51 protein-coding genes (1 of these 51 running past the window's edge) are annotated in these 57,056 nt (G+C 64.1%); 21 read left to right on the top strand and 30 right to left on the bottom strand.

Annotation, left to right across the window (positions count from 1 at the left end):
- Window positions 1-597: the 3' portion of a L,D-transpeptidase family protein gene (locus tag IEI94_RS07265; RefSeq protein ID WP_191166650.1), read on the top strand. It extends 468 nt beyond the left edge of the window; 597 of the gene's 1,065 nt are visible here — the last part of the coding sequence; its start codon lies beyond the left edge, outside the window; the stop codon is at window positions 595-597.
- On the opposite strand, the gene IEI94_RS07260 is transcribed toward IEI94_RS07265, so the two are convergent.
- Together IEI94_RS07260 and IEI94_RS07255 are read right to left on the bottom strand one after the other, a co-directional pair.
- Window positions 594-1,214, bottom strand: a complete 621-nt coding sequence (locus IEI94_RS07260; protein ID WP_191166649.1) for a methyltransferase domain-containing protein — start codon at window positions 1,212-1,214, stop codon at window positions 594-596. The two genes, IEI94_RS07265 and IEI94_RS07260, sit on opposite strands and share 4 nt — an antisense overlap.
- Window positions 1,215-1,346: 132 nt before the next feature.
- Window positions 1,347-2,867: an aldehyde dehydrogenase family protein gene (locus IEI94_RS07255; RefSeq protein WP_191166648.1), complete on the bottom strand. Its 1,521-nt coding sequence runs from the start codon at window positions 2,865-2,867 to the stop codon at window positions 1,347-1,349.
- A gap of 161 nt (window positions 2,868-3,028) precedes the next feature.
- On the opposite strand from IEI94_RS07255, the gene IEI94_RS07250 reads away from it, so the two are divergent.
- On the top strand, window positions 3,029-3,673 hold the full coding sequence (locus IEI94_RS07250; RefSeq protein ID WP_191166647.1) for a response regulator: 645 nt from the start codon (window positions 3,029-3,031) through the stop codon (window positions 3,671-3,673).
- Window positions 3,674-3,771: 98 nt separating this feature from the next.
- Complete coding sequence (locus IEI94_RS07245; RefSeq protein ID WP_224749988.1) at window positions 3,772-5,061, top strand: PQQ-dependent sugar dehydrogenase; 1,290 nt, start codon at window positions 3,772-3,774, stop codon at window positions 5,059-5,061.
- Window positions 5,062-5,093: 32 nt separating this feature from the next.
- On the opposite strand, the gene IEI94_RS07240 is transcribed toward IEI94_RS07245, so the two are convergent.
- The 3 genes from IEI94_RS07240 to IEI94_RS07230 form a co-directional block, all read right to left on the bottom strand.
- Complete coding sequence (locus tag IEI94_RS07240; protein WP_191166646.1) at window positions 5,094-6,608, bottom strand: hybrid sensor histidine kinase/response regulator; 1,515 nt, start codon at window positions 6,606-6,608, stop codon at window positions 5,094-5,096.
- Window positions 6,535-7,725: a nitric oxide-sensing protein NosP gene (gene nosP / locus IEI94_RS07235; RefSeq protein WP_191166645.1), complete on the bottom strand. Its 1,191-nt coding sequence runs from the start codon at window positions 7,723-7,725 to the stop codon at window positions 6,535-6,537. Before nosP ends, IEI94_RS07240 begins: the two co-directional genes overlap by 74 nt.
- Before the next feature lie 65 nt (window positions 7,726-7,790).
- On the bottom strand, window positions 7,791-9,419 hold the full coding sequence (locus IEI94_RS07230) for an alpha/beta hydrolase (RefSeq protein WP_191166644.1): 1,629 nt from the start codon (window positions 9,417-9,419) through the stop codon (window positions 7,791-7,793).
- 521 nt (window positions 9,420-9,940) lie between these two features.
- Here IEI94_RS07230 and IEI94_RS07225 point away from each other — a divergent pair.
- The gene (locus tag IEI94_RS07225) at window positions 9,941-11,626 is read left to right on the top strand and encodes a methyl-accepting chemotaxis protein (RefSeq protein ID WP_191166643.1); all 1,686 of its coding nucleotides are present in this window, start codon (window positions 9,941-9,943) and stop codon (window positions 11,624-11,626) included.
- 69 nt (window positions 11,627-11,695) lie between these two features.
- Here the strand turns inward: IEI94_RS07225 and IEI94_RS07220 are convergent, their stop codons facing one another.
- From IEI94_RS07220 to ptsP, 4 genes are all read right to left on the bottom strand, one after another.
- Entirely contained in the window at window positions 11,696-12,274 is a 579-nt protein-coding gene (locus IEI94_RS07220; protein WP_191166642.1) for an antibiotic biosynthesis monooxygenase, read from the bottom strand.
- A gap of 271 nt (window positions 12,275-12,545) precedes the next feature.
- Complete coding sequence (locus tag IEI94_RS07215; RefSeq protein WP_191166641.1) at window positions 12,546-14,288, bottom strand: PTS fructose-like transporter subunit IIB; 1,743 nt, start codon at window positions 14,286-14,288, stop codon at window positions 12,546-12,548.
- Window positions 14,285-15,259, bottom strand: coding sequence for a 1-phosphofructokinase (pfkB, locus tag IEI94_RS07210; protein WP_191166640.1), 975 nt, complete (start codon window positions 15,257-15,259; stop codon window positions 14,285-14,287). Before pfkB ends, IEI94_RS07215 begins: the two co-directional genes overlap by 4 nt.
- Entirely contained in the window at window positions 15,259-18,126 is a 2,868-nt protein-coding gene (ptsP, locus tag IEI94_RS07205; protein WP_191166639.1) for a phosphoenolpyruvate--protein phosphotransferase, read from the bottom strand. Before ptsP ends, pfkB begins: the two co-directional genes overlap by 1 nt.
- A 258-nt stretch (window positions 18,127-18,384) precedes the next feature.
- Here ptsP and cra point away from each other — a divergent pair, with 258 nt between their 5' ends.
- Both cra and IEI94_RS07195 read left to right on the top strand, forming a co-directional pair.
- Window positions 18,385-19,395 carry a catabolite repressor/activator gene (gene cra, locus IEI94_RS07200; RefSeq protein ID WP_191166638.1) on the top strand — a complete coding sequence of 337 codons (1,011 nt, stop codon included), beginning with the start codon at window positions 18,385-18,387 and terminating at the stop codon, window positions 19,393-19,395.
- Window positions 19,396-19,529: 134 nt separating this feature from the next.
- Window positions 19,530-20,435, top strand: a complete 906-nt coding sequence (locus tag IEI94_RS07195) for a cation diffusion facilitator family transporter (protein WP_191166637.1) — start codon at window positions 19,530-19,532, stop codon at window positions 20,433-20,435.
- Here IEI94_RS07195 and IEI94_RS07190 read toward each other — a convergent pair.
- Entirely contained in the window at window positions 20,430-22,598 is a 2,169-nt protein-coding gene (locus IEI94_RS07190) for an ATP-binding protein (protein WP_191166636.1), read from the bottom strand. The two genes, IEI94_RS07195 and IEI94_RS07190, sit on opposite strands and share 6 nt — an antisense overlap.
- Window positions 22,599-22,624: 26 nt before the next feature.
- Window positions 22,625-23,146: a molybdopterin-dependent oxidoreductase gene (locus IEI94_RS07185; protein ID WP_191166635.1), complete on the bottom strand. Its 522-nt coding sequence runs from the start codon at window positions 23,144-23,146 to the stop codon at window positions 22,625-22,627.
- Window positions 23,147-23,289: 143 nt separating this feature from the next.
- Between IEI94_RS07185 and IEI94_RS22855 the strand changes: the two genes are divergently transcribed.
- Genes IEI94_RS22855 through IEI94_RS07170 form a run of 3 tightly spaced genes read left to right on the top strand, consistent with a single transcriptional unit; the run spans window position 23,290 to window position 25,567 of the window.
- Window positions 23,290-24,786, top strand: coding sequence for a DUF1538 domain-containing protein (locus IEI94_RS22855; protein WP_318153371.1), 1,497 nt, complete (start codon window positions 23,290-23,292; stop codon window positions 24,784-24,786).
- Window positions 24,783-25,133, top strand: a complete 351-nt coding sequence (locus IEI94_RS07175) for a P-II family nitrogen regulator (RefSeq protein WP_191166633.1) — start codon at window positions 24,783-24,785, stop codon at window positions 25,131-25,133. Before IEI94_RS22855 ends, IEI94_RS07175 begins: the two co-directional genes overlap by 4 nt.
- A gap of 47 nt (window positions 25,134-25,180) precedes the next feature.
- A complete protein-coding gene (locus tag IEI94_RS07170; RefSeq protein ID WP_191166632.1) occupies window positions 25,181-25,567 on the top strand; it encodes a CBS domain-containing protein in 387 nt (128 codons plus the stop codon).
- A gap of 28 nt (window positions 25,568-25,595) precedes the next feature.
- Here IEI94_RS07170 and IEI94_RS07165 read toward each other — a convergent pair whose 3' ends face one another.
- The 3 genes from IEI94_RS07165 to IEI94_RS07155 form a co-directional block, all read right to left on the bottom strand.
- The gene (locus tag IEI94_RS07165; RefSeq protein ID WP_191166631.1) at window positions 25,596-26,114 is read right to left on the bottom strand and encodes a lysozyme inhibitor LprI family protein; all 519 of its coding nucleotides are present in this window, start codon (window positions 26,112-26,114) and stop codon (window positions 25,596-25,598) included.
- A complete protein-coding gene (locus IEI94_RS07160; protein ID WP_191166630.1) occupies window positions 26,111-26,914 on the bottom strand; it encodes an MOSC domain-containing protein in 804 nt (267 codons plus the stop codon). The genes IEI94_RS07165 and IEI94_RS07160 overlap by 4 nt, the downstream gene beginning before the upstream one ends.
- Window positions 26,915-27,015: 101 nt before the next feature.
- Window positions 27,016-27,825, bottom strand: coding sequence for a DUF2189 domain-containing protein (locus IEI94_RS07155; RefSeq protein ID WP_191166629.1), 810 nt, complete (start codon window positions 27,823-27,825; stop codon window positions 27,016-27,018).
- Window positions 27,826-28,146: 321 nt separating this feature from the next.
- Here IEI94_RS07155 and IEI94_RS07150 point away from each other — a divergent pair, with 321 nt between their 5' ends.
- From IEI94_RS07150 to soxZ, 4 genes are all read left to right on the top strand, one after another.
- Window positions 28,147-28,476: a c-type cytochrome gene (locus tag IEI94_RS07150; protein WP_191166628.1), complete on the top strand. Its 330-nt coding sequence runs from the start codon at window positions 28,147-28,149 to the stop codon at window positions 28,474-28,476.
- A 7-nt stretch (window positions 28,477-28,483) separates the two neighbouring features.
- Window positions 28,484-29,809 carry an NAD(P)/FAD-dependent oxidoreductase gene (locus tag IEI94_RS07145; protein ID WP_191166627.1) on the top strand — a complete coding sequence of 442 codons (1,326 nt, stop codon included), beginning with the start codon at window positions 28,484-28,486 and terminating at the stop codon, window positions 29,807-29,809.
- Between the two features lie 88 nt (window positions 29,810-29,897).
- Window positions 29,898-30,956, top strand: a complete 1,059-nt coding sequence (locus IEI94_RS07140; protein ID WP_191166626.1) for a YeeE/YedE family protein — start codon at window positions 29,898-29,900, stop codon at window positions 30,954-30,956.
- Between the two features lie 34 nt (window positions 30,957-30,990).
- Window positions 30,991-31,830: a thiosulfate oxidation carrier complex protein SoxZ gene (soxZ, locus tag IEI94_RS07135; protein ID WP_224749987.1), complete on the top strand. Its 840-nt coding sequence runs from the start codon at window positions 30,991-30,993 to the stop codon at window positions 31,828-31,830.
- A gap of 303 nt (window positions 31,831-32,133) precedes the next feature.
- On the opposite strand, the gene IEI94_RS07130 is transcribed toward soxZ, so the two are convergent.
- From IEI94_RS07130 to IEI94_RS07060, 15 genes are all read right to left on the bottom strand, one after another.
- Window positions 32,134-32,562: a universal stress protein gene (locus tag IEI94_RS07130; RefSeq protein WP_191166625.1), complete on the bottom strand. Its 429-nt coding sequence runs from the start codon at window positions 32,560-32,562 to the stop codon at window positions 32,134-32,136.
- A gap of 11 nt (window positions 32,563-32,573) precedes the next feature.
- Entirely contained in the window at window positions 32,574-35,168 is a 2,595-nt protein-coding gene (locus tag IEI94_RS07125; protein ID WP_191166624.1) for a TRAP transporter permease, read from the bottom strand.
- A 174-nt stretch (window positions 35,169-35,342) separates the two neighbouring features.
- On the bottom strand, window positions 35,343-36,326 hold the full coding sequence (locus IEI94_RS07120) for a TAXI family TRAP transporter solute-binding subunit (protein WP_191166623.1): 984 nt from the start codon (window positions 36,324-36,326) through the stop codon (window positions 35,343-35,345).
- Window positions 36,327-36,629: 303 nt separating this feature from the next.
- Window positions 36,630-38,006: a KamA family radical SAM protein gene (locus IEI94_RS07115; RefSeq protein WP_191166622.1), complete on the bottom strand. Its 1,377-nt coding sequence runs from the start codon at window positions 38,004-38,006 to the stop codon at window positions 36,630-36,632.
- 177 nt (window positions 38,007-38,183) lie between these two features.
- The gene (locus tag IEI94_RS07110; RefSeq protein WP_191166621.1) at window positions 38,184-38,606 is read right to left on the bottom strand and encodes a hypothetical protein; all 423 of its coding nucleotides are present in this window, start codon (window positions 38,604-38,606) and stop codon (window positions 38,184-38,186) included.
- 52 nt (window positions 38,607-38,658) lie between these two features.
- A complete protein-coding gene (locus IEI94_RS07105; protein WP_191166620.1) occupies window positions 38,659-39,963 on the bottom strand; it encodes a TRAP transporter large permease in 1,305 nt (434 codons plus the stop codon).
- Window positions 39,953-40,432 carry a TRAP transporter small permease gene (locus IEI94_RS07100; protein ID WP_191166619.1) on the bottom strand — a complete coding sequence of 160 codons (480 nt, stop codon included), beginning with the start codon at window positions 40,430-40,432 and terminating at the stop codon, window positions 39,953-39,955. The genes IEI94_RS07105 and IEI94_RS07100 overlap by 11 nt, the downstream gene beginning before the upstream one ends.
- Window positions 40,433-40,498: 66 nt before the next feature.
- The gene (locus tag IEI94_RS07095) at window positions 40,499-41,509 is read right to left on the bottom strand and encodes a DctP family TRAP transporter solute-binding subunit (protein ID WP_191166618.1); all 1,011 of its coding nucleotides are present in this window, start codon (window positions 41,507-41,509) and stop codon (window positions 40,499-40,501) included.
- A 259-nt stretch (window positions 41,510-41,768) separates the two neighbouring features.
- Entirely contained in the window at window positions 41,769-42,350 is a 582-nt protein-coding gene (locus IEI94_RS07090) for a DUF192 domain-containing protein (RefSeq protein ID WP_191166617.1), read from the bottom strand.
- Window positions 42,351-42,377: 27 nt separating this feature from the next.
- On the bottom strand, window positions 42,378-43,487 hold the full coding sequence (locus IEI94_RS07085) for an ABC transporter ATP-binding protein (protein ID WP_318153370.1): 1,110 nt from the start codon (window positions 43,485-43,487) through the stop codon (window positions 42,378-42,380).
- A complete protein-coding gene (gene modB, locus IEI94_RS07080) occupies window positions 43,480-44,148 on the bottom strand; it encodes a molybdate ABC transporter permease subunit (protein ID WP_191166907.1) in 669 nt (222 codons plus the stop codon). Before modB ends, IEI94_RS07085 begins: the two co-directional genes overlap by 8 nt.
- Window positions 44,148-44,948, bottom strand: a complete 801-nt coding sequence (modA, locus tag IEI94_RS07075) for a molybdate ABC transporter substrate-binding protein (RefSeq protein ID WP_191166616.1) — start codon at window positions 44,946-44,948, stop codon at window positions 44,148-44,150. The genes modB and modA overlap by 1 nt, the downstream gene beginning before the upstream one ends.
- Before the next feature lie 90 nt (window positions 44,949-45,038).
- Window positions 45,039-46,439, bottom strand: coding sequence for a uracil-xanthine permease family protein (locus IEI94_RS07070; RefSeq protein ID WP_191166615.1), 1,401 nt, complete (start codon window positions 46,437-46,439; stop codon window positions 45,039-45,041).
- 233 nt (window positions 46,440-46,672) lie between these two features.
- Window positions 46,673-47,041 (bottom strand): phasin family protein, encoded by a 369-nt coding sequence (locus IEI94_RS07065; protein ID WP_191166614.1) that lies wholly within the window; start codon window positions 47,039-47,041, stop codon window positions 46,673-46,675.
- Window positions 47,042-47,144: 103 nt separating this feature from the next.
- Window positions 47,145-47,669 carry a gamma carbonic anhydrase family protein gene (locus IEI94_RS07060; RefSeq protein ID WP_191166613.1) on the bottom strand — a complete coding sequence of 175 codons (525 nt, stop codon included), beginning with the start codon at window positions 47,667-47,669 and terminating at the stop codon, window positions 47,145-47,147.
- Between the two features lie 167 nt (window positions 47,670-47,836).
- On the opposite strand from IEI94_RS07060, the gene IEI94_RS07055 reads away from it, so the two are divergent.
- From IEI94_RS07055 to IEI94_RS07045, 3 genes are read left to right on the top strand one after another with little or no spacing between them, the layout of a single operon-like run.
- Window positions 47,837-48,886 carry a substrate-binding domain-containing protein gene (locus IEI94_RS07055; RefSeq protein ID WP_191166612.1) on the top strand — a complete coding sequence of 350 codons (1,050 nt, stop codon included), beginning with the start codon at window positions 47,837-47,839 and terminating at the stop codon, window positions 48,884-48,886.
- A 3-nt stretch (window positions 48,887-48,889) separates the two neighbouring features.
- Window positions 48,890-49,873, top strand: coding sequence for a sugar kinase (locus IEI94_RS07050; protein ID WP_191166611.1), 984 nt, complete (start codon window positions 48,890-48,892; stop codon window positions 49,871-49,873).
- Window positions 49,870-50,541 carry an HAD-IA family hydrolase gene (locus IEI94_RS07045; protein ID WP_191166610.1) on the top strand — a complete coding sequence of 224 codons (672 nt, stop codon included), beginning with the start codon at window positions 49,870-49,872 and terminating at the stop codon, window positions 50,539-50,541. Before IEI94_RS07050 ends, IEI94_RS07045 begins: the two co-directional genes overlap by 4 nt.
- Before the next feature lie 11 nt (window positions 50,542-50,552).
- Here the strand turns inward: IEI94_RS07045 and IEI94_RS07040 are convergent, their stop codons facing one another.
- Window positions 50,553-51,770: an amino acid deaminase gene (locus tag IEI94_RS07040; RefSeq protein ID WP_191166609.1), complete on the bottom strand. Its 1,218-nt coding sequence runs from the start codon at window positions 51,768-51,770 to the stop codon at window positions 50,553-50,555.
- Between the two features lie 93 nt (window positions 51,771-51,863).
- On the opposite strand from IEI94_RS07040, the gene IEI94_RS07035 reads away from it, so the two are divergent.
- The 5 genes from IEI94_RS07035 to IEI94_RS07015 form a co-directional block, all read left to right on the top strand.
- Entirely contained in the window at window positions 51,864-52,328 is a 465-nt protein-coding gene (locus tag IEI94_RS07035) for a hypothetical protein (RefSeq protein ID WP_224749986.1), read from the top strand.
- Between the two features lie 372 nt (window positions 52,329-52,700).
- On the top strand, window positions 52,701-53,219 hold the full coding sequence (locus IEI94_RS07030) for an Hcp family type VI secretion system effector (protein WP_191166608.1): 519 nt from the start codon (window positions 52,701-52,703) through the stop codon (window positions 53,217-53,219).
- A 105-nt stretch (window positions 53,220-53,324) separates the two neighbouring features.
- Window positions 53,325-53,810 (top strand): DUF805 domain-containing protein, encoded by a 486-nt coding sequence (locus IEI94_RS07025; RefSeq protein ID WP_191166607.1) that lies wholly within the window; start codon window positions 53,325-53,327, stop codon window positions 53,808-53,810.
- Window positions 53,811-54,116: 306 nt separating this feature from the next.
- Complete coding sequence (locus IEI94_RS07020) at window positions 54,117-54,950, top strand: hypothetical protein (RefSeq protein ID WP_191166606.1); 834 nt, start codon at window positions 54,117-54,119, stop codon at window positions 54,948-54,950.
- A 384-nt stretch (window positions 54,951-55,334) separates the two neighbouring features.
- The coding region (locus IEI94_RS07015; RefSeq protein ID WP_191166605.1) for a type VI secretion system tip protein VgrG at window positions 55,335-57,056 on the top strand (1,722 nt) is incomplete at its 3' end.

The following is a 57,056-nucleotide window of genomic DNA, read 5'->3' as shown; positions in this document are numbered from 1 at the left end:
ACCATGCGTCTCGAGGATCCGGCCTGGTACCCGCCGCGCTCCATGCGCGAAGAGGCCGCCGAGCGCGGCGAACCGGCCCCGGCGGTGGTCCCGCCGGGGCCCGATAACCCGCTGGGCCGTCATGCCATCCTGCTGGATATTCCCGGCTACCTGATCCACGGCACCAACATGCCCGACGGTATCGGCATGCGCGCCAGCCGCGGCTGCATCCGCATGTACCCCGAGGATATTGAACACCTCTACGGCAACATTCCCAACGGCACTGCGGTCAATATCATCGACGACCATTTCAAGGTCGGTTGGGAAGGGGACACTCTCTACGTCCAGGCCTTCGCTCCCGCCGAGCAGCGCGACGATGCCCTGACCCACCTGCTCGACCCCTTCGACAGCCTGCACAAGGCCCTCGGCGACGACCTGCCGAATATCGACTACGGTCAGCTGCGCGAGATCATGGAGTCCGCCAATGGTGAACTGGTGGCGGTCTATCCACCGCCGGAGCCGGTAGAGGAAGAGCCCGAGACGCCCGAGCCGGGCGGTCTGTATCGCGACATCATTGATGCCCCGGCAGGCCTCTATTTCGAGATTGTGGAAGCCTAACCAGGGTCCGTGTGATGAAATTCGGCGAGCTGCGAGGGGTGGCCCAGGTCAGGATGGGCCTCCCCGACGCCGGAGAAGCGCACCGAGTAGCCGTTGCGCCTGGCGACCCCGACGCACCAGTCGCGAAACCGCGAGCGCCCCCATTCGAACTTGTGGTCAGGATCACGAAACTCACCCGGCGCCATGCCATACAGCGGGTTGTATTCTTGGTTTGGCGTAGTGATGACCAACAGGCGGGGACGCAGACCAGAGAAAACGGCGCGTTCCACCTTGGACAGTCCTTCAGGGGGCACATGCTCAATCGTCTCGAGCATCGCCGCAGCGTCGAAGTCCTTTAACCCAGGGTGGTTCTCCGCATAGGAGCCGCAGATCAACGCCAGACGGCCCGACCCCGGTTCGACGTAAGGGCTCAGGCGCAGCTTGGCTTGGGCCAGTAGCTCACCATTCTGCTCAACCCCCACCAGTGTTTCGAATTGCCGATCACGCAGCAGGTGCTGCAACAACCCCCCGGTGCCGCAGCCCAGGTCGAGCACCCGTTTGGCTCCATGGGTACGCATCATGCCCACCACGCGCATCAGGCGTTGCTGATGCAGGTCGAGGTGTTCGATATCTAGCATCGCGTCTACCTCGCTATCCGTCGGCGGCGATCATGGCGCATCTCGAGGCGACTTGACAGGGCACACCCATAAACAACCGGGGCGCGACAGCGTCGCGCCCCGGAGGATGGTGCAGCAACCCTCACATTTACATCAGAAAAATCCCAGCGGATTGATGTCGTAGCTGACCAGCAGGTTCTTGGTCTGCTGGTAGTGCTCCAGCGCCATCTTGTGGGTCTCACGCCCCACCCCCGACTTCTTGTAGCCACCGAAAGCGGCGTGAGCCGGGTACTGGTGGTAGCAGTTGGTCCACACTCGACCAGCCTGGATGGCGCGCCCCATGCGGAAGGCGACATTCATATCGCGGCTCCACACCCCGGCGCCAAGGCCGAACTCGGTGTCATTGGCGATGGCCAGCGCTTCGGCTTCATCCTTGAAGGTGGTGACCGCCACCACCGGGCCGAAGATCTCCTCCTGGAAGACCCGCATGCTGTTGTTGCCCTTGAGCAGGGTCGGCTGGATGTAGTAGCCCTTGTCGTAGGCCGAATCGAAGCGCTCCTTGTCGCCCCCGGTGAGAAACTCGGCGCCTTCGTCGCGGGCGATGTCCATGTACGACATGATCTTGTCGAACTGCTCCTGGGAGGCCTGAGCCCCCACCTGGACATCGGTATCCAGCGGGTTGCCGCGCTTGATCGCACGGGTGCGCTCCATCACCTTGGCCATGAACGGCTCATACATCTCCTCCTGGATCAGCGCCCGCGACGGACAGGTGCACACCTCGCCCTGGTTGAAGAAGGCCAGCACCAGCCCCTCCACCGCCTTGTCGATAAACTCGGGCTCGGCGTTCATGATGTCGGCGAAATAGATGTTCGGCGACTTGCCGCCCAGTTCCACGGTGGAGGGAATGATGTTCTCTGCCGCGCACTTGAGGATATGCGAACCGACCGGGGTGGAGCCAGTGAAGGCGATCTTGGCGATGCGCTTGCTGGTGGCCAGCGCCTGGCCAGCCTCGGCGCCATAGCCGTTGACGATATTCAGGACTCCAGGCGGCAGCAGGTCGCCGACCAGTTCCATCAGCACCAGAATCGAGGCCGGCGTCTGCTCGGCGGGCTTGAGCACCACGCAGTTGCCGGCGGCCAGGGCCGGGCCGAGCTTCCAGCAGGCCATCAGGATCGGGAAGTTCCAGGGAATGATCTGACCGACCACCCCGAGCGGCTCATGGAAGTGATAGGCCACGGTGTTGGCGTCGATATCCGCTGCCGTACCCTCCTGGGCACGAATGCAGCCGGCAAAATAGCGGAAGTGGTCCACCGCCAGCGGGATATCGGCATTCAGCGTCTCGCGTACCGCCTTGCCGTTGTCCCAGGTCTCGGCAACCGCCAGCATCTCGAGATTCTGCTCGATACGATCGGCGATCTTGAGCAGGATATTGCTGCGCTCGGCGGCAGAGGTCTTGCCCCAGGCCGGGGCCGCCTGGTGTGCGGCATCCAGTGCCTTGTCGATATCCTCGGCGGTGGAGCGCGGAATCTCGCAGAACACTTCACCGTTGACCGGGCTGACGTTGTCGAAGTACTGACCCTTGACCGGCGGCACGAACTCACCGCCGATATAGTTGCCGTAGCGCTTGGCGAAACTGACCTTGGCATCGGGCATGCCGGGATTGGCATAGATCATGGCGTTGCTCCTGTCGGTTGTGGCTATTGTCGTTATGGGTGATGCTCGTCTCAGTGTTGGACAGGCTGGCAGTTCGCGACATACTGCCATGGCAGGAGCCGGCCTCCTCCCTTGGTAGGAGGCGCCTATCTCACCCGCCATGAACGAGGAGCACGTCACGCATGTACCGGCTGCTGGTCGCCGACGACCACCCCCTGTTTCGCGAAGCGATGGTGGCAGTGATCGCCCGCGGACTCAGCGGCAGCGAGACCCTAGAGGCCGCCAGCCTCGCCGCTGCCCTCAGCGTCGCCGCGCAGCACGACGACCTCGATCTGGCACTGCTCGATCTTGGCCTGCCAGATGCCGAGGGGCTCAGCGGCCTGGCCCAACTGCGCCAGGCCGCGCCCTGGCTGCCGGTGGTGATCGTCTCCGCTGAACAGCATAAACAGACGATTCTCGAAGCGCTGAACCTCGGCGCGGTGGGCTATATCCCCAAGTCGACCCCGCGTGATGCGCTGCTCGCCGCCCTCCAGCAGATTCTCGCCGGCCAGGTCTACCTGCCGCCGGATATCATGCGCGCCACCAGCCAGCCAGCCCTGCCCACCCGCAGCCCCCCGCCCGGCGAGCTGGACTTGCTCACCGACAAGCAGCGCGAGGTGCTGGCGCACATGGTCAAGGGCGAGTCCAACAAGATGATCGCCTACCGCCTCGATATCGCCGAGACCACCGTCAAAACCCATGTCTCGGCGATCCTGCGTAAGCTCAGGGTCAGCAGCCGGGTACAGGCCATTCTGCTCGCTAGCGAGCATGATCACGCTGCCCGTTAGCCGGCGATACTTGCAGCCCCGGGGAGGCTTTTCTAGCCTGAAGGCAGGGCATGGACTGCCCGTGCCCAACCTCTAATCGCTGCAAGGAGCACCGCGATATGTCGTTACACGCCCCCTCAGAGCGTTTCCTTCTGCCCCTCTCGCGTCTGACCCTCGCGATCATGCTGGCCAGCGCCTACGGCATGGCCAACGCCGACGAGAACGACAACGGCACCAGTGACAACGACGACGAACGCGCCGGGATCAGCGTGGTCGACGACGAGATCATCACCGACTACGACAGCGACGAAGTCACACTGCGTGTGACACAGCTCGTCAGCGGCCTTGAGCACCCCTGGTCACTGGCCTGGCTGCCCGACGGGCGGATGCTGGTGACTGAACGTCCCGGCAACCTCTACCTGATCGACGGCGACGACGCGGTCGCACTCGACAACCTGCCGGACATCGATACCGACGAAGACCAGCTCACCGCGCCGGAAGGCGGTAATCAGGGCGGTCTGCTGGACGTCGCCGTGCATCCCGAGTATGACGACAACGGCTGGATCTACTTTACCTACTCGAGCCCCGGCGATGACGATGGCATCACCAGCGACGACGACTACGGCACCGCCACTGCCCTGGCTCGGGCACGCATCGACGAAGAGAGCGCAGAACTGACCGATGTCGAGACGCTTTACGCCCAGTCGCCGCTTACCGAACCGGGCCGCCACTACGGCTCACGGATCCTGTTCCCCGGTGACGGCAGCGTGCTGTTCTCGATCGGCGACCGCGGCCTGCGCTACCCGTCTCAGGATCTTACCGACCCGGCCGGTTCGCTGATCCGGCTACTCGAAGATGGCGGCGCCCATCCCGACAACCCCTTCGTCGAGGTGCCGCCGGACAACCTGCGCCCGGAGATCTACTCCTTCGGGCATCGCAACAAACAGGGGCTTGCCATTCAGCCCGGCAGCGGTGAACTGTGGGCCATTGACCACGGCCCCTCCGGCGGGGATCTGCTCTATCGGCTCGAGGCGGGTGCCAACTATGGCTGGCCTCAGGTCGCCTTCGGTAGCAACTACAGTACCGGCGAGTTCATCGGCATCGGTCAGGAGGCGCCAGGCGTGACGCCGCCAGCCCACTGGTGGGAAGACTCCATGGCCCCCTCCGGGATGGCGTTCTACGACGGCGGAGACATCGCCGAGTGGCAGGGCAATCTGTTCGTCGGCTCGCTCTACCGCGGGCAGCTGCACCGGTTGGTGCTCGACGGCGACAGCGTGGCCCATGAAGAAGTGCTGCTCGACGAAGAACTCGGCCGCATCCGCGATGTGCGCCAAGGGCCGGACGGCATGCTCTACGTGCTCACCGACGAGTCCGATGGCGGGCTCTATCGCCTGTCGCCGGCCGATTGAGGGCACTCGGCCGCCATCGGGTTGGCCGGCCTTCAGTTGGAGGAGTCGCCGGGTGCAGCCGCTACGCACTGCAGTAGCGCCATCTTCAAGCGCAGCGGCTTGAGCGGCTTGAGCAAGCAGCGATAGCCGCGCTCCCGAACCCGCGCCTTGAGTGCCGCATCGTGATTGGCCGTGATCATCACCACCGGCAGGCGTGGAAAGCGACGCTGCAGCATCGCCGCCACCTCCAGCCCATCGGGCTGATGCTCGTCGAGGTGATAGTCGATAATCAGCGCATCGGCAGCGCCGGCCAACCCGCCGCTGCGGGTCAGGGCCGCCAGCGAGCGCCCCGTGGCCACCTCGCACCCCCAGCCACCCAGCAGCGCCTGCATGCCTTCGCAGATCGCCGGATCGTTGTCGATCACCCAGATTCGCGCACCGGCCAGCGGCGCCGCTCCCGGCAGCGCCTCTGGAAATATGCTTGACGAAGGCGCCTGCCGCTGGCCGTAGGGCACCAGAATCGAGAAGCGCGAGCCGCGGCCCGGGATTGATGTCAGCGCCAGGCGGTGACCGAGCATACCGCTGATGCGGTCGACGATCGCCAGTCCCAGGCCCAGACCGCGGTCGCTCTGCTGGCGGCCCGCTTCGCCGCGGCGAAACTCGAGGAAGATCTCCTCGCGCTGGGTGTCCTCGATGCCGCTGCCGGTATCGGCGACCACGATTTCGAGCCCCTGGGGGCGTCGTCGGCAGCCAAGCAGGATACGGCCATGCAGAGTATAGCGGATGGCGTTGCTGAGCAGATTGCGCACCACCCGTGCCAGCAGCGCCAGGTCGGAATCGATCACCGCCGAGGGTGACACGTAACGCAGCGTCAGTCCGCGAGCCGCGGCCACCTGGCGATACTCCTCGGCCAGTGCGTCGAGCAGCTCGGCGGCAGGGAAAGGCGCGACATCGGGCTTGAGCACGCCAGCGTCGAGGCGCGAGATATCCACCAAAGTCCCCAGCAGGGTCTCGACGTCCTTGAGCGAACGACCGATGTGGCTCACCAGCCGCCGCGACTCCGCCGGCTGCGCGGGGTCGTCAAGCTGGTCGCCAAGTGCGGTGGTGAACAGTCGTGCCGCATTGAGTGGCTGCAGCAGATCGTGGCTGACGGCGGCCAGAAACTTGGTCTTGGAGAGGTTGGCCGCTTCGGCTTCGGCCTTGGCGTCGCGCAGCCGCCGCTCGGTTTCGCCGCGCACCGCGATCTCCTCACGCAGCTTGGTATTTACCGACCCCAGCTCGGCATTGACCTGACTCAGTTCATCGAGGGTACGGTGCAGGGTCTCGGTACGCTCACGTACCTGCTCGGCCAGCAGCACCGCATGTTCGAATGCGGCATACGGTGCACCGCCGACTACCCCGCTGGACTCGACGCGCTCGATCAGCGCCGCGCACACCTTGCGCAGCCGAGCATTCTCCTCGGCCAATGCCCGCTCGTTGGGCGACAGCGACGACTCAGCGGGGGGCTCGGTCGGCGCCGGGGCGCCCAAGCACAACCCCGGTGAAGGTCTGGTTGATGTGCATGCCATGGTGCTGCTCCCCGTAGGTGTTGAAGCCGATCACGCGCTGCCTGCATAGCAGTGCCGAGGCTGCACTGAGGTTGCCCAGCGCCTCGATCTCCAGGCGCCTCAGGAAACAGTCGAGGCCAATGATCAGCTCGGGCTCGCCAAGCCGCTCCGCCAGGTCGTCGAACACCGCCTCGAGATCCGGCAGAATCGGTGCCGGGGTCATCGCTGTCAGCACGATGCCGTTCTCCACCGCACAGTAGAAGCTCAGGCTGCCGTCATCGTTGACGCGCTGAATCGAGCGCACGAAGTAGCTCTCGCCAATCCGCACCGCCAGCGGGTAGCGGGCAAACACTGCATCATCAAGCGCCTGGCGTGGACACCCCACCAGCCGTGCATACTCCTCGGCGGCCGGCGCGGCATTGAGTTCGATCACGCGGCGGCGCTCACGATCGGCATGGGTCACCACCAGCTTTTCGCTGCGCGGCCGCAAATGGTGAGTGGTGAAGACCTCGAACGGCAGGCGGGTGGTGAACATCACCACCACCGCGGCCTGGTCATGAAAGCGACCGGCACTGTAGACGTGAGTGTGCGCCAGGCGGTTATCGTCACCGGCGGAACCACCGAAGCTGGGGATGCTGCCAAGTGCCGCACCGAGGGTCGCCAGCACCTGCTCCTCGCAGCTGGAGAGACCATCGAGCAGGGTCAGGGCGAAGTGTTCCCCGCCTGGGGGCGACTGGCGGCGGGCCTCGGCAAGCAAACCCTCGGTAACGCGCTGGGCACGCACCAGGTCGAAGCCCTCCAGCTCGTCGATCAACGCCACCCCAATGCCGAAATGGCGAGCATCGAAGCCAACGGCGACAATGCCGCCACGGTCATAGCCCTCGGGGGTAATCTCACCGGCAGTGGTACAGCCGCTGATCGGCACCCCCGCAAAGGCCGCATCGAGTGCCTTGCCCAACGGCGTCAGCGCATACTCGGCGCTGACGAAGAACAGCACGAAGCCCAGTTGCGAATGGCGCAGCACAGCGGCCAGTTCATTGGCCGCACGCTGAGGGTCGCGGGCGTGGCTGACGGCGGTACGCACCGCCGTCTGGTGATCGTTGGCGGCAAGCGGGTCAGCGAGTGGCGCTTCGAGCATGGCGGCGATCCTGCACGGGTTTCCTGCAGTGTATGTCGCCGCTGTCGTGCTTCACAATGCCACCGCTAACGGCGGGCGGCGAACAGCGCCTTGAGGCGCTCCACCTCTTCGGGGCTCCACTCCTCGGGCTCGATCAGCGCCATCCAGGCCTCGATATAGTGCTCGGCGGCGATCTCGTGGCCATAGCCAGGCGGCGCGGTACCGGCGGCGAGATCGGCCAGCAGCTGCAGACCGGTGACCACCGGGTACCAGGTCAGGTCCTGTGAGACATCCGGTCCGCGCGGGGCCTGCAGCCACTCCGGCTCGCGGTAGAGCGCCTCGGGCTCGAAGAAGGTCACCGGATCGCTGGCGTACTGCAGGTAGGCGATGCGGAAGTCGCCCCACTCCGCTGCGCCGTCGTCGAGACCGCCGTCCTGATTCATGAAGCGCACCACGGCACCGTCGCGGAAGCGCGGCAGCCAGGCCGGCGAGCCGTCATCACGATCACGGGTCATGGCCCGCCAGGTGGGGCTGCGAAACGGGGGTCCGCTCCACAGCGCCCCGTCGAAGGGGTCATCGATAATGTCGTAGATATCGAAGGAGTGGTCCGAATTGAGCGCCCCGAGACTCAGCCCATGCAGATATAGCGCGGGCCGCTGGTCATCGGGCAGCGAGGCCCAGTGACGATAGACCGCGTCGAACAGGGCGCGCGCCATCTCTGCGCCATACTCCCCCTCCACCACCAGCGCCAGCGGACTCGGCAGGTAGGAGTACTGGGCGGTCACCGTGGCGATGTCGCCACGCTGCAGATACTCCAGAGTGTTCTGCGCCCCCGGGTCCAGCCAGCCACGGCCGGTGGGCGTGGCCAGCAGCAGCAGCGAGCGTTCGAAGGCCCCCACCCGCTTGAGCTCCTCGAGCGCCAGCTGCGCGCGCTCCTTGGGCGTATCGGCGGCATTCAGGCCAACATAGACCCGCAGCGGCTGCTCGGCAGGCTCGCCCAGGAACGCCTCGATATCGTCTGCCGACGGGCCCGCCGTCACGAAGCGACGGCCACGCAGGCCCAGGGCTTCCCAACTGATCAGCGATGCCTCGCTGCCGGCCACCTGCGGATCGCTTGGCGGCACCAGATCATCCGGCATCAGCACGTCGACCTGCTGGTAGGAGCGGTCCAGCGCGCGCAGGGTCAAGGTGAAGATAACGCCGTCGATCACCGACCAGAACAGCGCCGCCGCCGCGGCCACGCCGACCACGTGGGAGACCCGGCGCGGCACGACGCGCTGCAGTCGGCGTGAGAGGAAACGGAAGGTGCGGCGAAACAGCCTGGCCAGCAACAGCAGCAGTGCAAAGATCGCCAACGCGATCAAGGCCACACTCAGCGGCCGAGTACCGCTGGCCGGCTCCATCTCCATCAGTACCCGCACGGAATCCTGCCAGCCCGAGGCACGCCACAGAAACGCCACCGCCACCACCGCACAGATACCGGCAGCGATACGCTTGATGCCAAGCGCGCCGCGTGGCCCCGGCACCGGTAGTTCGAGATAGGCCCACAGCCAGCGCATCAGGACACCCAGCGCATAGCCGGCGGAGAACGACAGCCCCGAAATCACCCCCTGAACGACAAAGGTGCGCGGCAGCAAACTCGGCGTCAGCGAAATGGCAAACAGCAGCGTTCCCACCAGCAGCCCAAGCGCCGAGAACTGACGTAGCACCTGCATGTCGATTTCCCCTTTTTCAGACGGCCAACTGCATCTGGACTGGCCAGGCATCGAGACATCGACCAGGCAGGTTACCTAGAGCCCCTCTCCACGTCCAACCGCCAAGCCCGCTCCTCACCGAGCAGATAGGCCAGTTATCGAGGCATAAAAGAGGAGAGCACACAATACAAAGCAACTTGACCGGCTGCTTATAACACAAATATCTAATACTACCAATATCTCAGGTTATGGACTCTACATGTTTCACAACAACCACCAAGACCAACTAGGCAAGACACTTCGACCCACACTCCTTGACTGTCAACAGTAATCAGATACAGCATTTAAAATAAAGAACACTTTATTAAAAATTACTTTAAAAGGTGTCTCTTTATTACCGCCATAAGACTAAAGTCTCGTCTTAAAACGCCGATATAACTCACTACCTGACAACGCTGATATAGAGCCGCCACCAGAGCGACGAAAACTCCCCCACGCGACAAATACAGATGACCTCGGAACCACCATGTTAAGGAACCTACATGACCAAGTTACTAAGTAATCTCTCCGTCAAAGCCAGCCTGACCGGCGTGCTAACTATCTTCTTCATACTCATTCTGGTGGTGGCCGGGCTCGGCTACCAAGGCGGTCGCCTGGGCGGTAACGCCCTCGCCGAACTGGAACGCACCGCGCTGGACAGACTGAACTACCTGAACCTCAGCCGGATCGCTGCTGGCGACACCCAGCGCCACTATCAGAATTTCTGGGACGCCGTTGAAGAGAACGATACGCAGCTCGCCGCCGACCAGGCATCACTGGCGCAAGAGCGGCTGGCCGCGGCCCAGCGCCACTTCGACACCTTCGACTCCTATCGGAGTGAAGCGGATAGCACCCTGGGTGAAGAGGTAACGGCCGACTTTACTGCGCTCGTCAACAACGTGCTCCTCCCTCAGCAAGCTACCGTCGAGCGAGGCGACGAAACGGACTTTCTCGCTCTACTGCCTACGGCTCGCGAGCATAATCAAGCCTTCGCCGCGTCGAGCAGCGCCTACGGCGATTACAGTTACGAATACTCTAACCAGCTGGTTGACGACTACCAGTCGCAGATGTCGCTATACGGCATTATCGACATTGCCGTGCTGATCCTGGCCGCGCTGATGGTGCTGGTCGTGCGTGTCGCTCTGGTGGGCAGCATCGTCAAACCCCTGGACGAAGCGGTCGCGCACTCGGAGCATATTGCCAAGGGCGATCTCTCCCACCCGATTCCCGAGCGTGGCCGCAACGAGCTGGGGCGTCTCTTCTCGGCCATGCAGCATATGCAGGCGGGACTGGCCAAGACCGTGGCCAATGTGCGCGACAGCAGCGGCTCGATTCATATCGGTGCGCGGGAGATCGCCAGTGGCAACACCGACCTGTCAGCGCGTACCGAGGAGCAGGCCGCCTCGCTGCAGGAGACCGCCGCGAGCATGGAGCAGCTCACCGCCACGGTGAAGCAGAACGCCGACAATGCTCGCCAGGCCAGCACCCTGGCCAATGAAGCCTCCACCACCGCAGGCCGCGGCGGCGAGGAGGTCGACCAGGTGATCACCACCATGCACGCCATTGCCGGCAGCTCCAAGAAGGTGGTGGATATCATCAGCGTGATCGACTCGATTGCCTTTCAGACCAATATCCTGGCGCTCAACGCCTCGGTGGAAGCGGCCCGCGCCGGTGAGCAGGGCCGTGGCTTTGCCGTGGTGGCCAGTGAGGTACGCAACCTGGCCAGCCGCAGTGCCGACGCCGCCAAGGAGATCAAGACGCTTATCGAGGCCTCAGCTACTCAGGTAAAAGATGGCTCTGAGCTGGTCGAGAGTGCCGGCGGCACCATCCGCGAGGTCGTCGCGTCGGTGAAACGCGTCAATGACATCATGGACGAGATCTCTGCTGCCTCTCAGGAACAGAGCTCCGGTATCGAGCAGGTCAACCAGGCCGTGTCACAGATGGACGAAGTCACTCAGCAGAACGCGGCGCTGGTTCAAGAGGCCTCGTCGGCCGCTTCTTCACTGGAGGAGCAGGCCGCCAGGCTGGAATCGGTGGTCTCTACCTTCCGGCTCGTCGACGCTGCCTCGTCGCCGTCACGTCCCGCGCTGACCACACAGGCGAGCAGTGCGCCGGCCAAGTCGCTTGACGCACCCGCAGCGCCAAAAGCAAGCCAAAACAAGGCCGAGCTGGAGTGGGACACCTTCTGACAACACCCGTAACCCTCTGACTGTCCTTACTCTCCCTAGGCGGCCCGGATACCGGGCCGCCTTTCTCGTTTACGCCTTGCGCTGGTGCAGCAAACGCCCTAGTTGCTCTCGTACGGTGCACTCGCTGCGCAGCCAGGGCGTCAGCAGCCGAGTCGAGAGGGGAATAAACAGGAACACCATCAGCGGTGTCAGCACCAGGGTGCTGACCAGTACCTGGGCAACCAGCGGCAGCGCGGCAAGCGCACTGCCGGCCAGCAGTTGAAACAGTAGCGACACCGGAAAGAACGCCAGCCAGATCGCTACGGCCTGCTTCCAGCGTGGCGGCGTCTGGCCACTGACGTCGGCAAACCAGCGGTCGAGCCCGATGGCGCGGTGTTCATGAGGCGCCTCGAACAGCCCACGTCCGCGCAGCAGCCAGGCGCGCCGTGAGGCGGAGTGCTCCCAGGCGGCAAGGGTTTGAGTGTCACGGAAGCGAAAGATGATCTGGTATTCATCGTCGCCGGGCGGCGGCGCCAACACGCCTGAGCCGAGATAGCCGGCAAAATCGGCTGCCAGGTCACGGCCTTCATTGAGCCAGGCGATAAAGGCACGGTAGCGGCCATCAGCCACACGGCGCGCCACCATCAGGGTCACGGGGGCGGTAGACATTGTGTATCTCCTGTTTCGTCGGCAGTGCGGGTAGCGCCGCCGAGCGGACGAACGGCCTGGGTAAAGGCCGTCGTTTCCATCTAACATCTAGCAAAAACTACACCATCTTTTTCCAAAATGGCATAAGACCATGATCTAGCCACTATTCGATAAAAAGAATTGAATATCTCGTTCCACCTGAATCATTCCACTGGAAAGAGACGCCTTCCCATCTGGACCCACAATAAAAAGCCGGCACCCGTGGGCACCGGCAAGGCCATGCAAGAGCAGATCAGCCGGTCGCTGCCACCGCCACTGACGCCGCGCCGCGTTTGAGGGCCGCGTAACCAAGCCCCGTGACCAGTGAGCCGATCACGATGGCTGCCAGGTAGAGCAGCACCGGGGAGATGGCGCCAGGGATCATCAGCACGAAGATGCCGCCATGGGGCGCCATCAGCTGGGCGCCGACCAGCATGGAAAGCGCCCCGGTCACCGCACCGCCGGCGATGCAGGCGGGGATCACCCGCAGCGGGTCCTTGGCGGCGAAGGGAATGGCGCCCTCGCTGATAAAGCACAGGCCGAGCACGAAGGAGGCCTTGCCCGCCTCGCGCTCCGGCTGCGAGAACTTGTGACGTGCCACGAAACTGGCGATACCCATGCCGATCGCCGGCACCATCCCGGCGGCCATGATCGCCGCCATCGGCGCATAGGTCTGGGAGGCCAGCAGGCCGACACCAAAGGTGTAAGCGGCCTTGTTGACCGGGCCACCCAGGTCGAAGCACATCATGGCACCGAGCAGGATCCCCAGCAGCACGGCGTTGGTAGCGTCCATGCCGGCCAGGAAGGCGGTCAGCCCAGCCATGATCGCCGCCACCGGCTCACCGATCACATAGATCATGGTCAGACCGGTGACCAGACTCGCCACCAGCGGGATGATCAGGATCGGCTTGAGCGACTCCACGCTGGACGGCAGTTTGACGTAGCGCGCCACCGCCAGCGCTACGTAGCCGGCCAGGAACCCGGCCAGGATGCCGCCGATGAAGCCGGCCTCGATCTCGGCCGCCAGCATGCCGCCGATCATGCCCGGAGCGATGCCGGGCCGGTCGGCGATGGAGTAGGCGATATAGCCGGCCAGTACCGGGATCATCAGCGCGAAGGCGGTACCGCCGCCGATCTGCATCAGCGCCGCCGCCAGGGTCCCCTCCTGCTCGAAGGCATCGATGCCGAACACGAAGGAGAGTGCGATCAGCAGACCGCCGGCCACCACCATCGGCAGCATAAAGGAGACCCCCGTCAGCAGGTGCTTGTAGACACCCACCTCCTTGATGCTCTTGGCCCCTTCGGCGCCGCTGGCGGCGTGCCCCGACTCCTCCACCGCGGCATTGGCCAGCGCCGCCTCGATGGTCGGCTGGGGCCGCTTCAAGGCATTGCCGGTGGAGGTGCGATAGATGCGCTTGCCGGCGAAGCGGGTTGGGTCGACCTCGATGTCGCAGGCCAGCAGCACCACGTCGGCGGCGGCGATCTCCTCCTCGGTAAGCTTGTCCTGAGCGCCCACCGAGCCCTGGGTCTCGACGCGAATCTGGTGCCCCAGCGCCTTGCCGGCCTCGCTGAGCGCCTCTGCCGCCATAAAGGTGTGAGCGACCCCGGTCGGGCAGGCGGTGACGGCGACGATGCGGTTTGTTGCAGGGCTTGCTACCGAGCTGTCGTCGGCCGCCGCATCTGGCTGGAACGCCTCAGCGTCGCGACTGGCCAGCGCGAGGAAGGCATCCGGATCAGGCAGCGCCTGATCGATGGGTGCCTGGTAGAGCCGCTTGCCAGCGAAACGCTGTGGGTCCGGCACCCGCTCGGCAGCCACTACGACCAGGTCGGCGGCAGCGATCGCCTCGGCACTGACCGGGGTCAGCGGCTCGAGCTGACCGTGCATCTCGACGCTGACCTGCCACTGGCGACGTGCCGCGGCCTGCTCCAGGCGGCGAGCGGCAAGGAAGGTGGTCGCCATGCCACTGGGGCAGGCGGTGATCAAGATAATGTTCATGCGAGCGCTCCCCCGCTATCGACGTCGTCGAGGCGACGCACACGGGTCTGTTGTTGGAGTGAAGAGAGATCCTCGGCGTGGACGTTGCCCACTCCGACGTGACGAACCGATTCCGCCGACAGTGCAGTGGCGAAGCCGAGTGCCTGCTGTGGCTCATGACCTTCGAGCACACCGTGCAGCATGCCGGCAACCAGAGTGTCGCCAGCGCCCACGGTGCTGGCCACCGCCACCCGCGGCGGCGTCGCCAGCCAGGTACCGCGGCGACTGACCCACAGCACGCCCTCGGCCCCCGCAGAGATCAACGCTTCCTCGACGCCAGTCGCGTGCAGCCGTAGCGCCGCGGTCAGTCGTTCGGATGGGGTATCCAGCGCCCGGCCGGCCCAGTCGGCGAGTTCCAGCTCGTTGGGCTTGACCGCGGTGGGCCCGGCCCCGATGGTGGCCCTGAGTGCCGCACCGCTGGTGTCGACCCACACCGGCAGGCCGTGGCCGCGCAGCCGCACCACCAGGGCGGCGAGATCCTCGGCAGCGACTCCCGGCGGCAGACTGCCGCCGATCAGTACCGCATCGGGACGCTGGGCGGGATCGCCGGCCAACGCATCGAGGCGTTCGAGCAGCGCCGCGAAGGCCGTCGCATCGATCTCCACGCCCGGCCCGTTGATATCGGTGACCCGGCCGTCATGCTCGGCGACCTTGGCGTTGATGCGCGTTTCCCCGGCGACGCGCAGAAAATCATCGCTGACCCCCATCGCCTCGAAGGCGCGCAGAAAAGGGCCGTCGTTGTCGGCGCCCAGAAAGCCCGAGACGCGCACCTGGTGGCCGAGGGCAGCCAGCACCCGGGCCACATTGACCCCCTTGCCGGCGGCCACGAGATGGGTGGCGTCGGTGCGGTTGACCTGCCCCAATGCAAGACGCGGCAGGCTGATCGCAAGGTCCAGCGCCGGGTTGAGACTGAGAGTGAGGATATTGGCCATCAGCGCGCCTCCAGGGCGTCGCGGACCGCCTCGCTGGTGGACTGCGCCAGCGCCAGCTCGGCCTGGGCTTGTGCCTCGGCAAGATCGACGTCGCGTAGGCGTGCCTTGACCAGCGGCACCTGCCGAGCGCTGACCGACAGCTCGTCGACGCCCAGTCCCACCAGCACCGGTACCGCCATGGCATCGGAGGCCAGTTCGCCGCACACCCCGACCCACTTGCCTTGGGCGTGTGCCGCGTCGACGGTCATCTTGATCAGCCTCAATACCGCAGGATGCAGGCCGTCGGCCTGGGCCGAAAGCTCGGGGTGGCCGCGGTCGATGGCCAGGGTGTACTGGGTCAGGTCGTTGGTACCCACCGAGAAGAAGTCGACCTCGGCGGCCAGGCTCGGCGCAAGCAACGCGCAGGACGGCACCTCGATCATTACCCCCAGTTGCACATCGGTGGCACGCTGGGTGGCGGGAATCTCATCCAGCAGGCGGTCATAGATCGCCTTGACCTGGCGGAACTCGGCAATGTCCTTGACCATCGGCAGCATGATCCGCAGTGGCGTGCCGAGCGCCGCGATCAGCAGCGCTCTCAGCTGGGTCTCCAGCACCTCTGGCTGAGTCAACGCCAGGCGAATGCCGCGCAAACCGAGGAAAGGGTTATCCTCCTGGGGCACCGGCCAATACGGCAGCGGCTTGTCGCCGCCCACGTCGAGGGTGCGCGCCACCAGCGGCCGCCCCTCGAGGGCAGTGATCGCCTGGCGATACTCCTCGATCTGTGTCGAGAGGTCTGGCGCCGACGCATGAGCCATAAAGACAAACTCGGTACGCAGTAGACCAATGCCTTCGGCGCCACGCTCCACCGCATCCGCCGCGTGGGCGGTATTACCCAGATTGGCGGCGACCTCGACACGATGCCCGTCGCGGGTTCTCCCCTCCTCGAAACGCGCCTCCCAGGCAGCCCTTTCGCGTCCCTCGCGCTCCTTGAGTCGCAGCTCGGCGCGGCTGCGGCGCTCCGCCGACGGCGCCGGCGTCACCCGTCCATGCTCGCCATCGAGGATCATCTCGACGCCGTTGTCGAGGGTCAGCACGCGCTGGCCACCCCCCACTACGGCCGGGATGCCCAGCGCTCGCGCCAGGATCGCGCTGTGCGCAGTCGCGCCGCCCCGGGCAGTCAGCAAGCCGCGCACCCGGGTAGTGTCGAGGCGCGCCACGTCGGAAGGACCGACGTCGTCCATCACCAGGATATAGGGATGCTCCGGCGGCTCAGGCAGTTCGACGCGGCACAGCACGCCGAGTACCCGGCGGCCCACATCGCGCAGGTCGGCGGCGCGCTCGGCCAGCAGCCGGTCGGCGAGCATCTCCTGAGCATGAGCCGCGGTCTCGATGGCCTCCCACCAGGCGGCCTCGGCGGAGAGCCCTTCATGGATGCCGTCACGAGCCGCCTGGTGCAGCTCAGGGTCATCGAGCATCTCTTCATGCATCGACAGAATCTCGGCCACCTCGCCCCCCGGAGCACGCTGAACCAGCTCGTCGAGCTGCGCGCAGCTAACGGCAATCGCCTGTTCGAGCCTGGGGATCTCGTGACCGGCCCCCTGGCCGGGGCGCGGATAGTCGAAGCGCGGGGTGCGCATCACGAACACAGGTGCAATGGCCAGCCCCGGCGAGGCGGCTACCGCCAGGTGCGGCGTATCGACCGGGAGCGGCGCCACAACAGGCGTCGAGTCAGAGGCCATGGCAGTATGCTCGCGCCCTTCATCGAAGGGCGCCACTTTCTCGCCAAGCCCGGCGCTGACCGCCGCGCAGACCTCGGCCAGCGCCGCCTCGGCTCCCGTGCCCTCGGCCGAGAACAGCAGCTGCTGGCCGCGCCGCGCGCCGAGGCCGATGACCTTGGTCAGACTCGCAGCCGACACTGCCGCCCCGCTGCCTTCGGCAAGGCGCACCTTGACGGCCATCGGCTGGGCACGCGCCACCTGCACCAGCTGCTTGGCCGGCCGCGCATGCAGGCCGTGGGCATTGAGCACCCTCACCCTCGCCGTCTGCGCACTGGCCGACTCACCGGCCAAGCGCGCCAGCACCTCGGCTTCCCCAAGTCCTGCCAGGGTCTCGCCTGCACCGCCGTCGAGCAACACCGCCAGCCGCTCCAGCAGCGGCCGATGCGCCTCGCCCTGAGCCGCCAGGCAGAATACTCCATTGACCGCACCGTACGCCGAAGCCAGGGGGGCCTCCGGCGTGGCCAGCGCCAGTGCCGGCTGCATGACGCCCGCCTGGCTGCTGGTCAGCCACAGCCCCTGTCCCAATGGTTGAAGGGTGGCTGCGGCGATATCGGCCACGAAGGTACTCTCCACGCATCCCGCCTGGCGCAGCCGTGCGGCGCCGGCCAAGGCCAGCTCGGCGGCATCACGGGCAGGAAATCCCAGGCACAGCGTCTCGGCATCGAGACGCGACTCGACCACCGCCTTGGAAAGCAGCGCGGCAACATCGCCAGCCGCGGTGGCGGCGGCCAGGCGCTCGGCGACGCCGTCACGGTCGAGGACATGGGTCAGCTGACGCAGGATGTCGAGGTGCTCGTCGTTCTGAGCGGCAATGGTGACCAGCACGTGGACACGATTGCCGTCATGCCAGTCGACGCCGCGGGGAAACTGCAGCACCCGCACCCCGGTACGTTTGACATGCTGACGGCTATCCGGCGTGCCGTGGGGAATGGCAATCGCGTTGCCGAGAAAGGTCGACGACTGCGCTTCTCGGGCGTGGAGCCCCTGGCGATAGCCGGCATCGACCAGCCCTGCCGTCTCCAGCGCCTGGGCGGCGGCATCGAGTGCCTCGCGCCAGTCGCTCGCCTGGCAGTCGAGAAGAACGTCGTTATGGCCGAGTGTCAGCATGAGCTGCCTCCTGTGGGTGCCTCCGCGGGCGAAGGGCAAGAAACGGTGTACGACACGCTGCCATTTGACGTGCCTGGATTCCGGCGCTACATCTTATAAGCCCAAGCTGAATCGTGTCACCATTCGTTGGACGTAATGCTGGATCGAGAACATGCTTTTATCAAGCCACAATGCCTACGACTTTGGCAGGGGGCATAAAGCCACATGGGTGGCGTAGAATAAGGAATCCGACGAGTGCCCAAGCCAAGGAAATCCGTCATGACCCTAGCCGAAATCGCCCGACTGGCGGGCGTCTCGCGCACCACGGCGAGCTATGTGATCAACGGCCGGGCCAAAGAGCGACGTATCAGCCAGGACACGGTCGACAAGGTCATGGCTGTCGTTGAACGCCACCACTATCGCATCGATGCCCAGGCTGCCGCGCTGCGGCGTGGTGCCAGCCGAACCCTGGGCCTGATCATTCCCGATCTGGAGAACGCCAGCTATGCGCGACTCGCCAAGCGCCTCGAGCGCGGCGCCCGAGAGCGCGGCTACCAGCTGCTGATCGTCGGCTCCGACGACGACCCCGACAGCGAGCGCGAGCTGGCCAGGGCGCTGCGCGCCCAGCGCTGCGATGCGCTGATCGTCGCCAGCTGTCTGGCCATGGACGACCCTTTCTACGCCGAACTGATGGAGAGCGGGCTGCCGATCATCGCCGTCGACCGCGCCATGGACCCTGCGCACTTCATCAGCGTGGTCAGTAACAACCAGGCCGCCGCGTCGACCCTGACCCGTTCGGTGCTGTCTCCCGAGGTGGAGCGTATCGCCTGGCTGGACGCCGTGCCCCGGCTGTCGATCAGCGTCGAGCGACGCGCTGGCTTCCAGCACGCCCTGGCCGGCGCACCGGCCCAGGCAGTGACCTATAGCGCCGCACGCTACGAGCGCAGCGAGGGGGCACGCCTGATGCGCCAGCTGCTCGACGATCACAGCCTCCCCGATGCCCTGGTCACTGCGTCCTATACGCTACTCGATGGCGTCTTCGACGTCCTGCTAGAGCGCGGCAGTCTGCCCCAGCGGCTGCGTCTGGCGACCTTCGGCGACGACCGCCTGCTGGACTTCCTGCCGCTGGCGGTCAATTCTCTGCCGCAGGATCACGCGCGTATTGCCGAACTGACCCTCAACCGCGCCCTGGCCGCCTGCAAGGATGACTATCACCCCGGCCAGGACGTGGTCGAGCGCAGCCTTCGCCGGCGCCTGCCACAGCTGGCTGATGACCTTCAGATGGTATAGAATACTCAACAAGAGAGCGCCGTAGCGACAGCGCTCTGATTGTGCCCACATCGATCCACCGCCTCTATTTACTTCAAATGGGCGGTGGATTTTTTGATGCCACGTCGCCAGCCACACACCTTACGGGTGACATCATGAACGCTTATCTTGAACAGCGCGCACTAAAAATCTCTACCGCGATGACGCTGATGGTAGCAAGCCTCGGGGTGGTCTTCGGGCTGCTCTCCGGCTCGCGTTCGATCCTCTTCGACGGGGTCTTCTCGACCATCGATGCCGCCATGTCGATGCTGGCGCTGTTCGTGTCACGGCTGGTGATGAAGGAGTCGAGCCAGCGCTTCCAGCTCGGCTACTGGCACTTCGAACCCATGGTCGCCGCCCTCAACGGCTCGATCCTGCTGCTGCTGTGTTTCTATGCCTTCCTCAACGCCGTCAGTGGGTTGATGGAGGGCGGTCGAGAGCTGGCCTTCGACGTGGCGATCGGCTACGCGGTTATCGTCTGCGCCGCCTGCTACGCGATGTTCTTCTATGAGCGCCGTCTGAATCGCCGCGCGCGCTCAGAGTTTGTGCGTATCGATACCCAAGGCTGGCTGATGGCGGCGCTGATCACGACTGCCCTGCTGATCGCCTTCATCGCCGCGCTGCTGATGGAAGACACCGCCCTGGCGGTATGGACGCCCTACGTGGATTCGGCGCTGCTGGCGGTGCTGACGCTGTGCTTCATGCCGGTGCCGCTAGGTATCGTACGCCGCGCCCTACGCGAGATCATGATGATCGCCCCGCCAGCGCTGGACGCGGAGGTACATGCGGCGATGGCGCCGGTCATGCAGCACTCGGGGCTACTGGAGTACTCTAGCCACGTGGCCAAGAGCGGCCGCGTGCACACCATCGAGATTCACCTGTTGACCACGCCGGAGTTTGCTCGTGAGGCAGGGGTGGCGCGACTCGACGAGATCCGCGCCGAGATCGCCTCGCGGCTGAGCATTCCCGGCGCCCAGCGCTGGTTCACGCTCTCGTTCACCGCCGAGCGGCGCTGGCTATAAGCGCTCGCCAAGTCTCCAGCGCTGCTCCAGAGCCGCCAGCGAGGGCCCCAGCAGCTGCTGCAGTGCGGCCACCGCTTCTCGGCATGACGCCTCCTGTGATGCGGCCTGTTCGAGATCACGCGCTGCCGCGGCCAGCCGCCACAGCCCCAAGCTGCCAGCCTCGCCCTTGATCAGATGTGCCAGCATCTCCAGGCGTGCCCCGTCGCCGGCCACCTGGGCAGACCACAGCTCCTCTATGCGCGTCGGCATGTTCGATTGGAACAGCGCCATCAGCGCCAGGCGGTCGTCCAGGGACAGGCTCTTCTCGAGTTCGTGCAGGGCGCCGTCATCGAGCCAGCCTGTTGGTTCGGTCTTCTCGTCAGCCGCAGCCGAGCCTGACGCCCCGCTCAGATGACTTTCGAGTACCGCCTGTAGTGCCTCCCGATAGAGTGGCTTGGCCAGGTAGCCGTTCATGCCCGCCTCGCGGCAGCGCGCTTGATCCCCGTCCAGCGCGCCAGCGGTCATTGCCACAATCGGGACATGCCGCGTCCAGCCCTCGCGCTGACGTAGCGCACGGGTCACCGCCAGGCCATCCATATCGGGCATCTGCACATCCATGAAGATCAGATCGAAGCGCTGAGTCACGCAGCAGGCCAGCGCCTCACCGCCACTGCCCGCCACGGTGACCCGGCAACCCAAGCGTTCGAGCATGGCCACCGCCACCTGCTGGTTGATCGGGTTGTCCTCGACCAGCAGCAGCGTCGCCTCCAGGCACTTGGCGGCACGCTCCTGAGTATCAGCCTCGCGAACATGGCGCCCTTCAGGCGCGGGCAGCAACGGGAGTCGACACCAGAAGCGACTGCCATGGCCAGGCTGGCTGGTAAAATCGATCTCGCCGCCCATCGCCTCGACCAGCTGCTTGCAGATCGCCAGGCCGAGCCCACTGCCGCCAAAGCGCCGCGCCGTAGAAGCATCGCCTTGGCGAAAGGGCTCGAACACCCCCTCGCGCTGAGCCTCGGCGATACCGCAGCCGCTGTCGCTGACGCTAATCTCGAGCCACTCCTCTCCGCAGCGCCGCGCGTCAAGCAGCACCTCGCCGCTGGCCGAGAATTTGACCGCATTGGAGAGCAGGTTGAGGATCACCTGATTGACTCGCCCCGGGTCACCGTAGAGCCGCACCGGTAGTCGCGGATCAACCTCGCTGCGCAGCGTCAGCGACTTGGCATTGGCACGTGGCACAAAGAGGGCCACCGCCCGTTTCACCACCTCGCGCAGGTCGTAGTCGGTATGCTCCAGCTCCAGGCGGCCGGCCTCTACCTTGGAGAAATCGAGGAGGTCGTTGATCAATCCCAGCAGCTGCCCACCGCTCTCGTGAATCGTCGTGGCGTAGTGCTGCGACGTGGCATCCAGCGCACGCTCGCGCAGCAGTTCGCTCATGCCAATCACGCCGTTAAGTGGGGTGCGGATCTCATGGCTGACCGTGGCCAGAAACTCGCTCTTGGCCTGGCTCGCCGCTTCGGCACGTCGTGCAGTGATTTCAAGCTCAGCGCTCAGCGCCTCGGTGGCACGCCGCGCGGCAGTACTCTCGCGCGCTTCGCGAAACAGAAACACCACCACCAGCGCAGCGGCAGCGCTCATCGCCACGATCAGTCCCAGCAGCAGGCGATAGAGGCGCTGCAGCTGCTCCCGCTCGCGGGTGGTGGTTTCGGCGAGGTGGGCATTGATCGCCACGATCAACTCCTCGCTGTCGCTGGTCAGGGCCTCGAGGCGCGCATCAAGCGCCTCGCGACCGCCCTCTTCCAGCGAGAAATCACTGCGGTAGAGCGACTCATCGATGGCAGCGGCATGTTTGCCGATCGCTTCCATCAATGCCGCCGCGCGGGGGATGGTGTCGAGCAGCTCGGCAAGCTCGCCGCGGCGCAACAGGTTGACGCGGCTATACATCAGCTCGAAGCGCAGGCGCAGCTCTTCCAGCGTGTCACCCGCGGTCGGTCGGGCCAGCTGCGAGCGTAGCTGAATCGCCTCGCGATCCAGTTTGTAGGCCGACCAGGCGGTATCACCACCGACGCTCTGTGCGAGGCTCTCCTGGCGCCACAGCACCAGCCCCGACACGGCAATGGCGGCAACGAAGAACAGCAGGGCGGCAAAGGCGCCGATTTTCAGTCGGCCGGGATAGCGCAGCATCACACGCCCCTTATCGCGCCGGGCGGTCAATCGGCATGGATATTGACCACCTGCCACACCGAACGGAAGCGAATCGTTTCATTATGCAGTTCGGGATAGTCATCGAACGGATAGAGCACGAAGATCGGACCGTAGTCGCGAATCGGCATCGGCTCACCGTTGCGCGTGAGGGCCAGTATCACGTCATAGTCATGAAAATTGGCGACCGGTATGTCGGCGGCAAAATCGTTCAGCGCCCGCACCCGCACCGTCTCGCTGTCAGCCCCCACCGTCTCGAGCAGAGCCCGCGCCAGCGGCCCCTCGAAACTGTTCGGACCATCGGTCCAGGGGGTATGGGTCTCGATCACCCGGGTGGGTAGTGACATCAACATCTCGGCATCGAAATGCGCCTCGTCGTCGACGTTGGTGTGCGCAATATTGCCCGAGACCGTGAGGATCACCTCACCCTGCGGGCTGGGCAAGGCCCAGGCCGCCAGCGGCAGGACGCTCAGCCCCACCGCCAGTGTCAACAGGCCGGCGATAGGCAACAGAGGGTGACGAATGCGCATGGCGGCCCCTTACGTATAAACGTTGTTATGATCGTGGTACTTCTTGATCCGTCGCACTATTTTGCCATATTCCCTGGTGTAGAATCTCTCCGTTGCCGCTTCTCGCGGCATACTGGATGTTTTCCGGCCACAGGAGAGGTCTCTTGTCCGAGCAGTTGAAGGATTTTGCCTACGCCTTCTGGCACGCCATAAACAACCTGCTACCCATCATCGTCGTGGTCGTGGTGTTCCAGGCCCTGGTCTTGCGCCAGTGGCCGGAGGGCGGCGTGAGCATGGCAATTGGTCTGCTGATCGTGGCGCTGGGCGTGGCACTGTTCCTGCGCGGCCTGGAGCTGGGGATCTTTCCGGTTGGCAAGAGCCTCGCCAACCAGTTCGCCAGGCGCGGCTCGCTGCCGATCCTGATCAGTTTCGGCTTCGCCATCGGTTTCTCGGCGGTGATCGCGGAACCGGCACTGATCGCCGTCGCCGATCAGGCCGCCGAGATCAGCGACGGGCGCATCGATGCCCTGACCCTGCGCCTGATCGTCGCCGCCTCGGTGGGCCTGGTGATGGCGATGGGGATCGTGAGGGTGATTCTCGGCCACCCACTGCACTGGTATATGATCATCGGCTATCTGACGGTGGTTCTAGTGACCTTCTTCGCCCCAGAAGAGATCGTCGGTCTGGCCTATGACTCTGGCGGCGTGACAACCAACATCGTCACCGTCCCGCTGATCGCCGCGCTGGGCATCGGCCTTGCCACTTCGATACGTGGCCGCAACCCATTGATAGACGGCTTCGGCCTGGTGGGCCTGGCGGTGATGGTACCGATGATCAGCGTGCAGCTGTACGGCATTATCGTCTACGGCCAGGCCAGCCCGGCGGGAGACGCCGAGCTGGTGATGAACGGCGACGCGGCCCTGGATGCGGCCCATCCGCTGCTGCAGATGGTGCTCGACCTGTTCAGCATGCTGCGCGACGTATTGCCAATCCTGCTGGTGATCCTGTTCTTTCAGTATGCCGTGCTCAAGCGCGCCCTCTCCAACCGGCTGCGCGTCGCGGCGGGCTTCGCCATGGTGATCATCGGCCTCTATGCGTTCGTGGTGGGGCTCAAGCTTGGCCTGTTCCCGATCGGGCGCAGCATGGCCGAGCAGTTGATTCAGTTCGACAGCTGGCTGTGGGTCTACCTGTTCGCTTTCAGCATCGGTTTCGCCACTACCATGGCCGAGCCGGCGCTGATTGCCGTGGGTCAGCAGGCCGAGGAGGCCGCCGCAGGCAAGATCGACGGTAAAGCGATTCGTCTGCTGGTGGCAATGGGGGTCGCGATTGGTATCACCATCGGCATACACCGCATCATCACCGGCGACTCTATCCACCACTACATCATCGCCGGCTACAGCCTGGTGATTGTGCTTACCGCGCTGTCGCCGCGCTATATTGTCGCGCTAGCCTTCGATCTCGGCGGGGTCACCACGTCGGAGGTCACCGTCCCACTGGTCACCGCATTGGGAATAGGACTGGCCACGCATATCGAAGGGCGCAACGTACTGATCGACGGTTTCGGTCTGATTGCCTTCGCGTCGATATTTCCCATCGTTACCGTGATGAGCTATGCCATCATCATGGAACGTCTGGTCAAATGGAGGAGTGTCCGCCCATGAAGTTTTCTGCACTGGTCGCTATCGTGCCCGAGGAGCTCGAGCAGGAGTGCCTCGATGAAGCCAACCGTATCGGCGGCGGCGGGGTTACTCTGCTATCGGGGCGGGGGCTGGGCGGGGAGCCCAAGAAGACCTTTTTCGGCCTGACCTTCGAAGGCAGTCAGACAGTGATGCTGATGGTGCTCGAGAAGGGGCTGTCGTTGAGCGTGCTCAAGGCACTACAGAAAGTACTCAACCACGACGGCGAGAGCTCCCGGGGCGTGGTATTCACGCTACCCATCGAGCATCTCGGCGGTCTCGACATCTCGCAGCTGGAGCGCTTCGAGCAGCACCTGCGCGATACCCTCTAACCCCATCCACTCACCCATCACCCGGTGGTACTACAGGAAACATGGCTATGCTGGTCAAAGACATCATGGTGCGCGATGTGGTCAAGGTGTCAGCCTTCGCCACCCTGCGCGAGGCCCTGGCGCTGATGAAGCGCCATTCACTCAAGTCGCTGGTGGTGGAACAGCAGAACGCCCACGACGCTTGGGGGCTGATCACCTACACCAATATACTCAAGACCATCGTTGCCGAAAGCGGTGATATCGATCTGGTCAACGTCTATGACGTCTGCGCCAAGCCGGTGATCTCGGTGGGCGAGAACCTGGACGTCAAGCACGTCGCAGCGCTGATGACCGACAACCGCGTCAAGCGGGTACTGGTGCTGCGTGACAATGAGCTGGTTGGCCTGCTGACCATGGACGATATCATCGGTACCGTACTCGAGATACTCGACTGACGGTCCTCGCCGCCGCTTCGTGCATGGCCTATTGGGCCGGCTCCACGCCCATCCGGCCGGGCAACTCCTCGAGGCCATCCAGGTAGCGCTGCAGCTGGTAGGCACGGTCCTCGAGCACGGCGTTGCGGCGCAGCTGCTCGGCCAACGGCCAGGGGGTATCGCCTTCCGCCCACGCCTCATCGTCGATATAGCCCTCCTCGGCATGCTGCAGATCGGCATAATAGGCCGCGATAAAGGCAAAGTCGGCGTCGCGACTCAGTTCCCACTGCTGCTGGGCGGCGTCCAGGGCCTGGCGCGCCTCACTACCCAGCCTCCCGGACAGCCGCGAGGCCAGGCGCTCCACCTCATCCTGCCAGTCATCGTAGGCGTCCGACGCGCAGGCCTGCATGGCCGGCGTCTGCCAATCGCCCTCCTCCATGCAGCTGTCGGTCTTATGGTCGATGGGATGACTACCCCGGGTCGGCGGCGGTTCCGCCTGGGCCAGCCCGGCTAGCGGCGCTGCGAACATCAGCACGGCGACCGCCTGGCATAATCGCAAGTGCGTCATGACACTACCTCCACCTCGGCGTCCACTTCCAAAGTACCGCTTCGGGCCACGATCAGGTTCTGGCCGAAATAGATCAAGCCATCGGGTCCGCGCCGATACCCCGCCAGCGTGCGCAGCGGCTCACGCTCGGGCAGAAACTCTCCCGTCGCCGGGTCGACGGTGACCATGACACAGCGCGAACAGGGCTTGTCCACCAGCAGCTCCACCTCACCGATACGCAGCATATGCCAGTCGTCTTCGGCGTAAGGCAGACTACCGGTGACCACCAGATTGGGACGAAACTGGGCCATTCGCTGCGGGGTGTCGAGGCGGGTATTGAGGTCGTCCAGCGACGCCTGACCGATCAGCAGTAGCGGGTAGCCGTCGGCGAAACTGACCCGCTTGCCCAGCGCCTGGCGGTAGCGCGGCGAGCGCTCGCCGAGCCATAGCAGGCGCACCGGCTCCCCCACGACCTCGCTCAGCCAGGCATCTGCCTCGGCAGTGGTGGTCAAGCCGGAGAAACGGTCGCTCCACACCTGAGTGGCCAGCGGCTCACCGATGAAGTTGGCATGGTGCAGCGTCAGATCGTCCAGCGCCGCGTGATGCAGCACGATGCCGCCGTCGAACAGCGTGGTCGAGACACGCTGCAGTTGCGGGTGGCTACGCGCGGTAACGAAGACGCCGTCCAGGCGCGCCACCATATAGCGACGGTCTCCCGTCAGCCCCTCCTCGCCGGCCCAGGCCGCGCTGAGGGCCTCGCCGGCGGTGGACTTGATCGGATAGTGAAACAGGCCAGCGAGGCGCAGCGACGAGTCTGCCATGCGAGGGTCCTTTCATCGGTGGTATCAGCCGGCGCAGCAACGACGCTGGGGGCGATGATCGCCCCCAGCATAGTCGTATCGACGGGCACTCCGCCACGCCATCAGCTCTTGGGCAGCGTCTCGACGCGCACCAGGTCTTCATAGGCGTGCCAGCTGGCATGACCGAGCACAGGCAGGATCAGCGCCAGGCCGATATAGAAGGTCATTACCCCGATCAGTACGCAGACGGTCAGTATTGCCGCCCACAGCAGCATGGGGCGGAAGTTGCGCGCTACCGACCTTACGCTGGCCTCGATCCCTTCCATGAAGGTCAGATCGTGGTCCATCAGCGTGGGAATCGCCACCACGCTGATCGAAAAGGCACCGAAGGCCAGAATGGCGCCAGCGGCAGTGCCCACCGCCAGCATCCCGAAACCTTCCCGCGTAGTGATCAGTGCGGTGTACAGGGTATCGGGACTCGGCGTCTCGAAGCCGAAGAACAGCGCAAACAGCAGCGTCGCCAGGCGAATCCAGGCGAGGAAGAAGATCATCATCATCACGCCCATCATCGCCAGCTGACCGGCATGCGGACGCCAGGCGCCGAAGGCATCGCCAAGCGTCGGCGCCCGACCCTCCTCGAGGCGTCGACTGATACCGTAGGAGCCCACCGCCACCAGCGGCCCCAGGAACATGAACCCCGCCACCAGCGGCAGCAGCCAGTGCCACAGGCCCAAGGTGAAGGCGCCGGCAGTGATCGCGATACTCAAGCCCACCCAGAACATCCCGTAAGCCAGGCTGACCGCCGTGGCCTCGCGAAAGTCCTTGAAGCCAGCCTCCAGCCAGGCGCGCGGCCGGTCCATTCCCACCGGGTTGATGGTGATCTTTACCGTGGCATCGGACTGCTTGTGTTTGTTCGTTTCCGCAGCATTCATGGCGTTACCCCTTATCCCGCAAGCAGTGATCCGGCACACCGGGATCGGGCCCGTCGAGGCCGCGTTCGCGGGTGGCCAATACAAGGCTAGATGCCTTTTTCCTCCCACACCTCTACTGTAGTGCAGCGTTCGCCAATGTGCAGCTGGAACGCTTTCAACGCGGCGGCTGCATGGACACTAATGGATATAAAAAATTAATTTTATATAATTATTGTCAACGGCGCTTGCCCCGCGGGCGGTGCCTGACGCTATGCTGATAGCGTCACTGCCCTCGCTGAGCGAGGGAATAACGATAAACAACGTCTTGTGAGGGATCTGACGATGAACGTACGCCTACCACGTGCGGCTACGGCGGTACTCGGCGCCTGTCTGCTGCTGGGCGCGGCCCAGCAGGCGCTGGCCGACGACTACGACCTGCAGCTGGAAGTGATGGCCGGCGGTTGCGCCAACTGCCACGGCACCGATGGCACACGCGCCGGCAGCGTGCCGCCGCTGGCCGGCCGCGACGCTGACTATCTGCAGGAGCGCCTGCTGGCCTACAAACGCGATGAGGTGGCCGACACCACCATCATGAACCGCATCGCCAAAGGCTTCAGCGACGACGAGCTGACCAGCCTGGCTGAGCACTTCGCCAACGTGGAACAGGAGTGAGACATCCATGAGCGTCAACAGCAAGCCGTTTCAACTGCGCCCCGGTGTCTCGCGCCGCCAAGTGCTCAAGGGCATCGGTGCCGCCTCCAGCCTGCCGCTGATCGGCGGTTTCGCGCCGGCCTTTGCAAGCGGCAGTGAAGGCCGTGTGGTGGTCATCGGCGGCGGTTTCGGTGGCGCCACCGCAGCCAAGTACCTCAAGCGCGCCAACCCCAATCTGGCGGTGACCCTGGTCGAGCCGGCTCAGACCTTCTATACCTGCCCGTTCAGCAACCTCTATCTCGGTGGCCTGCGCGAAATGAGCAAGATCGCCCACGGCTACGATGAGCTGCGCGACCGCTTCGGCGTGGAGGTACTGCATACCCTGGCCGAGGATATCGACCCGGACGGCCACAGCGTGCGCCTGGCCAACGGCGACACCTTGCAGTATGACAAGCTGGTGCTGTCACCGGGCATCGATATCCGCTGGAACGCCCTGGAGGGCTACGACGAGGCCGCCGCCGAGCTGGCCCCCCACGCCTGGAAGGCTGGCCCGCAAACCGAACTCCTAAGGAGCCAGCTCGAGGGCATGGACGATGGCGGCACCTTCGTACTGGTGGCACCTGAGAACCCCTTCCGCTGCCCGCCAGGACCCTATGAGCGGGCCAGTATGGTGGCACATTATCTGTCGCAGCATAAACCCAACTCCAAGGTGCTGATTCTCGACGCCAAGGACAACTTCTCCAAGCAGGGGCTGTTCACCAGCGGCTGGGAGCAGCTCTACGGCGACACCATCGAGTGGGTGGGCCTCTCCGGTGATGGCCGCGTGACCCGCGTCGATGCCGATAACCTCGAGGTCGAGACCGAGTTCGGGACCGTGCACCGCGCCGACGTGCTCAACGTGGTGCCACCCCAAAAAGCCGGCTGGATCGCCGAGCGCGCCGGTGTCACCGACGACAGCGGCTGGGTGCCGGTCAAGCCGGAGACCTTCGAATCGCAGCAGGTTGCCGATATCTACGTGGTCGGCGATGCCACGGTGGCCGCGCCGATGCCCAAGTCGGGCTTCTGCGCCAACGCCCAGGCCAAGGTGGCCGCCGCCGCCATCGTCTCCGCGCTGCGCGGCGACAGCCCCCCGGAGCCGTACTGGAGCAATACCTGCTACAGCCTGATCGGCCCGGAGTACGGTATCTCGGTGGCCGGCGTCTATCGCCTCCAGGATGGCGTCATCGCCGAGGTCGACGGTTCCGGCGGGCTTAGCCCCAGCGATGCCAGCCCCGAGATTCGTCAGATGGAAGCCGAGTATGCCGTCGGCTGGTACAACGCCATCTGCCAGGATACCTGGGGCACCGAGGCCTGAAGCCGCGATCGATTCAGGCTAGAATGAGGCCACCTTCGGGTGGCCTTTTTTATCTGCCCTCACTTTTGCTTGTCAGAGGACACACGCGATGACGCATACCGCCATGGTCGCCTGGTCGGGCCTGCTCCTCGGCCTGCTGTTCGGCGCGACGGGCAGGCTCAGCGGCTTCTGCCTGATGCGCGGCCTGACCAACGCCTGGGCGCCGACGCCCGAGCAGCGCGACGGTCGTAAACTGCGCGCCTTCGCGGTGGCCATGGCCGTCGCCCTGCTCGGCAGCCAGCTGCTGGTGAGCGTGACCGCGCTGTCGCTGAACGACGCCCTCTACCGCACCGCCAGCCTGTCGTGGCTGCTGGTACCGCTGGGCGGCATGCTGTTCGGCTACGGCATGGTAATGGCCAACGGCTGCGGCGCCCGCTCGCTGGTGCTGCTGGGCAGCGGTAATTTGCGCAGCTTCGTGGTGCTGGTGTGTCTGGGCATCGCCGCCTACATGACGCTATCCGGGGTGCTCGCTCCGCTAAGGGTCTGGCTGGAAGGCGCCACCACGCTAGCGCTGCCGGCCCGCGATCTGCCAGGCTGGCTGATGCAGGCGGGCCTCGGCGCCAACCTGGCGCGCTGGCTGCCCAGCCTGCTGCTGGCGGGCGGCCTGCTGGCCTGGGCGCTCTCCAGCCGCGCCTTTCGCGCCTCGCCGCGGGACTGGCTGGGTGGGCTGGTGATCGGCGCGCTGATTCCCGGCGGCTGGTACGCCACCGGGGTACTCGGCTTCGATGATTTCGAGCCGGTAAGGCTCGCCAGCCTCACCTTTATCGCCCCGATCGGCGAGAGCCTGCAGTACCTGATGCTCTCCACCGGTACCCGGCTCGGTTTCGGCGTTACCGTGGTGACCGGGGTCCTGGCCGGCTCGCTGATCACCTCACTGGCGACCCGCGGCTTCGCCTGGCAGGGCTTTCCCGACCATACCCGCATCCTGCGCAGCATAGGCGGCGGCGCCCTGATGGGCATCGGCGGCGTGCTGGCGCTGGGCTGCTCTATCGGCCAGGGGCTGTCCGGCATCTCGACCCTGGCGCTGACCAGCTTCGTGGCCCTGGCCGGTATTGCCGTCGGTGCCGGGCTGGGAATCCGCGGCCCGTTGGCGCTGTCCAAGGTATGATGTTGGCCGTTCCATTTTCAGCCTGGAGATCTCGATGCCCCACTCCTTTCGCCACATGACGCTCTCTCGCCGCCGGCTGCTGCGCTCCAGCGCAGGCGGCCTGCTCGGCCTGGGCCTGCTCGGCGCCGTGCCAAGCCTGCTGTTCTCCCCCGCGGCGCTGGCCGGCGACGCCTGGCAGCGCCTTGAAGCAGCCCAGCAGGTGATCGGCGATGCCACCCCAGAGAGTGACGGTCTGACGTTGGATCTGCCGCATGTCTCCGAAGATGGCTCCGCGGTGGCGCTGACCGTGGGCGTCGAGGCATCCCTCGACGACGGCGACTACGTGGAGAGCATTCATCTGTTCGCCGCCGGCAACCCCAATCCCGAGGTCGCGGTGTTTCACCTCACGCCGCTGGCCGGCAAACCCGAGGTCTCGACCCGGGTACGCCTCAACGAGACCCAGCAGGTAGTGGCGGTGGCGCGCAGCGCCGAGGGCAAGGTATGGGCTACGTCTCGCGAGGTGCGCATCACCGTCAGCGGCTGCCTGATGCGCGGTGACGATGTGCCCGAGGCGCTGAGCAACCCACGGGTCAGCGTGCCCGGCAGCTTCACTGCCGGCCAACCCGGCGAGATCCGTACCCTGATCACCCACCCCATGGAGACCGGCCTGCGCGAAGGCGATGACGGCGAGACCCTGCCGCGCCACATCATCGAGCGCTTCAAGGTCAGCGTCGACGGCGACACCGCCTTCGAGGCGGAGCTGCATCAGTCAGTGTCGGCCAACCCCTACCTGCGCTTCCATCTCGCCCCCGAAAGGAGCGGCGAAGCGGTGTTCGAGTGGCACGACGACACCGGCGAAAGCGCCCGGGAAACCAGCCAGCTCAACGTCTCCTGATCCGAAACCCCAATGTAGGAGCGAATTTATTCGCGATTGCAGCGCGTAGCGCTGCCGGGCACCAACCCCATCGCGACCGAAGTCGCTCCCACTTTTGCCAGGGGCGCCATCCCCAGTGTGGGAGCGGTTTTCAACCGCGATGCAGCGCGAAGCGCTGCCGGGAACCAGCCTCATCGCGAATAAATTCGCTCCTACATTGAGCATGGCGCCATCCCCAGTGTGGGAGCGGTTTTCAACCGCGATGCAGCGCGCAGCGCTGCCGGGGACCAACCCCATCGCGAATAAATTCGCTCCTACACAAATTTAGCGAACGATCATCACCGACATCTTCGAGTGATGCACCACATGCTCGGCGTTGGGGCCCAGCACGTAGTCGGCGAACTTGCGCTTGTTGTGGGAGGCCATCACGATCAGGTCGGCGTCGATCTTCTTGGCCGCCTTGATGATCGCCTCCCACGGCGAGCCGTCTATCACTGCGTGCTTGACGCTGACGTCGTCCGGCACATGCTCCTCGACGAACGCCTGCAGGGCGTCGGTCAGCGCCTGCCGCGCCTTTTTGGCGAAGTCCTTGGGAAAGTAGGAGCCCACCAGCGGCATACGGTAATCGGGCAGCACCGTGACGATCTGCAGCGAGGCGTCGAAGGTGCGGCACAGGGTCAGCGCCGTCGGCAACGCCTTTTGCCACGAGGCCTCTTCGTTGAGATCGATGGGCAGCAGTAGCTTCTGATACATGGCAGCTCTCCTTAGGCCGACGCCGTCTGGGCCGACACTGGCTCACGACGTCGGCGCTGCAGCAGCACCACCAGCCCGAACACCAGGAAACCGGGGATCCACATCCACTCCTTGGCCCAGCGATCCACCGGCGCCAGAATCTCGAGCACTTCCTGGTCGAAATCGAAGCCGATATCGGCCGCCAAGCTGCCAAACTCGACGAAATCGACGATCGCCTGATCGCCATCGACGTAGAGTTCGAGGCCCAGGTTCTCGAGTCGCTCGGCCCCGCTATCGCCACGCGGCACCGGCACCAGCAGATAGGTGGTCATGGGATCACCAAAGGCGTCTTCGCCGGCGATCTGCACCCGTATATTGCTGCCATCCTCGATATCGTCCAGCGCCTGTTCGAGCTGTGCCGGTGGGACCGACTCATAGGGATCGTGGATACGATCCATCCAGTAGCCGGGACGGAACAGCGTGAAAGCCACCAGCAGCAGGAGCAGGCTTTCGTACCAGCGGTTGCGCACGATCATGAAGCCCTGGGTGCCCGCGGCGAAGATCAGCATGGCAATGGTCGAGATGATGAATATCACGATGCCCTGCACGAACGTGACGTCGATCAGCAGCAGGTCGGTGTTGAAGATAAACAGGAACGGCAGCGCCGCAGTCCGCAGGCTGTAGTAGAAGGCCTGGAAACCGGTGCGGATCGGATCACCGCCGGATACCGCTGCAGCGGCGAACGAGGCCAGCCCCACCGGCGGCGTGACGTCGGCCATGATGCCGAAATAGAACACGAACAGGTGCACCGCAATCAGCGGCACGATCAAGCCGTTCTGCTGCCCCAGCATCACGATCACCGGCGCCAGCAGCGCCGATACCACGATGTAGTTTGCAGTGGTCGGCAGGCCCATGCCGAGGATCAGGCTGAGCACCGCGGTGAGCAGCAGGATCAGCATCAGGTTGCCCATCGACAGGATCTCGACCACGTCGGCCAGCACCAGACCGACGCCGGTCTGGGAGACCGCGCCGACGATGATACCGGCAGCCGCGGTGGCGATGCCGATGCCGATCATGTTGCGGGCACCGGCCACCAGACCGTCCCACAGGTCGAGGAAGCCCTCCTTGATATCCTCTGCCAGCCGGCCGCGGTGACGGAAAATAGCGGTAATCGGGCGCTGAGTGATAATGATAAAAATCATGAACACGGTGGCCCAGAACGCCGACAGCCCCGGTGACAGGCGCTCGACCATCAGACACCACACCAGCACGATCACCGGCAGGATGAAGTGCAGCCCGACCATGACCGTCGGCTTGGTCTGGGGCAACTTGACCACCTTGGAGCTGGGGTCGTCGAGCTCCAGTTCAGGGTAGTTGGCGCCGACCTTGAGCAGCCCCACATAGATCACCGTCAGCCCCACGGCCACCACCCAGGGGGTGGCGTCGCCAAGCACCGGCTTGAGCCAGCCAAGCCCATAGTAGACCGCAAACGACAGCGCCATCAGTAGAAGCAGGCCAGTCAGAAAGCCCAGCACCTTGTTGATCAGCGGCCGCGCCGGGTTACTCGTCGGCAGGCCGGTCATGTTGGCCTTGAGCGCTTCGAGGTGGACGATATAGACCAGTGCGATATAGGAGATCAACGCCGGCAGGAAGGCGTGCTTGATCACCTCGACATAGGAAATGCCAACGTACTCGACCATCAAAAAGGCGGCCGCGCCCATCACCGGCGGCATGATCTGGCCATTGACCGACGAGGAGACCTCCACGGCACCGGCCTTCTCGGCCGAAAACCCGACCCGCTTCATCATCGGAATAGTAAAGGTGCCGGTGGTGACCACATTGGCAATCGACGACCCAGAGATAAGCCCCGTCATGCCCGAAGCGACCACCGCGGCCTTGGCCGGCCCGCCTCGATAGTGGCCGAGCATCGAGAAGGCTACCTTGATGAAATAGTTGCCGGCACCGGCCTTGTCGAGCAGCGCGCCGAATAGCACGAACAGGAACACGAAGCTGGTCGACACCCCCAGCGCGATACCAAACACGCCCTGGGTAGTCAGCCACTGGTGGTTGATCAGCCCCGCCACGCTGACCCCACGGTGGGCAAGCAGACCGGGCATATAGGGGCCCAGCAGAGAATAGAGAATGAAGATAGTGGCCACGATCATCAGCGGCGGGCCCAGCGCCCGTCTAGCGGCCTCGAGCAGCATGACAATGCCCACCACGCCGACGATGACATCCTGGGTCAGCGGCCTACCGGGACGCTGCGAGAGATCGGCGTAGAACATGAACATATAGGCGCCGCAAAACGCTGCCACCGCGGCAAATAGCCAGTCCTGGATAGGAATGCGATCACGCGGCGAGCGCTTCAGCGCCGGATAGGCCATGAAGGCCAGAAACAGCGCAAAGGCCAGGTGAATGGAGCGGGCCTCGGTAGCGTTGAAGACCCCGAAGCGAAAAATATAGGGAAGCGGAGAGGCGATCCACAGCTGAAACAGCGACCAGGACGCTGCAATAACCACTAATAGCTTGCCCGGTGCACCAAGCGGCTTGCGCGCGCCGGAGTCACTGGTCGCTACCATCTCCTCCAGATCCACCTCGCTTGCCGGCGCTTTCTTGTCAGCACTCATACGCTTGCCCTGCCTTTGGCCGAGAGACGCGGCTGCATCCCATCCACTCGTGTTTGCTTGACGTCATGCTCAACTCGATCCTGGATCGTCATGCCCCAAACCACGATGCGCGGCCTCCCGCCAGGGCGACCGCGCATCATCAGGTGGAGTCAGTTTACTCCTGGTGCGCCAGAATCACTCTTCGATCCAGCCACGCTCCGCATAGTAGCGCTTGGCACCATCATGCAGCGGTGCGGTCAGACCGTCGGAGATCATGTCCTCTTCGTTGAGGTTCTCGAAGGCCGGGTGCAGACGCTTGAAGCGATCGAAGTTCTCGAATACCGCCTTGACGGTCTCGTAGACCACCTCATCATCAACATCAGCGGTGGTCACGAAGGTCGCCGCCACGCCGAAGGTATCGACATCGTCGTCGTTGCCGCGGTAGAGCCCGCCGGGGATGGTGGCGCGGGTGTAATAGGGGTAATCATCGACCAGGGTGTCGATCTCGTCACCGGTCACCGGCACGATGCGCGCGTCGATGGTGGTGGTGGCTTCCTGGATCGAACCGTTGGGGTGGCCTACCACATAGACCATGGCGTCGACGTTATTGTCGGACAGGGCCGATGCCTGCTCGGCAGCGTCCAGCTCGGAAGCCAACGCGAAATCGTCAGTGGTCCAGCCCTTGGCGCCCATCACCACATCCATGGTGTTGCGCTGCCCCGAGCCCGGGTTGCCGATGTTGACACGCTTGCCCTGCAGATCGTCGAAGGTTTCGATACCAGAGTCAGCGCGCGCCACGACGGTCAACGGCTCGCCGTGCATGGTGAACACCGCTCGCATCTCTTCCCAGGGGCCGTCGTCCTCGAAGTTGGACTCACCGTGGTAAGCACGATACTGGACGTCGGACTGCACCACGCCCATGTCCAGCTCACCGCTCTTCATGCCGTTGACGTTGGCCACTGAGCCACCTGTGGACGGGGCATTACAGCGAATGTTGTGGTCGTCGCTGCCACGGTTGACCATGCGGCAGACCGACTGGCCAACGACGTAGTAGACGCCGGTCTGGCCACCGGTACCGATGGTGATGTACTGCTCGTTGGCCACGGCGGGTGCGGCGAAGGCCGCAGCGCCGAGGAGCGCGCCGGAGAAGGCGGCGGCAGTGAAGGCATGGCGTTTCATGAAGCACCTCTTGTGTTGTTGACGACGCGGCCAGCGGATCCTGCCGACCGCGCTTTCTGCCAGGGGGTAATACCCTGCGTGGCAATAACCCTCACCTATGTATAGCCGCTTTGTACGCGATCAAGCCAATCGGCGAGACGCCCTGCGCGGCTAGGTGGCCAAGGATAGTGCCAATAACAGTTCGCTACTTTAGCGAAATTTGCTAAAAAAAACAGGTACCAAGGCAGGCGAGCCCGCACTCGATCGATACTCGTTCATTCTAGGCGTCAACAGCGTTTAGGGATCGTTAATTTTCCTTTTCTTTCAGGAAGCCTTCACGATCAACGCCTGCTTCTCCTCTTTCATGGCGGCAAACTCGGCCTCATAGAAGAACTCTTGCTCGCCCAGCGCCGGCTTCAGGTGGTTGAGCCAGGTGGCGTTCTCGTCGTACTTGGCGAAAAACGGCCGCTGCACCCAGTCGCTGTCGCGGCCCTGGATAAAGCGCAGCACGAAGACCTTCTCGCCGTGGATCTCGGCGACACCCTGGATCTCCACCTTGCCGGGATCGGCGGACATCGACGGCCCACGCGCGGTTCGCGCCAGCCCCGGCACCGTTTTCATTGCCTCGCGATAGATCTCGTAGGCACGTATCAGGGGCACCTCGAAATAGTGACGGGCACCGGTGTCGCGCTCGACGAACATGTAGTAGGGGATCATCCCCAGCCGCACCTGGGTGGTCCACATCTTCGCCCACTGCTCGGCGTCGTCGTTGATATGCTTGAGCAGCGGCGCCTGGGTGCGAATCTCGGCGCCGGTGGCGCGGATGCGGCGAATCGCTTCGCGGCAGATGGGGGTATCCATCTCCTTCCAGTGGTTGAAGTGCGCCATGAAGGCCACGTGCTTGCCCGCCGCGGTCAGCTCGCGGAACAGCTCGAGGATATCCTCGGCGTCCGGGTCGGTGACGAAGCGATAGGGCCAGAAGGTCAGGCTCTTGGTGCCGATGCGGATATCCTGAACGTGATCGAGCTCCGGGGCCATCAGCCCTTCCAGGTACTGGCGGAGGTGCTTGGCCTTCATCACCATGGGGTCACCGCCGGTCATCAGCAGGTCGCTGACCTCGGTGTGCTCAGCCAGGTAGCGGTGCAGCGAGCCGGCCTCGCTGGAGGCGAACTTGAGGTCCTTGTCGCCGACGAACTGCGCCCAGCGGAAGCAGAAGGTGCAGTAGCTGTGGCAGACCTGCCCCTGACTGGGGAAGAACAGCACCGTCTCGCGATACTTGTGCTGCATGCCAGGCAGCGGCTCGCCGTCGAGCAGCGGCAGGTTGAGATCCATCTGCCCTGCCGGATGCGGGTTGAGCTCACTGCGCACCCGCTCTATCACCGGCTTCATCTCGGCAGCCGGCGCATCGCGACGCACCAGCTCTGCCACCTCGTCGAAGTGCTCGGGGCGCAGCATGCCACGCTGGGGAAAAGTGAGCTGGAAGACCGGGTCCGCGGGAACGTTGCTCCAGTCGATCAGTTCCTCGATCACGTACTCGTTGACGCGAAACGGCAGCACCTGACTGACCACCCGCATATCGAAGCGCAGCTCCGCGGGGAGAGACTGGATCGCCTCGATCTTGTCGAGCTGACGATGGGTATAGACCTTGAACTGGCGTGCCTCGAAGGCGCTGTCGGGGGCGACATTGATACGCTGATTCATGCCATCTCCTGTTTATTATTCACGCCGCGCGCTGGCTAGCCAGCCAGCTGACAGGCAGCGGCGCTGTGGGCGCTTATCGGGGAGGGCCATTGGTACAGGCTAGGCTAGAGGGTTGCAAGTTTCTGCGCGCATTTGCAACGAATGTCGCCTAAAGCACCATCAAATGTCACAAATGCTTTATTGGCAGGCGCGCCGATAGCGGGCTTCCATATCGCGGCGCTCGCGCAGCTGGCGGGTGCCGACGCTGGTACCGTCACGGAGCCGTTCGATGCGCTCGGCCAGCGCCCAGCAATCGAGCACCAGCGGCTCATCCGGCTCTGCGGCCGCCGCCGGCTCGGGAGGGCTCGCCGGCACACCGGGCTGCGACGCCTGAGGCAGAAGCTCAAAGGGAATCACCACCTCGACCCGGGGACGCGGGCGCACCTCGGACCTTCGTTCACCGCGGCGCGGCGTGCGCTGGCGCTCATCTCTCGCCCAGCGCTGCTGGCGCTCCTCGTAAACTTGCCAGCCGAAGCGCGCCGACTCGGCCAGAGCACTGCCCGACACCGCCAGCAGTGCTGCCAGTAGCGCACTGCCCATCAAGATAACGCCTTTGCGCATCCGCTTTCCCCCTTGGCCATTGTCTATAGCGTAGCGGCTCGAGCGGCTAGCGTCAGACGTTATAGCCCAGCACCCGCGGCAGCCACAGGGCGATTTCGGGAAAGATGGCGACCAGCGCCAGCGCGCTGCCCATGGCGACCACGAAGATCAGCGCCCAGCCGATGGTCTGCTCGAGGCGAATCTTGGCCACCTCGGTGGTCACCATCAGGTTGACCGCCACCGGCGGCGTGAACTGGCCAATGGCGATATTCATCGCCAGCAGGATGCCGAACCATACCGGGTTCCACTCGAAGTGCTGCATCACCGGAATCAGAATCGGCATCAGGATCAGGTAGATCGAGATGGCATCCAGCAGCATCCCGGCGACCAGCACCGCCAGCATGATCAGCAGCAAGAGCATCACGCCGCTGTCCGACAGCCCGATGATCCACTCCGCCATGTCGCGGAAGGTGCCGAGCATGGTGCCGGCCCAGGCGAAGATGCCGGCCAGGGCGATGATCAGCATCACTACTCCGGAAATCACCGCCGCCTCGCCGAACAGCGACCACAGGTCGCGCCACTTGAGCTCACGGGTGAAGAACAGCCCCACCACGATGCCGTAGGCCACTGCCGCTACCGCCGCCTCGGTGGGGGTAAACAGCCCCGAGCGCAGGCCACCGAGAATCAGCACCGGGGCAAACAGCGCCGGCAGCGCCTGCTTGAAGGTCTCGCCGACCTTGAGATGCTCGGCTCCCTCTACCGGGGTCCCACCTTCCCAGCCATAGCGGCGCGACAGCAGCAGCGCCGGCACCATCATCGCCAGGCCGGCGAGAATGCCGGGGAACAGCCCGGCCGCAAACAGCGCGCGCAGATCGACGCCGGGCACCACGATGGAGTAGAGGATCAGCGCCACCGACGGCGGAATCAGGATCGCGGTGGAAGCCGAGGCGGCGATCAGCGTGGCCGAAAACGGCTTGGGATAGCCCGCCTTGGTCATGCTCGGCAGCATCACCATGGCCACCGCCGCGGCATCCGCCGGCCCCGAGCCGCTCATGCCGCCCATGATCATGCACACCAGCACCGCCACCACCGCCAGGCCACCGTGACGTGGGCCGATCAACGCCTGGGCGAAGCGCACTAGCCGCAGCGCCACTCCGGCGCGCTCGAACAGCAGGCCGGTGAGGATAAACAGCGGAATGGCGATCAGTGGATACTTGGCGATGCTGTTGTAGGTATTGGTGCCAAGGGTCGCCAGCATCTCCGGCGACAGTCCGATGACGATGCCGATGGCCCCGGCCAGGCCCAGCGAAAAGGCCACCGGTACGCCGGCGATCAGCAGCCCGGCGAAGGCCAGCAGCATCCATAGATCAGGGCTCATCGGTGAGCCTCCCGGTCAGGCGGTCCCAGGTCTGCTGGGTCTGACGAATCAGCATCGCCCCCGAGAGCAGCGGCAACCAGATGATGTACCACCACTGCGGCAGGCCGATCCCCGGCGATAGCGACTGCCACTGATACTCCTCCCAGGTCAGCTTGGCGCCGAACCAGGTCACCAGTCCCAGCACCGTCACCCCACATAGCCACTGCAGCACGATCAGCGCCTTGCGCGGCCCGTTGGGCAGCGCCCGCTCCAGCAGGCCGATACGGATATGGCCGTTGCGGCGCAGTGCCACCGAGGCACCGGCAAAGGTCACCACCACCAGCAGAAAGACCGAGAACTCTTCGGTAAACGCCAGCGACCCGCCTGTCACATAGCGGGTCACCACGTTGCCGAGGCTGATAACGGAAATGATCACCAGCGCCAGCGACGCCAGCCAGCGTTCGGGGCGCGCGTCGGGAGACACCTTCATGACGACCTCACGAAAAATGCGCCGCCCCTCGCACAGCGGGGGCGGCAGGGAAGAGCGGGACGCGACTCAGCGCGCGTCCATCGACGCCTGGGCGGCTTCGACGATCGCCTCGCCAATGCGTGGCACCCACTTCTCATGGACCGCCTGAGTGGCATCGACGAAGGCCTGATGCTGCTCATCGCTAAGCTCGGTAACGGTCACGCCACGCGCTTCGATGTCGGCGAGCCGCTCAGGCTCCTGCTCGCGGGTCATGGCGATCTCCCACTCCCCGGCTTCGATCGCGGTCTCGCGCAGCATCTCGCGGTCGGCCTCGTCGAGGGAGTCCCATACGCGCTGATTGGCGGCGAAGATCAGAGGATCGTTCATGTAGTTCCAGCGCGTCAGGTACTCCTGCCCCACCTGGTCGATGCGCGCCACGTCGAAGACCGACAGCGGATTCTCCTGGCCGTCCACCGCGCCGGTGGTCAGCGCCGGCTGGGCGTCGGTCCAGCTCATCTGAGTCGGATCGGCCCCCAGGGCGCTAAAGGTATCCTGGAACAGCGGCGAGCCAACCACGCGGATGCGCAGCCCGTCGAGATCCTCCGGCGCGCTGATCGGGCCACGCGAGTTGGAGAGCTGACGGAAGCCGTTCTCACCCCATGCCAGCGGCACCACGCCGCGGGATTCGATGGCATCGAAGACCAGCTCGCCAGCCTCGCCACCGGTGACGGCATCCACTGCTGCTTCATCGGGGATAAAGAACGGCAGCGAAAACAGATTGAGTTCCGGCACCTGCGGTGACCAGTTGATGGTCGAGCCCACCGCCAGGTCGATCAGTCCCGAACGCATCGCCGAGAATTCACGGGTCTGATCGCCGGATACCAGTTGGGAGTTGGGGTAGACACGCAGGGTAATGCGGCCCTCGCTGCGCTCCTCGACCAGCTCCGCCCAGCGCTCCGCCGCCTGTCCCCAGGGGAAGGCGTCGGACAGTACGGTGGAGACGGAGAGCTCGCGGGCCTGAGCCGACAGCGAGGTGGAAAGCAGCGCGGCACCGGCCAGCGCGACGGTGAAGTGGGTCAAGCGGCGTGACAGGGTCATGGAATGTCCTTGCAGCGGTGGGCGCCGCCTCGCGGACAGCGCGCCGATTATTGGTATAGGTGCGCCGGGGCGCGAATGCTGATGCTGCCGCCTCGGGGTAGCAAGGCGCTATCTGACCGCTTGTGGCGGGACGTTCGACATCTTGCCGACCTTGGGGTGAAAAGACCGGCAGCCGGAGTGCAATGACTCACTGGCCCATTGTAGAGCGCCAGGCGTTGAAAGAAAGTCACTTACACCAAGGTGCAAGACGCCCGGCAGGCTACTCGTCCCCGACCAGGTCTTCGTCCTCGGCCAGTGCTTCTCTCTCATCCAGCTCGGTCTCGTCCAGCTCGGCCATGCACTGCAGGGCGGCACCAGGCAGCGCAACGCAGTCGCCCTCCTCGATGCCGTGCTCGGCAAAATAGCCGGCATTGACCTCAAGGGCGGCAACATAGCGGGCATCGGGTCGCGTCACTGGGCACTCGCTGGGATCCGCGGAAGTACACGGCTGCATGCTGGCGATGGTGACGATACGCCCCTGCTCGTCGATAAAGGCGATATCCAGCGGGATACGGGTGCGATACATCCAGAAGCCGCTGCGGGACGACTGCGGCTCGGAGTAGATGAACAGCATGCCGGCATCGCTGTCCAGCTCGTCGCGGTCCATCAGCCCCCGCGCACGCTGAGCAAAGCTTTCGGCCAGCTCGACCTCGAGCTTGTGCGGCCCGTGCTGGCTGTGAATGGCGAGGGTGTCGCGGGCAAACTCCATCGGCTCGCCTGCATGGGACTGCGCCAGCAGCGTCTTGGGCATCATCAACGTAGCACTCATGCCTAGCAGCAGCTGGCGGCGGGTTAGGTTCATCGACGCGGTTCCTCGTTCAGGGTTGCCCTACATGATATGTATGCCGCTGGCCAACAGCGACACGCTGACCTCTTCACCGCGCGCCAGTCCATTACGCCGTGCCGCGTGGGTGGCGATCTCGAAACGCAGGCTGTCGCGGGTATGGGCGAATGTCAGCGTAATCTGCGCGATGCCGCCAAGCACGACCATCTCGCTGACCGTGCCGCACACGGGGTTTTCGCGCTCACCGCGCGAGGGACGCTGGCGACGATGCAGCACCACGTCCGAAGGAGGAATATACCAGTCAACCTCTGCGCGACTCTCAACGCTTGCCGGCAGCGCTGCATCGAGTCGGTAGGGGCCCCACTGCAGGTAGACGTCGCCACTGTCATCGCGCATCGCCCGACCGCTGAAGACGTTGTGCTTGTCGAGTAGACGCGCCACCAGGGGTGAGACCGGGCGGCGAAACAGCGTCTCGGCAGGACCGCTCTGCAAGGTGTCGCCGCTGTGGAGCACGCAGAGCCGATCGGCCAGCGCCGCGGCCTCTTCCAGGTCGTGGGTGACCAGCAGGATCGGGATGTCGATCATCTCACGCAGCTGGGCGAGTTCGCGCTGCAGGCGCCGTCGGGTCACCTGATCCACCGCCGAGAAAGGCTCATCGAGCAGCAGTACCCGCGGCTCACGGGCCAGCGCCCGGGCCACCGCCACCCGCTGGCGCTGACCGCCGGAGAGCGCCGCCGGATAGCGCCCTTCGAGCCCCTCGAGCCGTACCTGCGCCAGCCAGCGTGCGGCTCGAGGAGCGCGCTCGGCCCGCGGCACATGGTTCATCGCCGCCATCACGTTGGCTTGGGCGGTGAGGTGGGGGAATAACGCATAGTCCTGGAACACCAGACCAATGCGCCGCCGCTGGGGGGGCAGGCAGATGCCGCCAGCGGCATCGAACCAGGTCTCGCCGGCACAGCGGATATGTCCACCACTGGGCCGGTAGAGCCCGGCGATCGCCCTCAGCAAGGTGGTCTTGCCACCACCGGAGGGCCCCACCAACGCCAGCAGCTCTCCCGGCGCGCAGCAGAAATCGGCGTTCAGCGGAATCGGGCCCGGCTGCTGCAGCCGGACCTCGAGGCCTTGCGTCGTCAACGGATGATGAGACTCAGACACGCAGCCCCCTGCCACGACGGGCCAGACCGTAGACCACGCCAATGGTCACGAAGGAGACCGCCAGCAGGATCGCCGACATGATGCCTGCCCCGGCTTCATCGAAGGCCTGCACGCGGTCGTAGATGGAGATCGCCAGGGTGCGGGTCTCACCGTCGATAGAACCGCCGACCATCAGGATCACCCCAAATTCGCCGAGGGTGTGAGCAAAGGTCAGCGCCAGCGCCGAGACCAGCCCCGGCCAGACCAGCGGCAGCTCGATACGGGTGAAGGTCTGCCACGGCGAGAGGCCACAGCACCAGGCCGCTTCACGGACATTGTTCGGCACCCCCTCGAAGGCGCGCTGGATCGGCTGCACGGCAAACGGCAGATTGACGACCAGCGAGGCGAGGAGGATACCGCTGAAGGTGAAGTTGAGGCCGCTGCCGGTGACCCGCTGCCACAGCGCGCCGAACGGCGCATCGACCCCGAACGACAGCATCAGGTAGAACCCCAGCACGGTAGGCGGCATCACTAGCGGCAGCGCCACGGCTGCTTCGCACAGCGCCTTGCCGCGAAACTGGCGGGTGGCAAGGGTGCGCCCCAGCCACAGCCCGACCGGCATCAGCAACAGGCAGGTAAACAGCGCAAGCTGCAGCGAGACGCCTAATGCTTGCCAGTCCATCAAGGCGTGGGGGCCTCAGTCGGCACACTGAAGCCGTAATCGGCAAGAATCTGGCGCGCCTCGTCCTCCTGCAGATAGGCGTAGAAGGCCCGGGCGGTGTCGCCGGCGCCCTTGACCAGCGCCATGCGCTGGTGAAGCGGCGCATGCCACTCCTCGGGGATCAGCACGTAGTCGGAGCGTGCCGCCAGCGACGGCGCCAGGGCCAGCGAGTAGGCCACCAGGCCACCGCGGGCATCGCCACCCAGGGCGAACTGGGCCGCCTGGGAGACGTTCTCCCCGAGCACCTTGAGCGGCTGCATCTCGTGCCACAGGCCGGCATGCTCCAGCGCCTGCTGGGCGGCCACGCCATAGGGCGCATGCTCCGGGTTGGCCAGGGCGATGCGCGGTCGCCCCTCCCCCGCCTGCAGGCTAGCCACCGCGGCTTCCACTGCCGCCAGTGGCGCCGCCTCGCTGGGCAGGTCATCGCGACCGGCAGGCTGCATCCACACCAACCTCCCCACTGCGTAGCGCACCCCCGCATCGACGGTGTGCCCCTCGGCGTGCAGCGCTTCAACGTAGGCCTCATCGGCGGAGAGGTAAAGCTCGAAGGGCGCGCCCTGGGCAATCTGGCGCCTGAAGTTGCCGGACGAGCCAAAGTTCAAGCGCAGCGCCTGGCCGGTCTCATCGGTGAAGCGATCCGCCACCTCGTGGAGGGCAAACTGCAGGTCAGAGGCAGCGGCCACCGTTGGTGCAGCGGCGTGGCCCAGACCGGGCAACCAGGCCAGCAACACCAACGCAATTCCCTGCCGAATCCCCCGCATGTCGTATCCTCGTGGTCCATGATGATTGCCTGGATTGTCGGCGATGCATCTCGCCAAGGCAAAGGCTGCATCGCGGCCATCTGACGCAGATCAGACACTGCGCTGGCTGACCGTAGCGTCCTCCCTGCCTCTCTGCTCGGCATTCATCTTGGCCGCCATGGCCTCGCGCTCGGCGGCCTCATCGGCCAGGCTGCGCTTGGGCAGTAGCAGGTTGAGCGTGAACGCCACCAGCGCCGCCACCACGATCGGCGAGCCACCCAGTACCAGTTGCAGCATCGACGGGAAGTACTCGATGGCCTCGGGGACCGCATAGATGCCCATGCTCAGGGCCAGCGCCAGGCTGACAATGGTCATGTTACGGGCCGAGAGCTCATCCTTGGTGATCAATTGGATACCGGTCATGGTGATCATGCCGAATACCGTGATGGTCGCGCCGCCGAGCACCGGGTAGGGGATCGTGGTCATGACCGCGCCAAACTTGGGTACCAGGCCGGCGATCAGCATGAACAGTGCGGCCAGCGCCAGCACGTAGCGGCTGATCACCTTGGTCATGGCCACGATCCCTACGTTCTGGCTGTAGGACGAGGTGGGCATGGCGCCGAACAGTGAGCCCAAGGCGGTGGTCGCACCGTTACCCATCAGCCCACCGAACAGCTCGCGGGTACTCGGCTCGCGGTTCATGCCACCCACCGACGTCGCTGACAGGTCACCAATGGTCTGTACCGAATTGACCACGCAGATGATCACCACCGACAGGATCGCCGCTGCGTGGAACTCCAGTTCGAAGGGCATCAACCTGGGAGCGTTGAACCAGGTCGCCTCGACCACCGGGCTGAAGTCGACGCGACCCAACGCCAGCGCCAACAGGTAACCCACGCCGATGCCGCAGATGATCGCCGCGAGCTTCAGAAAACCCCGTGCAAACTGCGACACCACCAGTACCACCAGCAGTGTCGCCACGGCGATCAACCAGTTGAGCGGGTCGCCGTAGTCGTTCTGGCCGACGCCACCGGCCATGTAGTTGACGGCGATATCGTAGAGTGACAAACCGATGACCAGCACCACCGTGCCCGCTACCACCGGTGGAAACAGGTGGCGAATGCGGGTAATGAACAGCCCGACCACGATCATCGCTACGCCGCCGATGATCTGGGCACCGAGAATACCGCCGATGCCATACTGGGCGCCGACAGCGACAAGCGTGGGCACATAGGCGAAGCCGACACCGAAGATGGTCGGCAGACGCGCGCCCAGCTTGCCGATGCCGTAGAGCTGTACCAGCGTCGACAACGCCGAGGCAATCAGGGAAATCTGAATCAGCGTCATCTGCTCGGCGTGGCTGCCACCAACGGCGCCGACCACGATGATCGGTACCGTCACCGTACCCATGATCATCGCCAGGATGTGCTGGAGGGAGAGCGGCAGCGCCTTGGCCAGCGGCGGCCTGCCATGAAAATCGAAGACCGATTGGCTGTGTTGTGGTGTGCTCATCTAAGGACTCATCTGTTTTTATGTATACAATACGCCCCAATCATCTTACCCCACAGGGAGAGAATTTTGGTAGACACTTTATGTATACAAAAAACGACCATAAGACCCATCACCGGTCTTATGTAAAGAACGTCGAGCATCCCCGCGTGCTGGCGAGCTCCCAATAAAAAAAAGCCGCCACCCTATCGGGTGGCGGCTTTCTCAGCGCAGTGCCTTGCGGCACGCGTTGGGCGTTACTTGGCGGCCTTGCTGGCAGCCTTGGACGCGGTCTGGATATTCTCTTCAGCCAGTTTCTGGCCTTTCTGAACGAAGTCCTGATTCAGAGCGACAACCTTCTCTGCATCGCCCTTGACGCGCTCAGACAGCTCTTTAGCGACCTTCTGCTGGCCTTCGACATAGGTACGCAGACCTTCAGCGTCCTTGATGTCGAGCATGGCGCGTGCCTGGCTCATGCTGACGTCGCTGTATGCCTTGACCGCTTCATACTGAGTGTTCAGCAGCTTCTCGGCGTAGTCGATGGACAGGGCAGCGTAAGCGCGTGCCGGGCCGAAAAACATGGATTCGAATTGCTGAGTCGCTTGATCAATGTTTGCGTTGCTCATGGGACACCTCCTAAGGTTTCTGGGGCGAAGGCTTTTTGTCCTTCGTTGCAGTGCAACATAGCAAAGCTTTTTGTGCAGTGCAACATTGATCGCGATATTTTCCTCAATCGATGCGCTCCAGAGTGTCGCGATGCACCCGCCCCCGCTCGACGTACTTGTCGGCGCCTTTCTGCATGGCGGCGATGGCCTCGTCGGTCAGGGTCTTCACCACCCGGGCCGGCGCGCCGAGGATCAGCGAGTTGTCGGGGAACTCCTTGCCTTCGGTGACCACCGCCCCGGCGCCGACCAGACAGTTCTTGCCGATCTTGGCGCCGTTGAGCACCACCGCCTGAATCCCGATCAGCGCACCGTCACCGACGCTGCAGCCGTGCAGCATCGCCTGGTGGCCCACGGTGACGCGCTTGCCCACCGTCAGCGGATAACCGGGATCGGTATGCAGCACCGCCCCCTCCTGCACGTTACTGCCCTCGCCGATCTCGATCAGCTCATTGTCACCGCGCAGCACCGCCTGGTACCACACGCTGCTGCCCTTGTGCAGCGCTACCCGCCCCATCACATCCGCGGTCTGGGCCACGTAGCTCTCGGCGTGCACCTCGGGGGTCATGCCATCGTAGCGATAGATCGCCATCTCGTTTCTCCTATAGGGGACTCAGCCTTTGACACCCCATTGATACCGCATCAGAGACGGTCGCGGCCATAGCGCCTTGGTGGTGGGTGGCTCGGTGGGGTTTGCCGCCTATTCGAGCAAGGGCTACTATGGGAACGTTACCATTTCTCTCCAGGATCTCTTAGTGCATGGCTGATGACGCCGCTCGGCACCCCACTCTGCATGATGTCGCCAAGGCAGCGGGCGCCTCCAAAACCAGCGTGTCGCGCTACTTTGGCGACGAGCGCGAGAGGCTGTCATCGGCGCTCCAGGCGCGTATTGCCACTGCGGCCGCACAGCTGGGGTTTTCACCCAACCGAATGGCTCGCGGCCTCAAGGGCGGTCATTCGCAACTGATCGGCATGCTGGTGGCCGATATCCGCAATCCCTTCTCGGTCGCCGTCATGCACGGCGTCGAGCAGGCTTGCCGCCAGCGCGGCTACTCGCTGATGCTGTGCAATACCGATAACGACCCCGCCCAGGAACGCGCGCATCTCGAGCTGCTCAGCGCTTACCGGGTCGAGGGCCTTGTGATCAACCCGACTGGCAGCAGTCTGCCGGCGCTGGACGCACTCGCCGCCCAGAACACCCCCACGGTGCTGCTCGACCGCCGCCTCGACCACGCCCATCGCGATATGGTGGGTCTCGACAATGTCCTGGCGATCGATATGGCGCTCGATCACCTCGCCGCGCAGGGCTACGCAGAGATCTTCTATCTCAGCGAGCCCGCGGCGCAGGTCAGCTCCCGCCAGCAGCGTCTGGCGAGGTTCCAAGCCGGTGTGGCGCAGCGGGGCCTCCACGGCGATACCCACTGCCACTCCCCGGAGGAGTCCGACGCCTCCCTGCGCGATGCGCTGAACGCTTTCTTGCAGCGCCCAGCCACAGCGCCCAAGGCCGTGCTGTGTGCCAACGGCAATATGACCCTGGCCGCGACCCGGATCTTGCAGGCCTTGGAGGTCCGCCTCGGCAGTACGGGATTGATGGGGATCGATGAGCTCGACTGGTGCGCTCTGATCGAGCCCGGTATCACGACCCTTGCCCAACCCACCCGGGCCATCGGTCACTCAGCGGTGGAGTGCCTGTTGCAGCGTCAGGCAACGCCAACCCGAGCCATCGCCGATATTCAGCACCCCCCTACCCTGATAGCGCGTGGGTCGACCAGGCCGCATCCAACCGCCAATCTATTCGGAGACAGCTAGCATATGCCCAACCAGCACGCCCCCGAGATCCTCACCTTCGGTGAGGCCATGACCATGTTCGTCGCCGAGACGCCGGGACCTCTGGCCGATGTCGAGCATTTCCAGCGCAGGATCGCCGGCGCCGACACCAATGTGGCCATTGGCCTGGCCAGGCTCGGCTTTCACGTCGCCTGGCTGAGCCGCGTCGGCGCCGATGGCTTCGGCGAGTTTATTCGCCAGACCCTGGAGCGGGAGGGGCTCGACTGCCGCTACCTGACCGCCGACCCGGCCCACCCTACCGGGCTGCTGTTCAAGGAGCGCGCCGCGGGTGGCCAGGACCCCAAGGTCAGCTACTTCCGTCGCGGCAGCGCCGCCAGCCAGCTGTCATGCGCCGATGCCGACCACCTCGACCTCAGCGCCCTCAAGCATCTGCATGCCACCGGCATCCCGCCGGCGCTGTCGGCCAGCGCTCGGGAGCTCTCCCTGCATCTGCTGCAGCAGGCGCGGGCAGCCGGGGCGAGCATCTCCTTCGACCCCAACCTGCGCCCCAGCCTTTGGCGCAGTGAAGAGGAAATGCGCGACACCCTCAATCAGTTGGCCAGCCTGGCCGACTGGGTCCTGCCCGGGCTCGCCGAGGGGCGTCTGCTGAGCGGACGAGACTCCCCCGAGGCGATCGCCGACTTCTATCTCGAGCGAGGGGCCAAGGCGGTTGTCATCAAACTGGGCCCCGAAGGGGGGTACTATCGCGGCACCTTGGGCGGCCGCGAGGAGAGCTTCAGCGTGCCGGGCTTCCCAGTGACGGACGTGGTCGATACCGTAGGGGCCGGCGACGCCTTTGCGGTTGGCGTGATCAGCGCCCTGCTCGACGGTGACCACCCTCGCCAAGCCATTCAGCGCGGCAATCTGCTCGGCGCCGAGGCGGTCAAAGTCATCGGCGACATGGAAGGACTCCCCGACCGCCAACGGCTCAAGGCACTCACCGCCACTTTTCCGGAGATATTTGCATGACCACCCCGCTCTGCCTGCTGTTCGACTCCGATGGCACCCTGGTCGACAGCGAGATCCTGCTCGCCGAGGTGATGGCCGAGGTGCTGCCGCGTTGCGGGCTGCCCTTCTCGGCGCGTCAATATATGGAGGAGTTTCGCGGCGTGCGTTTCCTGACCATCGTGCTCGAGCTCGAAAGCCGCCACGCCGCGATCGGCGAGGCGCGTCGTCAGCAGCTGGAGCAAGAGATGCGCGCGCTGATGGAGCGGCGCATGCGCGCGGAGCTAATGCCCATCGCCGGTATGCCCGAGGCCCTGGACAGCCTCGCTGCCCACCCCAAGGCGGTGGTCTCCAACGGCCCCGAGGCCAAGATTCGCTGCGCCATGCAGAGCGTCGGCTTTACTCACCACTTCGGTGAGCGGCTGTTCAGCGCCTACACCCTCGAGGTGTGGAAGCCGGACCCGGGCCTCTTTCTGCAGGCCGCCGCGGCCATGGACCAAGCGCCCCAGCGCTGTGTGGTGATCGACGATGCTGCGGTGGGGGTCGCCGCCGGCCTGGCCGCCGGCATGCAGGTGATCCACCTCAACCACTTCCCCGACACGGAAGCCACCCCGCACGGCGCTATCGCCATCCACCACGCTCGCGAGCTGCCGGCGGTGGTGGCCCGACTCGAAGCAAGCGCAACCGCTTAGCGGCCCAGGCGTTAGAAATAGGTCGCCAGGCTTTCCCGGACCTCCAGTGCGTCATTTACCAGCAGCAGCTGGCGCCACTTGTCGAAGGTCAGGCAGGGGTGGGAGGTGCCGAAGGCGATCACATCGCCGACGGCGATCTTCGCCTCCGGGGGAATCGCCAGGAACAGATGCTGATCCATGATATGGGTGGCATGCCAGCCGCTGATGTCGACCGGCGTCGTGGCCGCCACCGGGTCCGAGACCAGCGGATAGAGCCGCAGCGGCAGCGGCAGGTCCGGCTCATGGCCGATATCACGCTTGCCCAGGGCGATGATGGCCAGCCCCGGCTCGGGCAGCGACTGCACATGGACGAAGACCTCGAGCGCCGGCCGCAACTCGCTCTCTAGGTGGGGGTGGCGCGCCTTCACATCGGCCATGGCGCCGGCATAGAGCTTGTGGTCGTGCACCACATAACAGCCAGGCCTCAGCACCGGTGTGTAGTGCTCGCGCAGCTCCGCCTTGTCGAAGGCCGCGGCGATCAGATCGAACCACTTGGAGCCGGACGCGGTCACGATCGGCGCCTCGCTCTCGAGCACGCCGCTGGCGTGCAGTAAGCGCACGGTCTCGACCAGCCGTTCGCCATAGGCGCGCACCGCGGCGACCTCGTCATTGCCGGCGATCATCCCCTCGTAGCCCTCGATACCGACCAGCGCCAAGGCCGGCTGCTCGGCGATCGCCGACACCAGCGCCTCGACCTGGGCGCTATCGCGGCAGCCGCAGCGCCCCCCGGGCACGCCCAACTCGATCAGCACCTGGAGGCGGATGCCGCGCTCGGCGAAGAAACGCCCCAGCTGACGTACGTTCTCGGCGCTATCCACGATGCAGTAATAGTCAGCGCCGCCCTCGATCAGCTCGGCGACGATGCCCATATTGGCCTCGCCGATCAGCTGATTGGCCATCAGCAGCCGACGCATTCCATGGGCGAAGGCGGCCCGACACTGGGGTGCCGTGGCCAGGGTGATTCCCCAGGCGCCGGCCTCGATCTGGCGCCGAAACAGCGCTGGGGCCATGGTGGTCTTGCCGTGGGGCGCCAGCCGCGCCCCATGGGCCTCGGCGAAGCGCTGCATCCAGGCGATGTTGTGCTCGAGCGGCGCATCGAAGACCACTGCCGCCGGCAGACTGACGCCGCTCAGTAGCTCGGGGCCGGTCTCGATACCCCCCTTATCGCGACACCTCTCCGCGTCACTCATGACTCGCTCTCCTGTGGCCGATGCCCACCCATGTTAGCTACTTTCACAAAACATTGACTGGCAGATATCGACCTGACGACGGCCCGTATTCTCGTGGTACTGGGCTTCGGTATCTATTGCGTGATCGGCGGCTACTTCGCCATGGTATGGACCGATACCATCGGCCTGGCACTGGCGTTCGCCCTGACCTCGGACAATGTGATCGACTACATCACCCGCATGATCTCCACCATCATGGCCGGTCTATTGGCCTGCGCCCTGCTCGGCCGCTTCTGGCCTCGCTACAACTGGCAGGGCGCCGTGGCCACGCTGGTCAGCGCCTCATCCACGTCACTGGTCATCATCGCCAACGCCGACTGGAACGCCTATTGGGGCAACCCCAGCATTCCCGCAGTGTTGACCGCCCTGTCCGTCGGCGTAGCCGTCAGCCTGCTGACTCCCGCGCCACGCACCACGCCGCAGCAGGCCCTGGCCATCCTCGATGAGGAGCGCCGGCGCATGGAGCAGATGCCCGATGCGGCAATGACGGCGGGGCAGGTCAACGCCACCGGCCGCTGACCGACCGAGCATCGGTAATGGAACGAGCCCAGTACCGCTAGCTCCACCCCGCGCTAACGTGTATTACCACTCTAGCGACGGGCGTGATGGATTAGGAAAGCGCACATCATTTAAAGGTGAATTAATTTAAATTAGGCAATTTCTTGCCCGCTGGGCAACTTCTTGCTCGCCCTGGGCAAGAAGTTGCCCAAATATACTTAGCCTCGTCTCTCCGAAAAGTCGTATATCACTGATATGCAATCGCTTTCCCTTGATTGGCATGCCGCCTGCTCTATATGGGGCGTCCACCGGACGTTTTCTCATTTTTCCGTCAATCAAGTGCTGAACAAATTGGCGAACGCCATTTGTACAGTGCTTAGCAGGAGCAGACTCATGCCAACACCTTGTTATATCAGCATCGAAGGCCAGACCCAGGGCAACATCACCGCCGGTGCCTTCACCCCCGACTCCGTCGGCAACATCTACGTGGAAGGCCACGAAGACGAAATGCTGGTCCAAGAGTTCAAGCATATCGTTACTGTGCCGACTGACCCGCAGTCTGGTCAGCCTTCCGGCCAGCGCGCCCACAAGCCGTTCATCTTCACCGTGGCCCTCAACAAGGCCGTGCCGCTGATGTACAACGCCCTGGCCTCCGGTGAAATGCTGCCCAAGGTCGAGCTGAAGTGGTACCGCACCTCGGTGGAAGGCAAGCAGGAGCACTTCTTCACCACCAGCCTGACCGACGCCACCATCGTCGACATCAACCTGCGCATGCCCCACGCCCAGGATGCCAACAGCGCTGAGTTCACTCAGCTGATGGACGTCTCACTCTCCTACCGCAAGATCGATTGGGAGCACACCGTGGCCGGCACCTCAGGTTCCGACGACTGGCGCGCCCCGTCCGAAGCCTGATTGTCTCGTCCTCGCCCCTGCCCGACCGCTCGCCGGGCGGGGGCATGTGTCAGGTGAATACTGTCACTGTACAAACATACGATTGCGACCAAGACAGGGAAGGCTATGCCACACTCCACTTCAACCACTTCTATTCCCCCTGGCAACTGCCAAGATGATGTCTACGCACCCAAGTTCTTCCAAGGTAGCGGCAGGTTAGGTCGTGTCCGCTTCTTGCTCTACATGATAGCCGTGACTTTGGCTCCCGCACTCCTGACACTTCTGGCCATTCGCGTATGGGCTACGCCGGGCAATGCTGGAATCGTTATTTTACTATCTTTTATAGTCATGCTTTCCGGTGCACTATGCATTGTCTTCACGATTATCATTAGCATCCGCCGCCTAAACGATTTTAACGCTAAAGATTGGTGGATATTGACATCGTTCATTCCTTTGATTGGAATAGTTTTGACACTAGCAATGCTCTTCGTTCCGGGCACGCCAGGGCCTAACGGTTATGGTGCGCCGCCCGCGCCTGACAGTGATACTGTAAAGATTTTATGTGCACTCGGCTTGATTATCTTTTTCATAGCTTTATTGACTGGGATTTAGGCAACAAACACAAACTCTTTTTATTATTGACTAACAAGCTACACATCAGGCCTATACTTGCAAACCATCGATAACAATTTACGCCAGCGTTTACCGATACGCCTTGTCAGCCTTCGTCCACATCAGCCGACGCCTCCCATATGGATTTAGCCATTATGAAGCCTCGAACTTAGCGTTAACAACCAAAATATCAAGGTCAATCGGATCGCTTCACCATAAGCTTTTAAAATGGCAATGAACAAGACCGAGAAATGTATTTTATTGAGCAGACAGAATGTGAATATACCAAGCGTCGGAATGAGGATCATGATCAAGACCAAAGCGATGAAGATGACAATGCTATTCGCGCTGCTGACTTCTGTCATTACCGGATGTGATCAGCACCTGGACGTCAGCTTTACTCGTCCAGTGGAAGACAGGACACTTGCAATTGCACAGGTGGAAGAGGTGCTTGCGGAGAATGGCTATGCTTTCACCCTGGATTGGAGCAGGAATGGAAACCTGAGGATCAATTTCGATGAAGAACTCCCTGAAGGAGAGAGGCGCGTTTCCATAGCAAAATTCATGAAAGAAAAATTGGCAACTACCGACCGTCCGAGGCTTGAAATAATAGATCAGTATTCTGGAGGCACCATATTAAGCCTCGTGCAACGGCCCGAGAGTAGAGAGTCCGATGACCGTACAGAAGCTTTATTGGACTGGAGGAACGCGGAAGCGGGACTATTTAAAATGACAGACATGCATTACCACCTTAGTTCTGGACAAAGAATAGAGGTTGAAAAAATATGCGGAGTCAAGGTGGACGTGTCTTTTCAAAGCTTCAGCGATCTGATTGCAAGCATTGTCGAGCGCGACCTGAATCAGCGCGGCTCAACCTTATCCGCAAGGAACTTTGATGGCGACTTCATTCATCGCTTTTTTGTTGTCCCACCCAAAACCATATATCTGGCCACCAGCATAGTCGGCAGTACATTGCGCTCTATTCCGGATGAGGCCAGCTCCCCTTTACTAAGCGAACAGGTCAGCACACAAGAAGCATGCCTTTCTCAGATTAATGATCGCACAGAGAGTGACCTGCATGGACTCCTACCTAATCGAGCAGCGCACAACAATATCAAAGACATCCGGCCAAGGTGGTAAGTGTATGTATAGCAAGCTCATTACTGAAGACGACAAAGGGTATAAGTCCCCACCTCCAATTTCCCGCCACAACTGGCTACTAGGCTTTGTACTAAAAGTCGGCAAATAAAGGATCGAGCTCGCGTTCGAGTTCACGGGGTATACATGAGCATTCTGATAGGACTCGCGCACGAGCCGATTCTTAATGCCAAATGATTGAGCGTAGGATGTTTTCGTGCAAAACCTGATGCCAGGGCTCGTTGAGAGCTCTGGCATCAACGCATGTAAGCGATTGCCCATATATCACGTCAGCGATCTACCACAGTGATGCAGGATCGCTTGCGTGCTGCTCGGTGAGCGGTAACCTCCCGGGTGGCGCTGCTGTTCACTTGCCTGGAGGGACCCATGGCCCACGCCACCGGACTGCAATTCACCCTGGCCCTGGCCAGCGACGACAGCCTCGACCTGGCGGTGATCGACTTCACCCTCGAGGAGTCGCTCTCGGCGCCGTTTCGCCTCGAGGTCGAGTTCGCCAGCCGCGCGTCGGACCTCTCCCCCGAGGCCTTCCTCGACCGTGAGCTGACCCTTACCGTGTGGCAGGATGGCGAACCGCTGCGCCGGGTGCACGGCATCGCCGCCGAATTCAGCCGCGGCGACCGCGGCCATCGCCGCACCTTCTACTCGCTGGTGATCCGTCCGGCGCTATGGCGCCTCTCGCTGCGCCACAACTCGCGCATCTTCCAGAACGTCTCGCCGCTGACCATCATCAATACCCTGTGCGAGGAGCGCGGCATCACCGACGTCGCCTTCGCCGTTACCCGCGAGCCGGAAGCGCGGGAGTACTGCGTGCAGTACCGGGAGACCGACCTGGCCTTTATCCAGCGCCTGGCCGCCGAAGAGGGGCTGTTCTACTTTCACGAGTTCGAGGACGACGTTGGCGGTGCCCACCGCCTGATCTTCGCCGACGACCCGCAGATGCTCACCGCGCTGGGCGAGCGCAGCTACCACAGCCGCGCCGGCGGCAGCGCCCCGACCCGCCATGTGCGTCGGCTCAAACACGTCGCCCGGGTCGCCCCGGCCAGCGCCACCCTCAAGGACTACTCCTTCAAGCAGCCCGCGTATGCCCCACTGCATGAACATGTGGCCGGGGACCTAGAGGAACATGCGCAAAGAGACGACTACGAGCACTACGACTACCCCGGGCGCTACAAGCAGGACGCCTCCGGCGAGCCCTTCACCAAGATCCGCCTCGAAGCGCTGCGCCACGACGCCCTGACCGCGGAAGCCAACAGCGACCTCCCCGAGCTCGCCCCCGGCAGCCGCTTTACCCTCAGCGACCACGACGCCGACAGCCTCAACCGCGACTGGCAGGTGGTGCGGATCACCCACCGCGGCGAACAGCCCCAGGCCCTGGAAGAGGATGGTGTCACGCAGAGTGATGCCAATGGCATGACTCGATACCATAATGACGTCGTCCTTACCCCCGGCGACACCGCCTGGCGCCCCGAGCCGACCCCCAAACCGAGAGTGGACGGCCCACAGGTCGCCTTCGTGGTCGGCCCCGAGGGCGAAGAGATCCACTGCGACGAGCACGGCCGGGTCAAGGTGCAGTTTCCCTGGGACCGCTACGCCGAGCCCGATGACACCGCCAGCGCCTGGATCCGCGTCGCCCAGGGCTGGGCCGGCGGCGGCTACGGTAGCATCGCCATCCCGCGGATCGGCCACGAAATTATCGTCAGCTTTCTGGAGGGCGATCCGGATCAGCCGCTGATCACCGGGCGCACCTACCACGCGGTCAACACGCCGCCTTACGAACTTCCGGCGCACAAGACGCGCACCGTGATCCGCACCCAGAGCCACCAGGGCGAGGGCTTCAACGAGCTGCGCTTCGAAGACCAGGCCGACCAGGAGCAGATCTGGCTGCACGCCCAGAAGGACCTGGAGCTGCTCACCAATAACGACCGCACCGAAGAGATCGGCAACGACAGCCATCTCATGGTTCACCACGACCGCATCAGCGAGATCGACAGCGACGACCACCACAGCGTCCACGGCCAGCGCCATGAGCACACCGAGGGCAGCCAGCACCTGATCGTCCAGGGCACGCTGCACGTGAAGGCCGGCCAG

Source organism: Halomonas sp. ML-15 (genome assembly GCF_014779595.1).
GTDB lineage: Bacteria > Pseudomonadota > Gammaproteobacteria > Pseudomonadales > Halomonadaceae > Franzmannia.
The sequence above is the reverse complement of the archived record's forward strand: the minus strand, read 5'-3'. Positions and strand labels throughout refer to the sequence as shown.

Coding starts and splice junctions, on each gene's coding strand:
- IEI94_RS07190 (WP_191166636.1), bottom strand. CDS start 22,598: ATGCTGCGCTATCCCGGCCGACTGAAAATCGGCGCCTTTGCCGCCCTG.
- IEI94_RS07040 (WP_191166609.1), bottom strand. CDS start 51,770: ATGAGTGACGCGGAGAGGTGTCGCGATAAGGGGGGTATCGAGACCGGC.
- IEI94_RS07130 (WP_191166625.1), bottom strand. CDS start 32,562: ATGTATCAGAAGCTACTGCTGCCCATCGATCTCAACGAAGAGGCCTCG.
- IEI94_RS07055 (WP_191166612.1), top strand. CDS start 47,837: ATGGCTGATGACGCCGCTCGGCACCCCACTCTGCATGATGTCGCCAAG.
- IEI94_RS07060 (WP_191166613.1), bottom strand. CDS start 47,669: ATGGCGATCTATCGCTACGATGGCATGACCCCCGAGGTGCACGCCGAG.
- IEI94_RS07100 (WP_191166619.1), bottom strand. CDS start 40,432: ATGAAGGTGTCTCCCGACGCGCGCCCCGAACGCTGGCTGGCGTCGCTG.
- IEI94_RS07140 (WP_191166626.1), top strand. CDS start 29,898: ATGACGCATACCGCCATGGTCGCCTGGTCGGGCCTGCTCCTCGGCCTG.
- nosP (WP_191166645.1), bottom strand. CDS start 7,725: ATGCTCGAAGCGCCACTCGCTGACCCGCTTGCCGCCAACGATCACCAG.
- IEI94_RS07105 (WP_191166620.1), bottom strand. CDS start 39,963: ATGAGCCCTGATCTATGGATGCTGCTGGCCTTCGCCGGGCTGCTGATC.
- IEI94_RS07095 (WP_191166618.1), bottom strand. CDS start 41,509: ATGACCCTGTCACGCCGCTTGACCCACTTCACCGTCGCGCTGGCCGGT.
- IEI94_RS07250 (WP_191166647.1), top strand. CDS start 3,029: ATGTACCGGCTGCTGGTCGCCGACGACCACCCCCTGTTTCGCGAAGCG.
- IEI94_RS07110 (WP_191166621.1), bottom strand. CDS start 38,606: ATGCGCAAAGGCGTTATCTTGATGGGCAGTGCGCTACTGGCAGCACTG.
- modA (WP_191166616.1), bottom strand. CDS start 44,948: ATGCGGGGGATTCGGCAGGGAATTGCGTTGGTGTTGCTGGCCTGGTTG.
- IEI94_RS07225 (WP_191166643.1), top strand. CDS start 9,941: ATGACCAAGTTACTAAGTAATCTCTCCGTCAAAGCCAGCCTGACCGGC.
- IEI94_RS07045 (WP_191166610.1), top strand. CDS start 49,870: ATGACCACCCCGCTCTGCCTGCTGTTCGACTCCGATGGCACCCTGGTC.
- IEI94_RS07065 (WP_191166614.1), bottom strand. CDS start 47,041: ATGAGCAACGCAAACATTGATCAAGCGACTCAGCAATTCGAATCCATG.
- IEI94_RS07170 (WP_191166632.1), top strand. CDS start 25,181: ATGCTGGTCAAAGACATCATGGTGCGCGATGTGGTCAAGGTGTCAGCC.
- IEI94_RS07160 (WP_191166630.1), bottom strand. CDS start 26,914: ATGGCAGACTCGTCGCTGCGCCTCGCTGGCCTGTTTCACTATCCGATC.
- IEI94_RS07155 (WP_191166629.1), bottom strand. CDS start 27,825: ATGAATGCTGCGGAAACGAACAAACACAAGCAGTCCGATGCCACGGTA.
- pfkB (WP_191166640.1), bottom strand. CDS start 15,259: ATGGCCAATATCCTCACTCTCAGTCTCAACCCGGCGCTGGACCTTGCG.
- IEI94_RS07230 (WP_191166644.1), bottom strand. CDS start 9,419: ATGCAGGTGCTACGTCAGTTCTCGGCGCTTGGGCTGCTGGTGGGAACG.
- IEI94_RS07165 (WP_191166631.1), bottom strand. CDS start 26,114: ATGACGCACTTGCGATTATGCCAGGCGGTCGCCGTGCTGATGTTCGCA.
- IEI94_RS07185 (WP_191166635.1), bottom strand. CDS start 23,146: ATGCGCATTCGTCACCCTCTGTTGCCTATCGCCGGCCTGTTGACACTG.
- IEI94_RS07195 (WP_191166637.1), top strand. CDS start 19,530: ATGAACGCTTATCTTGAACAGCGCGCACTAAAAATCTCTACCGCGATG.
- ptsP (WP_191166639.1), bottom strand. CDS start 18,126: ATGCTGACACTCGGCCATAACGACGTTCTTCTCGACTGCCAGGCGAGC.
- IEI94_RS07150 (WP_191166628.1), top strand. CDS start 28,147: ATGAACGTACGCCTACCACGTGCGGCTACGGCGGTACTCGGCGCCTGT.
- IEI94_RS07030 (WP_191166608.1), top strand. CDS start 52,701: ATGCCAACACCTTGTTATATCAGCATCGAAGGCCAGACCCAGGGCAAC.
- IEI94_RS07115 (WP_191166622.1), bottom strand. CDS start 38,006: ATGAATCAGCGTATCAATGTCGCCCCCGACAGCGCCTTCGAGGCACGC.
- cra (WP_191166638.1), top strand. CDS start 18,385: ATGACCCTAGCCGAAATCGCCCGACTGGCGGGCGTCTCGCGCACCACG.
- IEI94_RS07175 (WP_191166633.1), top strand. CDS start 24,783: ATGAAGTTTTCTGCACTGGTCGCTATCGTGCCCGAGGAGCTCGAGCAG.
- IEI94_RS07245 (WP_224749988.1), top strand. CDS start 3,772: ATGTCGTTACACGCCCCCTCAGAGCGTTTCCTTCTGCCCCTCTCGCGT.
- IEI94_RS07260 (WP_191166649.1), bottom strand. CDS start 1,214: ATGCTAGATATCGAACACCTCGACCTGCATCAGCAACGCCTGATGCGC.
- IEI94_RS07240 (WP_191166646.1), bottom strand. CDS start 6,608: ATGGCATGCACATCAACCAGACCTTCACCGGGGTTGTGCTTGGGCGCC.
- IEI94_RS07220 (WP_191166642.1), bottom strand. CDS start 12,274: ATGTCTACCGCCCCCGTGACCCTGATGGTGGCGCGCCGTGTGGCTGAT.
- IEI94_RS07020 (WP_191166606.1), top strand. CDS start 54,117: ATGATCAAGACCAAAGCGATGAAGATGACAATGCTATTCGCGCTGCTG.
- soxZ (WP_224749987.1), top strand. CDS start 30,991: ATGCCCCACTCCTTTCGCCACATGACGCTCTCTCGCCGCCGGCTGCTG.
- IEI94_RS07125 (WP_191166624.1), bottom strand. CDS start 35,168: ATGAGTGCTGACAAGAAAGCGCCGGCAAGCGAGGTGGATCTGGAGGAG.
- IEI94_RS07255 (WP_191166648.1), bottom strand. CDS start 2,867: ATGATCTATGCCAATCCCGGCATGCCCGATGCCAAGGTCAGTTTCGCC.
- IEI94_RS07025 (WP_191166607.1), top strand. CDS start 53,325: ATGCCACACTCCACTTCAACCACTTCTATTCCCCCTGGCAACTGCCAA.
- IEI94_RS07070 (WP_191166615.1), bottom strand. CDS start 46,439: ATGAGCACACCACAACACAGCCAATCGGTCTTCGATTTTCATGGCAGG.
- IEI94_RS07050 (WP_191166611.1), top strand. CDS start 48,890: ATGCCCAACCAGCACGCCCCCGAGATCCTCACCTTCGGTGAGGCCATG.
- IEI94_RS07215 (WP_191166641.1), bottom strand. CDS start 14,288: ATGAACATTATCTTGATCACCGCCTGCCCCAGTGGCATGGCGACCACC.
- IEI94_RS07145 (WP_191166627.1), top strand. CDS start 28,484: ATGAGCGTCAACAGCAAGCCGTTTCAACTGCGCCCCGGTGTCTCGCGC.
- IEI94_RS07090 (WP_191166617.1), bottom strand. CDS start 42,350: ATGAACCTAACCCGCCGCCAGCTGCTGCTAGGCATGAGTGCTACGTTG.
- modB (WP_191166907.1), bottom strand. CDS start 44,148: ATGGACTGGCAAGCATTAGGCGTCTCGCTGCAGCTTGCGCTGTTTACC.
- IEI94_RS07120 (WP_191166623.1), bottom strand. CDS start 36,326: ATGAAACGCCATGCCTTCACTGCCGCCGCCTTCTCCGGCGCGCTCCTC.